The sequence below is a fragment of the Acinetobacter terrae genome, from assembly GCF_002135195.1.
GTDB lineage: Bacteria > Pseudomonadota > Gammaproteobacteria > Pseudomonadales > Moraxellaceae > Acinetobacter > Acinetobacter terrae.
In genome coordinates this window covers 230,686-288,356 of sequence record NZ_NEGF01000004.1, presented here as the reverse complement: position 1 = coordinate 288,356, position 57,671 = coordinate 230,686, and the positions used below count along the sequence as shown (strand labels likewise).

Genomic DNA, 57,671 nt, shown 5'->3' with positions numbered 1-57,671 from the left:
AACATACTTAGTCTAGGTGCAATACCTGACTGATTCAGGTCATAATAGTTTAAGTGCTGTCCTTGAAACAAAGGCATTATACCTGCATTCATCGATGCTATATCACCATAGTTGATATGGTGAGTAATAGTATTCTCAAAAAATTGATACAATGTTTGATAAAGTATTGTGTCCGTCCAGTTTTCCAAATCTGAAAATTCCTTCTTTACAAAGAAAATAAGCCTTTTGCTACGATCTCCGATTAAATCAATTTCATCCTTGGACAAAATACCAATTACATTATTAGCATTCTTATTCTGCCAGACCTTTTTTATGATTGGTTGTGCCAGTTCTTCCAACATTTCAGCCTCAGATTGATCTCTGAAATTTTCCTCACCAAACTGGGGCATATTCCCAACAGAAGTTTTTAGTTGGACTACAATAGAATGCACTTCAAATATTGGCGCCTTGTTGACTATTATATCCATAAACCGATTAATGGCATTTGCTGAATTCTTAAAGGTCGTGAGCCATGAAGAAAGTATCCTACTAAACTGGTTGGTATTACCTCGTACTTTAAAGTCCGCAAAACATACATCAGCTGCCTGCTCAAAATAATCATGATTGAGAAACCCTCCAGCAGGGAGCTGATATTTGATCACTGTCTCGCCTAGATGAGCAATTAATGGATGAAGTGTCATCTTCTTAAATTGTCCATTAATAAATGGGTTATTCATGCAATCACGTATCACCGGAATCGCAAGCTGACCCAATTTCGTCAGGTAAAGATTAGGGAATTCTGTAGGTATTCCAGTAGGACTGTGAGTAAACAGCTTATGATTTTTTGTACTTTGCAATTTTTGAGCAAAGTTATCATAAACTGACAGCGCTACAGGCTGTATATAAGCAGGATAGGGGATATATCCGCGGTTGCCTGCTTTTGTAAAATAAGAAAGCATTTCTAGAGAGTCCTGAGTTTCCTGTAGGCTTAAAAGTTTTCGTGCTTTAACCGGCATGACTAACTCCCATATCATTAGCATGATTTAAAAAATTAAAATCGAGTTGCTGTATTTGCTTACGTGGACGGCCAGCATTGGTTGTTTTCTCAGGTGGTTCACTCAGCTGAAATCTACGGGCGCCTTTCATATTGGTAAAGGCGAACAACTGGTCCGATTTACAGATGTAGTCAAAGGTTTTAAACAGATAATGCTGTTTTTGAATATCTGCATAATGAATCATGCCTATTGCACAATTACGGTAAGAGTCTTTTTTCATATTGCAGATATAAGTAGTCCCTTGTCCGCCCGTAATTTTTTCATTCCAAAGTTTAGCAATACCTTGCGCTATGCTGATGTCTTCACGGTGTTTATTCGAATCAAACATAAAATAGGCATGTACATGAAAACCAGTTCGCACTGAATATTCAAAGCGCAGAATATAGCCAATAACGTCTTTCATAAATGGATTATGACGCTGGTTATTCAATAGCTTTTCAATACATGTCTTGAGATAGACAAGGTCATATTTTGAGTGGATTTCCTTGAGGTTATAAGCATTTTTGAGAAGAGTTTCACGCTCTCTTTTTAATGCAAAGTCCACACGTACGACTAAAATCCTGGAATATTTCAGCAGAAGGGCTTGTACCAATTCAACACAGCGACTCTTTCGACTTCTACAATTTATGTCACGGTCACGAATTTTACGCTTGATCTCAGGACTGTTTAGATATGAGCGGACCGAATCAGCAAAATGATTGAGTGCGTTAACAAATGGTTGAATAGCCTCTTCAAATACACTAGAGCCTATACCTCGACTTTCGAGTTCATTTAATTCTTCAGGCGTTAATTGAGACAGGGCATAATCAAATGCAGCACATTCAAAGCCTGATTGAATTTCGTCTGGAGTAACCGAATGAAGCAGTTCGAATAAATTAGGCATCAATCGATTTAACTTATGGATATATTTCAGATGCAAGCGGTCTTTTAAACCAGATTGTTTTACCCTTTGGATACTTACGATAGGGGCCGTAGACTTCATAATGATTTGTACAATCTCAATCTTCTTGAGAATGGGGGCAACGATATTGTCCATGTGATGTCGAACAATCTGCTGGTTATTTTCATCACTGATGAATGTGTATTCCTGATCAAATTGGATTTGTTGTAAGAGATCAAAATCCGATAGGGTAAATTGTCCAGATGCAGAGGATAATTGTGGTTTTGGCATGTATGTAAGCCTTTTGAATTAAAGTGGATTGGACTTATCTGCATATCAATGAGACATAGCTTTCCCTTGGACACTGTTTTGGGCAGTGTCCATCCGGGGTGGGGGAGTTAAGTTAAATATCGGTGGATTATTTAATTACGCAGTTGCGTTATCATCTGTATCAATCAATGAATCATATGAGAGATTTACATTAATATTCATTAAATACTCTATAATCACATTAAATCCGAAATTCAGTACTGTTGCTAACCCGAAGAGCTAAACTCAAGAACATGCGGCTAAGCGCAGGTTTTTTCAGAAACTGTTTGTACAGAATTAGCTCACCGAATCAGCTTTATCTCGACTGACTGTTTTGCTCGTGATCCATGTCTGGACTTCGGTTAGTAACCAGCGTGATGAATGACCAAGTTTTATGGCTTTTGGGAAATCTGGATCATGGCGAGTGGATTTTGGGTTCATTCGATCATAAATAGATGATCGAGATAAACCGATGAGTTTAACAAGATCGTGAAGTTTGAGCATTTGAACTGCATTGTAAGTAGTATTCAATTTAATTTCCTCGTGTTGTGTTGGTTTGATTAGGAACGTGCTGTGGACCAACTTCATGCAAGGTAATCTAATGACAATGCATTTGAGAGAGGAAGTGCGTGGAGAGTTTTTTTAATTTCCAATTCAGTTTGAGCTTGTTCTATTTAATAAACTCTTTAATGATTCATATAGTGCTTTGTTTTCTTTTAAAATTCTATTGGTGTCGCCAATAAATTTTCTTCTTGGATTTGTATTTGAATCTTTTTTAACTTTTAAACTTCTCTGTTTTTTATTTGATTTGTTCCTGACAATTTTTGTTTTTAAATCCTCTAGTGAATTAAGATCATGAATAGATGTAGAAGGGTTAAATAAGCCCGGGTCATAGATTGGTTTAGTTGGATTTATTAGATTTTGTACAATTTTCTTTTGCAACAGTTCTTTAAACTTAAGCTGTTGACGTGCTTTTTTGTGTTCGTCCTTTAGAAATTCTTTAAGCGCTTTATTCTTTATATTCATTTTGGCTATTAATTTAGCTTTTAATGCTGGAGTACAGTGACTTCCGATTTTTGAAATGACCTTAATTTTTTGATTTTTATTCAATATTTTTATTTGGTATCTATTGAGTTTAGAGCGTAATAGCATATCAATGTTGATATTCTGTTTTTTATACATTTTTTCTTTACTGATATATATTTTTTTTAATGTTGCTCGGACATGGGGTTCTGCTGAACCGTTTAAATGTTTAATTATTTTATTAAATAAAATTTGGCTAATTTTATTATTAATTCGAATCTTTGATCTATGCTGGCGCTGTTCGAATTTATTTTTGAATGGGTGTTTAAGCTGTTCTAAAAGCTGGCTTAACTCTTGTAAGATTTTTTTATCTTGCTTCGAAAAATTTAATTCATCCCAAAGTTGTTCATGATCATTTTCATATTTTTCGATAAATATATTTACAAATTCAATATATGCCTTTTCCTTTATTCGGTCAGGTTCTTGTGAAAGATAGCTATTCTGTATTTGATGAATTGGTGTTTGAAGCATATCGGGTAAATTTTTTAAATTATAACAATCAAAGTGTTGTGAGTAAGATCTAAGTAGTGTGCTGTAAAGGTTTTCTGCTTTGTCTAAATTTATAGCTTCAACGGCGTCATGGTAGCTTCTTATTCCTTGAATGATTTCATGATAATGTGTAGGCAGATATTCAAAATCAAGTTTTTCAACTAAATCATTACCATCTTTATCTGCAAAAAAAGCTTTAACAGTATCTTTGCAAAGTCTTTTGTTTTTAGCTTCTTCTGATTCTTTAAATAAACCTTCATCATGTAAGCTATATATAGCATTTTTTAACTTTTCTTCAGGTGCCATTCGTATAGATTCATGGAAGCGTACAGGAGAGGTAAATGAATGGCAGATTTTGCCAAATATAAATTGCTCTAGTTCATTGATGATCTGAATTTGTTCTTGTGTTTGGGGATTTTGCATGAGCCCACCTTTTCACTTTCGGGATTTTTAACTAGATTGAATTATCATTAAAAACTACTTTGATTACGCATCTTAATAGCTATACATACTTACCAATTTTTATGTACAGACTTAATAATTAATTTACATTTTATCAGCATATTACAGGATAAGTGAGTGAATACTAATTTTATGAAATTCACACGTATAGCCATGGGTTTAATACTTGAAAAATACACTATATTTAATTTTAAAACTAAGATATCTTTTATTGTCAAGAAAAATATTGAATTTAATTTTTGGGACAGTATTGGATTGGTTTAAATGAAATAGTCTTTATTAATTCAATATAAGATGCTGTTTATTAAAGATAATAAATTTGACTGGATGTGTTTAGAGCAAGTATATTGTAGGTATTCAAGCAATCAACTTTCTTCAGAATGAATAGATTCTTCGTTGAATTTAGTAAGTGAAAGCTTGTGTTAAATAGGATTGAGCTTATTCATAAAGTATATGTAGGTTTGCTCCTGAATAAAAAACTGGAGTTGTTATATATGTGGCATGGCGGTCATCATTATTGATGCCACTGAACCATGCGGGTTATTGATACGTAATACAGGGTTGTGTAGTTTATAGCTTTCCGTTTTGCATCAAATAATTGAACAAAGCTTAAAATCAATAATCACTTGCGGCACAATTGTGCTTGGTGGAGTACCTTTTTAATGTGGCATGGCGGCTATCTTTGTAGATTAAACCGAACCATGCAAGTTATTGGAAATAGTCCACATGGTTTCAGCGTTTATTGATTCCTGTGAAACATTTAATAGCTGTATAAGCCTGATTATTGTTTTGCAGCCTTGCATAACTTAAAATTTACTACAGAATTCAGCCCACAACACAAGTAAGCCAAGATGTGGTGTTATTACAGACCAAGATTGGCGCAGTGTAGAGCATTGAATTAAAGTGATGTTACGAAAATGAAAAAATTTATCCCTTTCTCTACAGAGTAGGGTATAACTGTTGTATTTTTTGTGTTGGCATTCGTGAAACCAACAGAGAACTTAATGACAATCTAGTGGTATCTTCGCAATTTATGCTAATGTTTGGTAAAGGAATTTTTATTGTGTGGTCTGGCTGTGCGAACCTATGAAGATGTACTAAATCCTGAAAAAGCTCTGATTTGGAGGATTGTGCATCGTGACAATATCCCTTGGATATTAGCAAATGGCTTACATTGCAGTAACAGCCCAATACAATATGAGAATTGGGTACAAATCGGTAGTCCTGAGCTGATCGAAAAGCGCCAGCAACATCCTGTGCTTGTGGGGACGAAAGGCGTATTGAGCGACTATATCCCATTTTATTTCACCCCATTTTCACCAATGTTACTGAATATAAAGAGTGGTCGTGGCGGTGTGCGTCAGCGCGACAATGATGAAATTGTGATCTTGGTTTCTAGCTTGCATCATCTACATCAACAAAACATTCCTTTTGTGTTTACCAATAGTCATGCTTACTATCAATGGACGGAATTTTATACAGATTTATCCGATCTTGATAAAATTGATTGGTCTATCTTACAGACACGAAATTTTAAACGTGATATGGATGATCCTGCGAAATTTGAACGCTATCAAGCGGAAACTCTAATTTACCAACATTGCCCTGCGGAAGCGTTACGGGGGATGATATGTTATAATCAAAGCGTCAAAAGCCAATTAGAACATTGGTTGCAACAAGCAAAAATCAATATCCCTGTGCATGTTAAACGTGGAGTGTATTTCTAATGATTCGATACACAAGAGGCAATCTACTTGATGAGCCTGTAGAAGCATTAGTGAACACCGTCAATACCGTTGGTGTGATGGGGAAAGGCATTGCCTTAATGTTCAAAGAACGCTTCCCAAAAAACATGGCAGCTTATAGTCAAGCATGCAAAGCAGGTCAAGTTACGACAGGAAAAATGTTTGTGACCAAAACCGGGGAATTGATGGGCCCGCGTTGGATTATCAACTTCCCAACTAAACAACATTGGCGTGACAAATCTAAAATCGAGTGGATTGAAGAAGGTCTGCAAGAACTCAAACAATTTATTATCGAACATCAAGTCAAATCGATTGCCATTCCGCCATTGGGTGCTGGTAATGGTGGATTAAACTGGCATGAAGTAAAATCCAAAATTGAAACTGCATTATTAGACTTGGATCAAGTTGAGATTGTCATTTTTGAACCCACTGCCCAATATCAAAACGTAGCAAAGAAAACAGGTGTATCACAACTCACTCCTGCACGTGCCATGATTGCTGAATTAGTTCGTCGTTACTGGGTTTTGGGAATTGAATGTAGTTTGTTGGAAATTCAAAAACTTGCATGGTTTTTACAGCGGTCCATTGAGCAAAAACAATTGCCGAATGAGCTGAAATTGAACTTTCAGGCAAATTTCTATGGACCTTATGCTGCCAATTTAGGACATCTGTTGAATGCAATGGATGGTAGCTATCTAAAGTCGGATAAGCGTATTCCAGATTGTGATCCTTTAGATGTTATTTGGTTCAATGATCAACAGAAATCTAATGTGCAAACCTACCTTTTGAGTGAAGCTAAAAACTATATGGTTGCTGTAGAAGAAGCAGCAAAGTTAATAGAGGGTTTTGAATCACCATTTGGTATGGAATTGCTAGCGACCGTAGATTGGCTTATTTATAAGGAAGGCTATCAACCTAATGTAGAGGCGATTCAGCAAGGTTTAGCCCACTGGTCAGCAGGTGAGCGTTGGGCACAACGTAAATTGAACTTATTTAAGCCAGAGCACATTCAGTATGCTTTGGATAAACTAAATCATTTTGGCCCTGTAAAAAATGTAGTATAGATACTTGCTCAAGTAGGTATCTAAGCAGTTCTTGGTAATGTATTTAAAAATTTTGCCCAAATGTTTATTAGATTAAATGATTTTTAACGGTATTTAATGCGGTATATTTTTATTTACATTTCTATATTTAATTATAAAACAATAACTTGGATATTATTTATGGTGCGCGCTGAGCGCACCATTTTTCCTTCCTGTAGTATCTTAAATAATCCCAAATATATTGATAATAAAGGGTTTAACTTTTAATATTGTTCCAAGGCTTTCGAGTTATTTCCTAAGTTATCGTAAATTTTTATGGTAAGTATTGCTGTAATTCTAAATTCTTAAAAATGAGTTACCGTAAAACATACCAAAGCTTGTAATAGATCTAATGAATAAGCATTTCAAATCTGAGATTAATAAGTATAAAAATACAAAATTAAGCCTTTAACCAAACTCGCTGACGGTAAGGGTCTATTTCTTGTTATTGATAAGAAAGGTTATGCCTTTTGACGTTTTGACGTTTTGACTTTATCAGACTGATCAATGTTAAACGTAATAGTATTTTTTTTGGTACTTATTATGAAATTTTAATTGCAGAGGCAAGAGAAAAACGAGCTGAGTATAGAAAATTAATTTCACAAGATATCGTCCAGCATTAGAAAAATTAAATGGTACGTGAACAAGCACATTTTGCCTTAGATAATATTTTTAATATTCAATTGTTTTTGTGATTCAGTTGACTTAATTGTAACTTGCTCTTACTGCTGCGCGCACCTACAGGTGCTTCCATTACGAGAAGTGAAACTGGGAAGTCAGTCCAACCTACAATGGTTTGAAGCTGACACTGCCCCCGCAACGGTGAATAGTTATTTATAAATTAAGTCCAGAGACCGGCCTGAAGCAAGTCCAACATAATGCGGTGGGCATTTTATGAGGTTGCGTTGATTGCATTTGACCGTTCGAATTTGATTTGGCATGCCCGCATTTTGCCTGCGCATTATCCATCGCCATTCATTTGCACGGGGTGTGCGATTAGGTCATTGCGTCATTTCAAAAAAAATTTTCTTGCTTTTTTTATTGCTGTCTCTCCTTTTTCTCTATCTGCCGCTGAAATTGTTCAGGGCGATCATGCTGTTGCTGAAACGGCAAAATCCATTGCCATTGGTAATACCTCTCAAGCCAAAATCAATGCCTCAATTGCCATTGGCGAAAAAGTTGTCACACAAGGCTCAGATGGTGGTGGCCTTTCATACAAGGCAGGTACATCATTGCCATTGGTGAAAATAGTTCAGCTAAAGGTGGCTTAATTGCACTCGGTGAAGGTGCAAAAGGTAATGGTACTGGGGGACTTGGCATTAGGCCGCGGTGCTCAAGTAACAGGAACAATTGGGGGCAGTCCACAAGGTGACGCAACCGCAATTGGTAATTATTCTGTTGCGAGTGGAACAGGTGCTGTGGCATTGGGTTTACGCACCAAAGCAACCGGTGAAAATGCCGTTGCAACCGGGGGTAATGGCACCACTGAAGCCAAAGGTAAAGATACCGTTGCCATTGGTAACTACTCAAGTGAAAGAGGGGTAAATTCACTCTCTGTTGGCGCATCCCCTGCGGTTGCAAAGGACAGTGTAGCAGTAGGTAACCGAGCCTATTGCAAATGGTGATTCATCTGTTGCACTAGGAACTGATTCTCGAGCAGAAAAGTATACTGCCAATACTGTGCTTATCTTACAGCTGTGACCAGCAATGATGTGACACGTGGAGTCGTTTCTGTTGGCTCTACACAAAAAAAATAGTGAATTTGCATGCCGTATAGTGAATGTGGCAGGTGGTGTTGATAATACCGATGCTGCAAACATTGAAACAGGAATACGCGACTTTATACAGTGATGCACAAAAAGTTTCGAAAGAGTTGAATGAAACAGGTGCGAGTTCACTTCCTCAGCAACAGATAAATACCCAAGCTAAACGTCTAGATGTGGCTGATGAACTGTTAAAAACGCATACGGCTGATATTAATACCAATGCAGCTGATATTAAAACGAATACAGCGAAATATTGCCAGAACCAATGAACGCTTAGAAGGCGTATCGGAGACTGTTGTTGGACATACCGCACAAATCAAAGAAAATACCGCTTCTATTGCGAGTCTACAACCAACTGTTGCTGGCCGTACTTCGATGGGTATGGCAATGGGCTTTAATGGCGGTGAAAGTACAATCCCTATAGGTATAGTACATAACTTTATGCAAGATAAAGCATCGGTAAAAGTAGGCACATCATATAACAGCCAAGACAAAGCATCAGGTGGTGTTGGTTTCGGTTGGACGTTTAACTAATTGCAAAACGAAAAGCCAGATGATGCGTCATCTGGCTTTTTTATGGCTGAAAACATGAAATAAATTCACCTAATACTGAGCTAGCATCAGTAAATATATTAAATAACAGGCCCGAAAATACATAAGCCCATGATGCATATCACTATTCACTAATTCAGCGCTACAAAAGATAAATTCGACATTGTCTACATAGTCCGATTCAATTCACACTACATTTAAAATGACGACATTTATGAAGAGCAACACGAGCCAAGCAGCAAAAAATCAATACGCCAATAACAAGGTAGAGCATGTCGGGAGCTTTTTAAGACCATTAAAACTGAAAAAAGCCCGCTATGATTTTGCTGATCGTGTGATTTATCAAGAAACATTACGTCAGGTGGAAGACGCTGAAATTCACAACCTGATTGATATTCAGCTGGACAATGACTGTACCATTATGACCGATGGTGACTTTCGCCGTGGTTGGTGGCATTACGATTTTCTGGAACAGTTTGAAGGCATTCAAGGCTATAAAACCCGTGATGGCTTACAGTTTAAAGATGTTATTACTAAAGCGTATGATGTCCGTGTGACTGGGAAAATTGATTTTCCAGAAGATCATTCAAGCCTTGCACATTATCGTTTTTTACATCAGGCGATTGATGGTTTTGCCACAGCAAAATTCACCATGCCAAGCCCCAATATGATGTTGTATCCGCATTTGCGCAATAACCGTCATTATGCCGATCGTTGGGGTGAATATGTTGAGGATTTAGGGCAGGCTTATCAGAAAGCGATTCAAGCTTTATATAACCAAGGTTGCCGCTATATTCAGATCAATGATGGCTTTTGGGCGTATCTGTGTGATGCAGAGCAACGTGCCACAGAATGTGCATCGGGCATGAATCCTGATGAATTAGCCGATTTAGCCGTTCAGAGCTTAAATATTGCATTAGCCAACAAGCCTGAAGATTTAATCATTGCGTTACACATTGATCGCGGTAATTTCTTATCGAGCTGGTTGTATCAAGGTGGCTATGCGGCAATCGAGAGTTTTATTTTTGAGAAATTACACAATATTGATCGTTACCTGTTGGAATTTGACACCGAGCGCGCAGGTGGCTTTGAGCCTTTGGCAAAATTACAGGGCACCAATGCTGAAGTCTTTTTAGGTTTGATTTCGACCAAGCTTGAGACGGTTGAAGATAAAGCCCAAGTAATTGCCAAAATTCACCAAGCGTCAGAGTATCTGCCGCTTGAGCAATTGGGGCTTTGTCCACAAAGTGGTTTTGCTTCAATGGAAGAGGGTAATCGTATTTCCTATGACACGCAGTGGAAAAAACTCAAACTGATGAACCAGATTGCACAGGACGTTTGGGGTTAAGTCCTACTTTTAGGTATATCTTCTGATGCTGCCAAATCGGGTGGCATCGGATGCACTTTTAACTAATCTTTATTATAATTGGATTTTAGTCTGTTTGATCCTTTGGATCACTTCTCCTTTATGTCTCAACTTTCGACTTGTTTTACTCAAAATCAGTTTTGTATTTTGGTGGAATATCTCTGCTCAATGAAAGAGATCCTGCCGGTAAAAACTGAATTTGCAGGCTTTCCTGCGCTGATGACCTTGGCGGATCGGGTACACAGTGATGACGATCTTGCACCGATTCGGGCAGCTCAAGCATATCCAAAATCTGTCGAAAAAGTTTTGCACTTTGCAGGTAAGGGGCGAGATATTGCTGATTTTGAGCATTTTTTAAATGAAGCTCAAGCCGTTGGACAACAAAATTTATTATTACTCACAGGCGATAAGCTTAAAAGTCATCAATATGGTCAGGATGATATAACGAAAAGAACACGTTATCTGGAATCTGTGAATGCTGTGATGGCAGCAAAACAACGTGGCGGTTTTTGTATCGGTGTGGCATTTAATCCATTTAAATATACTGAAGCTGAACGTGATGCCCAGTATTTCAAACTGCATAAAAAGATGAAAGCAGGCGCGGATTACATCATTACCCAACTGGGTTATGACTTGTCCGCTTTAAAAGAAGCAAAAGCATTTTTAACGCAACATGGCTATCCTCAAAAATTACTTGCCTGTGTCATGCCTTTGACTTTGGCTCGCGCCAATTTCATGATGAAACATCAAGTCGCGGGCATCGTGATTACACCACATATGCTCAATGTATTACGCGAAGAAAAAGAAGCAGGGCTGATGGATCGGGTGTATCTACGCTGTGCGTTGCAAATTTTAATCTGCCAGCATTTAGGTTTGGCGGGCATTCATCTTTCGGCATGTCATAAGCCTGAAGAACAAATGCTATTGGAAAGTTATATTGAAGAATATCGTCATTTAGATTTGGCAGAACTTGAGCTGCTGTGGAACACGCTTTGGCAAGTGAAAACAGGTCAGGAGTTTTATCCTGAACTTACGTATTATTCACGACCTGCAAGCGCCACACAGATTTTTAAATATCAGCATTTGCATTTCATGCATGATGCTTTATTTGAATCCAAAGTCGCAAAAGGCGTTGGACGCTTTATTTTCCAGTCACGTTTTTGGAATGGAACATTGGCAGCACAAGCACTACTCAAAACGGAATTTGTCAGCAAACATGGGGTAGTGGGCTGTGAAAGCTGTGGTCAATGTCGACTAGGCGATACTTTATATATTTGCCCAGAAACCTGTCCAAAAGGACTTGCCAATGGTCCTTGTGGTGGGACGACCTTGGATCGCTGTGAATTTGGTGATCGGGAGTGCATTCATTCAGTTAAAGCACGTCTTGCCAAAGCAGTGAATCAGACACAAGTCCTAAAAGAAAAATTAATCCCCACAGTACCGATTGAAGTGCGTGGCAGCAGTTCATGGAAAAACTGGTATTTGAAGAAAGCGGTTTAAATCAGTTTTCATCATCCATAGCATAGGAATAGAATTTTACGACCAATTTGATACGGTCACGACCATTGCTCATGTACTAAAGGTTGGTGTTAAGTAGCGAATACACACAGCCGCAGTATTCTTGTTGGTAGAATTCTTCCTTTTTACTAATTTCAAGCATACGTACAGCACCGCCGTGTTTATGCCAGTTAGAGTTCTAATAGCTATGCGATACAGATCGATGACTTCGCCTGAGTAGGGTGCACAGCAGGTGTGAAGGAGGAGTTGTCGTGACCTTCAGGTAGGGTGAGTTTTTGAAGCTCGAACTTAGAGCTAGTGAATATTTAAAAAATTTAGACTAATTGTTATAGAGTTTTAATGCTATAAAATATGGTAGGTGAGATGAAACTTTTTCAATGTAACCCGATTCCTGTTTAAACCAACTATTCAAGTTATGGAATCATTGGCTAAAACATCAAGTTAAGTAATGACACAAGGAAGTCTTTATAAAAATTGAAGTTTCAAACTTGGGTAACCTTTTTCTATTACTTTTGCAAAATCATGAATCAGTTTTAATTAGAAAATAGTTTCTATTAAGATTACTGGAGAAGGGGGGGGGGCTGACTAGGAGTATCTCGTGAATGCGATTTACAAAACATCATAGTGAAGAGAAACTCTCTATTTCTCTAATATTATTCCAAAGTTACAATCAAAGGTTTAAGTACAAAAGTAAATGGTTTAAGTACAAAAGGTAATAGTATGAATAAATTACATTACCAACAAGTCTAAACGTTTAAGTTGAAATATCAAATAAAAAACGAGTAAAAATATTATTTTGCATCATCTATTTTTATAGAGCAGCAGTCAGTTTTTCTAAATAACACTGAAATTTAAGCCATAGCCTTTCCATAAACTCTATAAAATGACATTTTGGATGAGTATGAAAATTAATTTTCAAGTTCTATATTGTATGAGAAAGTAAAATAGATTATTTGAAATTGTTTTTAAAAAAATTAGATAATTAAGAAATAATGAATAAAATAAAAAAGTTATTGAGTTTTTATTTTTTTAAATAATTTTTAACTGGTCTTAAGTGAGAGTGTTATTAATTTTTGTATTAGTTTATTGGTGAGTTATTCTTTATATTGTATTATTCTTTTATAAGATTAAGAGTGTATATTTTATTTAATTTTATTTTTTAATAATTGATTATTTTTTTTGTTATTAATCCACTTTATTACTATATATTTCGAATGAAAATTTATTGATTTTTATTTTTTTTTACATATAAAAATCAGATATTTATCCTTTTGGTTGAATCGATAATTTTTTACAAAATATTGTTTTTAATGGTTTTTATTTTTTTGATAAGCTCGATGAGTTGCAGCATGAAGGTCTTCAAATTCCCAGTAAAATAAACAAGTCTCTAAAAAATAAGATCTTTTATTATTATTTATTTCTCATAATAAAATTTTTCTCTTTATTTTTTAAAAAAATGTTTAAAAAATAAATGGTTATTTTGAAATTAACAAAAGTAATAATTAAATCATTTAATCTATCATGTTTTTTTAATTTTTTAATATTATAACTGTTGGTGGTTGCTCGCTTTCACTCTTTAAGCTTGTGACTGGGTTTTTAAATAGAGGAATAGAATGATCAAAATAATAAGGTTATTCATTTTTTGGATAATAGTTTTGGATTCTATAAAAATGGTTTTAATAATGCCATTTTAGATTCTATTTAAGAAAGATATCAAAATAGCCTTTCATTTTAACCCATGTTGATTTGTCAGCATGGTTTAAAACATAGTGAGTAGTAATATTTGATATTGAATTTACTTACTCCTATTTATATGTTGGAGGTGTAAAATGAATAAAATTTATAAAAGAATATGGAATAAGCAGTTATCGTGCTGGCAAGCTGTATCAGAGCTAGCCAAAAGCCATCAGAAGAGTAGCCAGAGTTCTACTTCTATCACTGACCATCAAAGTCACTTAGGTCAGAAGATCGGTGCTGCTTTGTTATTCGTGAGTTCTGCCCTGTTACCCCTGTCTATTCAGGCTGCCCCAGCACCTAATGCCTTACCTACAGGCGGTAACATTACCTCTGGTAATGCCCAGGTGGCTAGAAGTGGCAATACCTTAAATATCAATCAAAGAAGCCAAAATATGAGTGCTAGGTGGAATACTTTTGATATTGGTAGAAATGCTACAGTAAATTTTAGACAGCCTAACCGGTCTTCAGTCGCAGTTAACCAAGTCCGTGATAGAAATGCATCAGAAATCGCTGGGCGTTTAAATTCTAACGGTCAGGTCTTTTTATTGAATCCAAACGGAGTGGTGTTTTCTAGAACAGCTCAGGTGAATGTGGGGGGGATTGTGGCTTCCACTCTGAATATTAACGATCGTAATCTGCAAAATAGCTTGCGAACTGGAAGATATACTTTAAGTGGTGCAGCCAATAGCAGAGCGACGGTAGAAAACCAAGGTAGTATTACTACACGGTCAGGTGGAACAGTAGCATTGATAGCCCCTCGGGTCATCAACAGTGGTACCATTCGTACCCCTAATGGCAGAACACTTCTAACCAGCGCCACTCAAGTGACCTTGGCTCTGCAAAACGGTAGTTTAACCCGATATCAGATCGATCGAGGAGCATTACAGTCTTTGGTTAATAATAGGGGAACTATAGTTGCTAATAATGGCTCTGTATATTTAACTGGCTTAGAGCAAAATCGTCTAAGAAGAGCTGTGGTCAACAATAGTGGGGTTATTCGAGCCAATAGAATTAGCCTGAATAACCAAGGTAGAATTACCTTAGTGAGTACAGGACCGGGTAATGGCAATGGCTATCCAGGATCTGGTAATGGCAATGGCTATCCAGGATCTGGTAATGGCAATGGCAATGGCTATCCAGGATCTGGTAATGGCAATGGCTATCCAGGATCCGGTAATGGCAATGGCTATCCAGGATCTGGTAATGGCAATGGCTATCCAGGATCCGGTAATGGCAATGGCTATCCAGGATCTGGTAATGGCAATGGCTATCCAGGATCTGGTAATGGCAATGGCTATCCAGGATCCGGTAATGGCAATCAAGGATCACCTAGCTAAGGGCTGAACTTGGTGGCAGAACAAATCGTGAATTCATCCTGGTAGCAGTGAAAGTTGATGCTGGGATGGATTCTAAATAACAATGATTAAGTCATAGGACATATGTCTCCTGAAAATCTTAATTAGATTTCAGGAGATATTGTTTAGATAATCATGGTATTCATTTTGGATAAATAAGCTTTCAGATTAAGAGTATCCATTTTGGATACAATAAGCTTTAGAATTAAATCTAAAAAAGTAATAAACCGTGGTGAAGGATGCCAAAAATTCTAATTTTAATGGGCGGACATTAACTCATGAGATATCCATATACCTTACTTGCGCTTTCAATAAGTGTATGTTCAATGAACATAAAAGCAGAAGTTATTCCAAATTCTGGTCAATTATTACAACAACAGCAACGAGAGAAACTGTCTGCTCCACAGGCGGACGTAGATATTGAAAATCTTGACTCTCCATTTACACTTGAAGATTCACACGTACAGATTGACATTAGTCAAATAAGTATTGAAGGAAATACTCGCTTCAGTAACGCAGGCTTACATGCTTTGGTAGCAGAAGTTGAAGGACGCCGAATCAGCCTGTCACAGCTTAATGCTGTTGTGCAACGCATCACTCAGTATTATTACAATCACGGTTATATTTATAGTTATGCCTACTTGCCAGAACAGACCTTGGAGGATGGAAAAGTCCGAATCGCTGTTTTGGAAGCTCGTTATGAGCAAACTGTTGTAAACAATAAAAGCCGTACACAAGACTGGTTAATCCATGCAACAGTAGCTCCGCTAAAAAAAGGTGAGCAAATTGATAACCAGACTCTAGAACAGCAACTGAAGTTAATCAATCGACTGAGTGGAGTGTATAGCTCTAATGTGCTTGGCCCTGGGGAAACCCCAGGCAGTAGTCAACTTACTGTAGATGTACAAGATGATGCAATACTAAGTGGTTATGTCGGTGCAGATAACTATGGCAGCAGTTATACCAATCGTGCCAGAGTCAGTGCAGGTATTGTTTTAAATAATCTGGCCGGTTTAGGCGATGAACTCAGTTTTGACGGCTTAACTTCAGGGCAACGTTTGAATTACGGTAAAGTGGGATATGTATTTACCTTTACTGGTATGGGCACACGACTCGGTGCCAGCTATTCCTATTTAGATTATGAACTGGGTAAGGAATTAAAAGTTTTAGGTGTTGAAGGAAATGCGGCACAAAGTAGTGTCTGGATTTCACAACCTGCTTTATTGAGTAATACCTCAGAAGTATTGGTGACTTTGCAATATGATCATAAACAACTTGAGGATGATATCAAGTTGAATCAAAATTTCAGACATCGAGATATTGATTTGATTACCGCACGTTTAGAGAGTTCTCACTATGACCAATTCGCAGGTGGAGGATTAACCCAATTAGGTGCTTCTACAAGCTATGGTCGTGTGAAATTTAAAGATGCGGATACAGCTAGTGTGGATGCACAAACAGCCAATACCCAAGGTGACTTTTATACAGCCAGTTTAAATCTTTCCCGTTTACAGAGCTTGGGTAACCACGGTACGCAAGGCTATGTTGCTATATATGGTCAATACAGTCCTTATAATCTTGACAGTGCGGAGCAATATTCAAGTGGCGGACCGTTCAATGTACGTGGCTATGAGTCTAGCCAATTTTCCGGTTCGTCGGGTTACTTTGCTACATTAGAGCTTCGCCAGTCACTTTTTAGCAATGATAAACATCAGATTGGGGCTAAAGTGTTTGTGGATACAGCAGATGTGACCCTGAATGCTGAACGTTGGATAGGTGTAACGGGTGACAATACTGCGCGAATAAGTAGTGCAGGTTTGGGTTTGAACTGGAGTAGTGTCTGGAATATTCAAGCCAATGCTGAAGTGGGTTTTCCAATTGGCAGTACCCCAAGTCAATTGATTGACCGTGATAATAATCAGTACTGGTTAAATTTAAGAAAAACGTTTTAAGCTCAGTATTATTTAAATGCTGTCATGACACGGTGAAAATCAGATTAAAACTTTTGATATATGAGCTTTTCTATTGCGATTAAATAAATTGTAAAATAATGGATAAATGATATGGGAATATTTAGAAATGAGAATACATGAAATTATCAACATGTATTAAAGGTTTATAAATAAAGGTTTGTGGCGTGGGTTCGAGTCCCGCTGAACGCACCAAATATTAAAAAAGAGGGCAAAAGCCCTCTTTTTATTGCGCTAAATTTACAGGCCAGCATTTATTTACTGATTTTCCTGCGTTGTTGTAATTAATCACTTTCGCGTAGTTGCCGACTGTCGTTGCATTCTCGGGAATATCCTTCGTCACGACACTACCTGCACCAATCGTTACATTGTTTCCAATATGCACATTGTCAATCACACAGACATTGGTTCCAATATAAACATTGTCACCAATTACAGCTGCTTGACTGCCACCGTTTGTACCAATGGTCATGTATTGTGAAAGATTGACGTTGTTGCCAATAATCGTAGTTGGATTGATCACAAGCGGTCCGCCATGACCGATATAGAGTTCATAACCAATTTTGTGGTGCAATGAATATCGATCCCGTATTTCTTCTTTTTATAATAAAAAATTGGATAAGCAAATTTCGCAATAATCGATTTTGAGCTAGCTAAACGAAGCCAAAAACTGAAATTAAAGCCACGATTAAAAAAGTAGTTTTTAATAAATGAACTGAATTTTGTGTTGCCACAATATCGATATAAGTCGCTTAAAATCAATTGAACTAACATTGCGTCAGACTCGTCAAAAATGCTGTGCCATTTTACTCGATTCAACTGAAGAATGATCTATAGGCTGATGCCTGCAATGATCTACTAAAATTGAAAATTATCAATAGTATTTTTTTTATCCAATTACTTTAGAGTGTTAACGGGACTTGTCAGAAAAATTGTATACGCTTATAGTAAAACTACAGTAGGTCGTAGATGACGCTACAAAGTAGTTGGACGGATCAATGACAGCTCGTTGAGTTTACAACCTTAGGGTTGAACAAGAAATCAGCACTAGCCTTCCAACATAAAAGCCCGCAGAAATGCGGGCTTTCTTATTTTTAAATCAAAAAGATTTTTTATGATTTAAATTTTAGCGAGTTTAGGCATGTAGTGCGGAAATGGTACTGTTTTGAGTTATTTTTAGCTTTTTGTCTGAATAATTTAAAATATCTATCATGTATGTGATTATAAAAAATTACATTGCCAAAAAATCTAACATCTCCAAGCAATGTCTATGACAGAACATATGCTATAAAAAGGTTCATTAAATCAAATAGGAAGTGAACCTCCATGACTCAAATGATTGAGGTGAAGGTAAAAGACCAGTTTAGTAAGGTACATGAAGTACATGCATTACTTCGAGATCTTCCTGAGAATGCTGAGTCGAATAAACTATCAATATTTCAAAGAATTGAACATATTGTTGTAGATGGTGAAATGATTCAACCCAGTATTGAATTGCTTTTTGAGAGTCGCAATTCAGACAGTATTTATCGCATTATTGAGTAATGCAAATATGGTTAAATATAGAGTTTATTCAAATAAAAGTATCAGATATTAAAAAACTCACCGACAGGGTGAGTTTTTTAATGCGCCTAAGTATAGATAAGTGGTTTCTAGTTGCTTAAGTGTTATTAACGCTCAATGATTTAAAATAAAAAAAGCCCACCGAAGTGAACCAAGGGCTAAAACTTATAATAAATTTATTTCGACATCATATTTATCAAATTCTTGAATAATGCTTTGAATAACTTTAATTCCAGTTTCATCATTACAACTAAATTGTTCATCCTTACCTTGTGCGCTGTCATAACATTCAATCTGCTGTATCAACCAGCGATTTTCAGCTTCTGTGTTATGAATGATGACTCGAATAGGTTGTAGGTTTTCACTCACTTGACGAGGCAATACACTGGTAATGGCAAGTTGGATGTTGGTCGATTCATCTCTAGAATTTAAAAATGTCAGCACCCAATTGCCTACTTTTTTTAAGTACATGGGATTGTCAGCTGAATGAAATTCTAAATAATGTAGAGACATCATAATGAGTTCCCCCTGAAATACCTACTATATGGGGGTTTTGGAAGATATTCGCCATTGAGCAAAGGTCGTATTTAGAGGGATTCTTTTAGCTTTTGCTTCGTATAATGTGATTGCGATGATCTTAATGTCATTGTTTTATAATAAGAAAAGATCAACACAGTTATCTAGATAAGACCTGAAATGAATCATAAAACAGAAAAATCCTCTTAAATTTTATGAAACATTTAGCCTTTGTAGAGAAAAATTGATTTGCTTTAAACATTGGTTCAACTCATCGGCGGGAATACGACTTTCTTGTAAGGTTGTAATCCATTGCATCTGACACAGTTTTAAACTGCGTAAATCTTGGGTTTGTTGAATCCGAGTAGTCAGTTGTTTTGCCATTAGGCCGCAGTTTTGTTGAAGAAGGTGTGTCATCAATTGTTTTACTTCTTCGAAGTCTAAAGCTTCGATAATCATTTCTATTTCATTTTGTGATTCTGTCACCTGAGAAATAGGATCAGCTATGCTTGAAATAGAGGGTGTGATAGCAGCAGTAGTCGTAATCGGTTCAGCAAACCTCTCTGCATGTGTTGTCTGAGTCGGGAGGCTAGTTTCAATTTCACTATTAACTACAGGAGAAGAAACTGTTGTTTGAATTTGCTCAACGCTAGAACAAGCAATTAAGCCCATCTCAACCAATTGTTCGAGTAATTCTTCCGGTGCAATACGATGTTTAAATTGTTCGTTGAGGAGATTGAAATCTTCTGTTCCAATAAGGAGTAAAAGTCTACGTTGGCGAGCATTCAAATCCATTGAACGCTGTTTTAAACTTTCAATGCCTAAGTCTGTTTTGTGATATTGAGACATGCCTTAATTTACTCTCCAACATAAATTAAGGCAGATTGTATTCGGTAATAATGACAATAATATGTAAAAATATTACAAATCAAAAGATTATAAGGTCACGATCTTTGCATTTTCGATCGCCTTACGTAGGTAAGGGTCTAGGTCTTCTTGACGAAGCAGCCACTGCATATAGTCTGCGGGTAAATCAGTAATGGCAGTGCCACGGTGTTTACCAAAATTAATGCTACGTGGAATACGTGCATCTTCAGATGCTTGATAAAGTTCTTCAATGCTTTGAATTTTTAGATGATGGATTTCATGCATCAAAATATTCGCCGTCAAAATAATATCCATATCGGCACGATGTGCTTTTTTAATCATATCGCGGGCTTTTGCACTGCCTTTGGTAATCATATAAATCAGCGCAGAAATATTATGTGCTTCAGCATCTGGCCAAACTAAACGTGCAAGGGCAAGGGTACAAATGGCTTTAATATTTTTAGAATCTACGCCACATTTTTCAAGTGCGCGAATATCGTAATCAATGTTGTGACCAATAATATAAGTGGTGTCACTTGGCAGGGTGAAGGTCGTATAGTGGGGCTGATCGATTAACTCAGACTCTAAAATATGATGTACTGCCATTGCCGCATAAGAAATGGGTTCATCTACACTATACAGCTGATCAAAAATTTGTGCTTTATCGAGGGTCAGTTTGCCTTCATTGATTTGAACCGGTGCATACGCAATCTCAATCGGCTGTCCATTTAAGGTATGGGTTTCTGTATCGAGAATAATTGCTTGCATGACCTGATCCATAACTATAGCGGAAGTTTGAATAAATTTAACACTTTCAAATGCGCTGACACAAACTCAAAACAGCGACTTTTAACTATTCTTTATTATTTCTGCCCAGAGATGATGTTTAAATAGTCTTGTTTTAATTCATCGCTCGAAATGAGACCTTTATATAGATATAAAGGCAGACCATATTCATGATCCATCAATTTAATGGCTTGAGTGCCATCACGGTATTCAAATATTGCACATGGCATATAGTCGCGATCTAAAATGATAAAACACCTTTGTTGAATGGTGATTTCATGATTTATAAATGTCTGTTTGAGCAACCGTAAAAATACACTTTGATTTCGGCTTAATTCATTGAGTTCACGAATGCGGTCACTATAAGTTTGATCATGATTTTGGATAAGGCTTGAGGAAATTTTGTTAGTGATTAATCAGTGTAAAAGAATGATGTGAACTTAGTTAATAAATTTTATTTTTTAATGTCTGTTCAACTTAACCCAATAAAAGCTAAGAATAAAAAATGAATAGTTATATATTTTACTAACTCGAAATTGTTGGATATTTGTAAATATAATAAAATTATTTCTTTAAAAATCAATATTTTGAACTATGGAAAAAAATATTCTATTTTATAGTGTCTATTTGATCTGAAATTTACTTGTTCAAAATCAAGAATAAAGGTAAAAGTTCTTATCTTCATGATACTTAAATCATCACAACAAAAAACGTATAGAGAAATACAAATATGAATAAAACATTGCTTACGGTGTTAATGAGTAGTTCGGTCTTCCTTTTAACGGCTTGTGGAAGTGGAGATGGTGAATCAATCTTTAATGGTCCAAATAATGGAATCCCTGTAAATAATATTCAAAATCCTGTAGTGAATGTGACAGCCTACACCAAGGACGGTATGCCTGAAGTAGCTGCAGACAGTCAGTTGATGACATATAAAATGTTAGGTGTTGATAATAAAGAAGTTACAGCAACGACTTTGGTATTTGTTCCAAAAACTGTACAGCCTGCAAATGGTTGGCCTATTGTAGTCTGGGCGCATGGTACAACGGGTGTGGCAGATAAATGTGCACCTAGCCAGCAAGGGTTACTGGGAACTGAGGGGCTACTGCAAAAACTATTGGCAGAAGGTTATGTAGTGGTGGCTCCAGATTATGAAGGTTTGGGCTCACCGGGTAATCATCCATTCCTAAATTTAAAAAGTGAAGCCTTTTCTATTACCGATGCTGTAGTGGCAACACGTGATTACCTAAATCGACAAGGTAAGAAAGCTGCTCCACAATGGGTGGCGATTGGTCATTCTCAGGGCGGGCATGCTGCCTTGGGTGCAGCACAATATGCTTCAAGAGCAAAGCTTGATTATAAAGGAACGATTGCTATTGCACCGCCATCAAACCTTGCCGCAATATTGCAAGGGGGTGAAAATGCGGTGAAAGATCAGCCTGCAAATATACAAATACCTGTCTTGGCATCTTTAGATACATTTACTTCTTTGATTGTTGCAGGAATGCAAAGACATAAAATTTCGGTCAGTTATGCTGAGGTCTTTAAAGCAGATACTGCAAAAATTGCTCCTATTGCAGAAACAGAATGTTCAGGCCCTGTGGGTGCAGCCTTGGCTAAAGGGATGACAGATTATGTTTCATTACCTGAACATCTGGGTTCATTGAATGGCTATGGGCGAAATCAAGATAATTTTATGTCGATACCCGTGATTCAAAACTTTTTAGTCAAAGACTCGCAACCCGGTACAGTAAAATTGAGTCAGCCGGTTATTATTTATCAAGGTGGAAAAGATCCAACTGTACCTCAAGCAGCAACTGATTTGCTAAAAGCAAGCGCAGAAGCTAAAGGAACGAAAATTCAATATATAACCAATGCAAACTGGGACCATACTACGGTGTATACATCTAACTCTAATAGCTTTGTAGCCAATGTTAAAACTCTGTTTGCACAATAGCTCTTAACTTTTTGATGAATTTCTGTTTAGAAAAAAGCTGAGATTTAACAGTGCATATATAAAGAACAAGTAATGTTGAATCTTTAATGCCAATTCAATAACTTGATTTGACCTTAATAGCTCATGTTTTATATTTACATGAGCTATTTTTATTTAAAACTGAACAAAGTTCATTCTCGATATTTATAAACTTCATGCTACAATACGCGCCAATCTTAGCACGGCTTAAAAGCCCTAATTTATAGGACCTCGCTAATGTTTGCCAATATCTCGATTTCTGAATTTGACCCAGAATTAGCTAAAGCAATTGATGCTGAAGGTGAGCGCCAAGAAGCGCACATCGAGCTAATCGCTTCTGAAAACTATTGCTCTCCAGCAGTTATGGAAGCTCAAGGCTCAAAACTCACTAACAAATATGCGGAAGGCTACCCTGGTAAACGCTATTATGGCGGTTGCGAATATGTAGACATCATCGAACAATTGGCGATTGACCGTGCTAAAGAACTCTTTGGTGCTGACTATGCTAACGTTCAGCCACATGCTGGTTCACAAGCAAACTCTGCTGTTTACCTAGCACTTCTTAACCCGGGCGATACAGTTTTGGGTATGAGCTTGGCTCACGGTGGTCACTTGACTCACGGTGCAAAAGTTAGCTTCTCTGGTAAAACATATAATGCGATTCAGTACGGCTTAAATGTTGAAACTGGCGAGATCGATTACGAAGAAGTTGAACGTTTAGCTGTAGAACACAAGCCACGCATGATCGTTGCTGGTTTCTCTGCATATAGCCAAATTGTTGATTGGCAACGTTTCCGTGAAATCGCGGACAAAGTTGGCGCTTACCTGTTTGTAGATATGGCTCACGTTGCTGGTTTAGTTGCTGCGGGTGTTTACCCAAGCCCAGTACAAATTGCTGACGTTACAACGACTACAACGCATAAAACACTTCGTGGCCCACGTTCAGGTTTAATCTTGGCTAAAGCAAACGAAGAGATTGAGAAAAAACTTCAATCTGCAGTATTCCCGGGTAACCAAGGCGGTCCATTGGTTCACGCTATTGCGGCTAAAGCAATTTGCTTTAAAGAAGCAATGACACCTGAATACAAAGAATATCAAAAACAAGTTGTGGTAAATGCTAAAGCAATGGCTGAAGTATTAATCGCACGTGGTTACGATATCGTTTCTGGTGGTACTGAGAACCACTTGTTCTTATTGTCACTAATCAAACAAGACGTGACTGGTAAAGAAGCGGATGCTTGGTTAGGTGCTGCTCACATTACTGTGAACAAAAATGCTGTACCAAATGACCCGCGTTCTCCGTTCGTGACTTCTGGTATCCGTATTGGTACTCCAGCTGTAACAACGCGTGGTTTCGGCGAAGCTGAAGTACGTGAACTTGCTGGCTGGATCGCAGACATCTTGGATGCTAAAGGCGACGAAGCGGTAATCGCTATGGTTAAAGAAAAAGTTGCAACGGTTTGTGCTAAATTTCCTGTTTACGCAAAATAAGTGAACGACTTGAGAAAGCCCCCTCAAGGGGGCTTTTTTTATATATGATTAAAAGTCATATTTTTCGAATATCATATTTCTGCTATAACAGAACAATACTCCATAAAAGATATAACTCATTTTGCTATTGCTCTAATGACATCTTTCGTTCAAAGGAATCAGGTAAATGGCTAAACCTACAATTATTATTTCACAACAAGATCTTCAACGTTTAGAAACCATGCTTGATCATCAATCTAAACTGAGTCCAACGATGCAACATCTTGAAGATGAGCTTGCGCGTGCCGATGTTGTTGCTCCACAAGATGTCCCTGAAAATGTGGTGACCATGAATGCGCGTGTGCGTATTATTATTGCACCTGCTCGCGAATCTACGGATATTACCTTGGTTTATCCGCATGATTTTCGCGGTGAAAAAGGGCAAGTCAATGTACTTGCACCGGTAGGCGCAGCAATTTTGGGACTGGCAGAAGGACAAGAAATTGAATGGCCACAGCCTGATGGTCATTTAATGAAAGTGAAGATTGAAAAAGTGTTGTATCAGCCAGAACGTGAAGGCGATTATCTATAATCATTTTGAATAAAAAGCCCCAAATTTAGGGGCTTTTTTATGTGCAGATAAAAATAATTAATGCTTACTGATTTTATCGAGATAACCCATCATAAATGCTGAAATGACAAAGGTCAGGTGCATGATGATGTACCACATGATTTTGTCATTCGGAATGTTTTTGGCATCCATAAAAATGCGCAGCAGATGAATAGATGAAATCGCGACGATGGACGCGGCAACTTTAAGTTTAAGTGAATTGGCATCCATGGTGCCAAGCCAATTGAGGCGGGTATCTTCATTTTTAATTTTCAGTTGTGAGACAAAGTTTTCATAGCCTGAAAACATCACCATCACAATCAGACTACCGACCATGGTCATATCCACCAAAGACAAAATCACCAGAATTAAGTCTGCTTCAGAATATTCCACAATATGCGGTAAAACATGCCAGACTTCCTGGAAGAGTTTAATCGCCAAAAGCAGCAGTGCAAATGAGAGCCCAAAATAGACTGGGGCCGAAATCCAGCGTGCCGCATACATGGTATTGTGAAAAAAACGTTCCATTCATTCCTCTGGTTGCATTATTAATATTTTGACTTGATCATAAATAATCCAAATTGAAAATTTGACATTTTTTATGTTTTTTAATGACTTATGGTTTTTAAATATTTTACTTATACCTCTGACGATGTACCTAAAAGTTCAATCGCTAAATCAGGAATATTCAAAACTTAAGCAGGTATTGTGCTGATCACTGTCAAACGTTTGACAGTGTTTAGAACGGTTTAAGGGCAGACTGTATTTCAACAACACAACGTTGCAATAACAATTGAAATATAAGGAATAGCCATGAGCCAAACTCAAACCAAACTCTATGATCCAAATTACCAATATCAACATATTCAGGTCAAACCGATTACCGGTCGCATTGGTGCGGAGATTGAAAGTGTCAAACTTTCGTCCACTTTAGATCAAGATACGGTCTATGAAATTAACCATGCTCTAGTTAAATATAAAGCGATCTTTTTTAAGGATCAGCAGCACTTAACCGATGATGAACAGGAAGGCTTCGCAGCACTATTAGGAAAGCCATTGAATCATCCAACGGTTCCGGTAAAAAGCGGAACAGCGCATGTGCTAGAGCTGGATTCACGTGGTGGACGTGCGGATACATGGCATACCGATATTACTTTTATTGAAGATTATCCAAAGGCTTCCATTTTACGCAGTATCGTGGCACCGGCAGCAGGTGGGGATACGGTTTGGGCAAATACGACATCTGCTTATAATGATCTACCAGAAGAACTCAAAAAATTGGCAGATAGCTTGCGTGCAGTGCATAGCAATGATTATGACTATGCCTCTAAAGTAACGACAAGCCCGCGAATCGATGCAGAAAAATATCGTGCGCTATTCAATTCGACTGAATATGAAACTGAACATCCGTTGGTGCGTGTGCATCCTGAAAGTGGTGAGAAAACATTATTGTTGGGGCACTTCTTCAAACGCTTTGTCGGTTATAACAGCCAGGATTCACGTCGCTTATTCGATCTATTCCAAGACTATGCCGTAAATTTAGAAAACATTGTGCGCTGGCGCTGGAGCGTGGGTGATGTCGCAATCTGGGATAACCGAGCAACTCAACACCGTGCGATTAATGACTATGGTGATGACCTGCGTGTGGTACGCCGTGTTACGATTGAAGGGGATATCCCGTTTGGTGTAGATGGTCGTCCAAGTGTGAGCTTGAAGAAAGTCGTGAAACAGGACATTTCTAATTTTACCTTTGAAAATGGTCAAATTTTAGAAAAAGTATCCTAATAACTCAGTTGTAAGATGGCGCTGTGTAGAATCGTAGTGATCTGAATTCGAGATATACATAGCGTTAAAACTTAGTTGGTCTAAAGAGATGAACAACCTAGTATCTGGAGTACTAGGTTTTTTATTTTTAATGAGATCATCATTTTCACATGCTTAGTCGTGCAGAAAAATTACAGCAAATTTTCAAGGAGGATGCAGTCTTTTCAGCATTCACAGCACAGTCGCATCAAACTTTATTGCAGCATGTGAAATATCTACGTTTTTTACCACAACAACAGATTTTACGTTATCAACAAAAACTGGATGATGTGTATGTGCTGTTGTCTGGACGGATGCAGATTGGCTGGTTGCTCAGTGATGGTGAGTTTAAAGTCAGTGATTATGTGAAAATGTATTCAGTATTTAATCTGGTGCCATTTTTACAGCAAAAACCGCTGAATTTTGATTTTTATGCCATAGAACAAGTCGAAGTTGCCGTAATTTCAGGTCAGGTTTTTCTGGAGCAATTACAACAGCAGCCACAAGCCATGTGGCAGATCATTCAATTACTGAGTGAGCGCATGTATGGCTTGATGGAGAAAAACCGCTATTTGCAAACCGCGAGTATCAATCAAAAAATTGCGCGACATTTAATGATCTTGGGGCAGCAGGCAATACCCGCAATTCAGGCGCCTTCAACGATTCAATTTAAAATGAGCCAGCAGGCACTTGCCGAATTACTCAATGTGTCCCGACAGACCTTAAATAAGCAACTGCAATATTTTATACAACAACGCATTGTAGAATGGAATTATAGCCAGATTCGCATCATCGATTTTCAGCGCTTAAAACAAATCAGCCTGTTGTAGAGATGTTTCTAAAAAATGCTAAAAAATAGCTAAACCAACTGATTTTCTGAGGTGATTGAATTCTGTATAAAAAATTTCAGGCAATAAAAAAGGCAAAGTAAAACTTTGCCTTTTTTGATCTGTACCGATCTTAGTGGTGGTGACCACCAGCGCCGTGTACGTGACCGTGTTCTAATTCTTCAGCAGAAGCTTCACGAATTTCAACGATTTCAACTTCAAAAGTTAAATCTTGACCAGCAAGCGGGAAGTTAGCATCCACAACGATTGTGTCGCCTTCAACTGCTTTAACAGTCACGATTTGCACGCCGTCATCAGTTTGAGCTTGGAATTGCATACCAGGTTGGATGTTGTCCACACCTTGGAACATTTGAGCAGGAACTTCTTGAACCATTTCTGGGTTATATTCGCCATAACCTTCAGCAGCAGGAACGTTTACAGTAAATTTATCACCAACAGTTTTGCCTACCAAAGCATTTTCTAAACCTGGGATGATGTTACCTGCACCGTGCAAATATGCAAGTGGTTCACCTTGTGATTGGTCGAGAGTTTCGCCTTCTGCGTTAGTCAACGTGTAGTGGAAAGAAACCACGAGGTCATTTGCAATAGCAGTCATGTTATTGATCCATTCAATTTTTAAAGGGGACATCATAAAGTGAAAAGCAGATTTTGTAGATCATATTTATCAAAAATCTGCATTTTCTACGTTTTTAATGACATTTTCTTAATAATAGGGACGCTTTTTAAAATTTCAATGCAATTTTATCTTTGGACCTGTTTTTCTTGTGACAAAATCCTTAGCGGTCAAAAGACCTACATGGGTGTAGCCATGAATGGCGGCTTGATGCAGTCGATATAAAGAGATATACATCGATTTCGCAATAAAACCTTGCACATTCACTTGTCCAAGCAATTCTCCAACCGCTTTATTGTGGCTTAGTGACACTAGTGAGCCTTTGTCTGAAAATTTGAACATCGGTTGTGGTTTGCCTTGAATGCGAGCTTTCATTGCATCGACCAAGAAACTAGCCTGTTGGCTGGCGACTTGAGCGCGTGGACCGAGTACAGGTTCATCAGCAACGGGTTGGCAATGGGCGCAGTCACCAAAAGCAAAAACATTCGGATCGGATAGGGTTTGCAGTGTTGCATAGACTTTGAGGCGGTGAAGATTGTCTTTTTCAAAGCCTTTTAATTGTTCCAATACAGCAGGTGCTTTAATTCCTGCCGCCCAGACTTTCAGTTCTGCATCAATCGATGTTCCATCGACAAAATAGACTTTGTCGTCATCGACTTTAGCAACCCGATGCTGGGTCAGCACTGTAATTCCAAATTGCTTTAATTGATGGCTGGTATGCTTGGCGATGGTTTCAGAAAGCGCAGGCAAGATACGGTCAGCCGCTTCAATGACAGTAATATTGACATTTTTCGGGTCAATTTTATTTAAGCCGTATTTAAAGAACGTCTGCTTGGCTTGAAACAGCTCAGCTGTAAGTTCTATCCCTGTTGCACCTGCGCCAATAATCGCAATATTCAACGCACGCGTGGTTTCATGGTTTTGGGCTTCTAGATATAAATGCAGTAAATTTTGCTGAAACACGTCAGCCTGTTTACGACTATCGAGGAAATGACAGTGCTGCTTTACGCCTTCGGTATTAAAGTCATTCGATGTTGAACCCACGGCAATAATCAGTGTGTCGTAATCCAGACGAAGATTCTTTTGAGTCTGATCGGGTCTAGATAACTGCACTGTTTCAAGAATGATTTGTTTGGTGCTTTGATCGAGATCAATCAAGCTGCCTAAGACAAATTCATAATGATGTTTTGATGCATGGGCGAAATAATTGGTTTCTTCGGCATGCGGATTGATTGTGCCCGCTGCAATTTCATGTAAAAGCGGTTTCCAGATATGGGTCAATTTCTGGTCAATCAAGGTGATTTTGGCTTTATTGGTTCTGCCTAAAGTGTTACCCAGTTGGGTAGCCAATTCTAAACCGCCTACGCCACCACCCACAATGACAATTTTATGCAGATTACTCATATTTGACCTATTTGTTATTTTAAAGACAAAAAAAAGAAGATGGCATCAATATGCCATCTTCAATTCATTGCTTTTGTTTAGATTGTTATACAGCTTACATAACTTAAAGAAATGTCACGCAATTAGCCTAGTGGATAAGTTTTGACTTCAACGTCATCACTGGAGAAAAAAGTAAAAAGCTGTTTAAACCAAATCGCGATTTTCTGGAAGAAATTAGCTTCTTCAATGTGCACATCATTTTCAATGGCAATGGTTCGAATCAACTGGTTGTTTTGATAAACCTGTACCGTTGCCAATTCCATTACTTTAGCTAATGGGGCAGTCAGGAATTTTTCTTTGATTTCGACATTTAAGTGAGTTTTTGTTTCTTGCAATGGATCGATCACCTGAATAGTGCCATTGCCTGTATTCAACATAATGCGCTGATTCACGGTGTCATAGGTTTGCAGATCAATCGCATAAGGCTGGTCATATAAAGAAGTCGTCACAATTTGTGGTTTGCTGGTTTCCAGTTTAAACATTTTTAAAGTGGATTTAATCACCGGTAATTCAGCAATCAACTGCTTGTCCTTAATCGCCACTTCATTGCGCGTATAGGTATAAGCCATGTTCAGAAGAGTGTGGGCAACTTCAGCACGTTTTAAAGCATTTTTTGTGCCCATAACCACCACAATAAGGCGACGTTCAGGCAGTGCCGGATTACCGGTAGGACGGTGTGCAGTCAGTGCCAGGTTATAACCTGCCGCTTTGGTAAAGCCGGTTTTTAAACCATCAACAGTTGGGTCAAATTTAAGCGCCAAATTGGTTGCACGGTGAAAACGCTGGTTATAGCTGAAACTCGGCATCACTGAATAATGTAAGTATTCAGGTGTCTGTAATGCGAGTGCTTGACCGAGAAGTGCCATGTCGTGCGCAGATGAAAAATGATCTGGCATGGTAATGCCGGGCGCATTGGCAAAATGCGTATCGTTCATCCCCAAGGCTTTGGCCTCTTTATTCATGCGTTCGATGAAAGCGGGTACTGTACCTGAAATACGTTCCGCTAAAGTCACGGCAGCATCATTGGCTGACATCACCACCAAACCCGCCAGTAGCTGATCAACGGAGATCTGGTCACCTTCTTTCAAATACATTTGTGATTCATCCCACTGCACCATTTTTACCACCGGTGTTGCAGTGATGATTTCATCCTTTTTTAAACGCCCCGCTTCAATTTCTTTGAGCGCGATATATGCAACCATCATTTTGGTCATGGATGCAGGTGCACGTTGCTCATGGCTATTGTGCTCCGCAATCACTTGTCCGGATTGGGTATCAAGAATGGTCCATGCAGGAGCTTCAACGCTTTCAGGGACGAGGTTCAGTAACGCAGCATTGACTATCGTGGAGCACAATAAACTAAGAGATGCGAGGATGTAGATAACAGCTTTCAATGATGTTCCTTTATTTGCCAATCCGTTGACTTTTAAATGCAAAAAATCATGGGCATGCTATGCTTTTTTTTTAGCAATGGCTAGTCAGAATTGCAGACAATTGCGACAGTTCGCATTGCTTTGTAAAAAAATGCTAAGCTAATTGCCAAGTTACCTTTTTTTATTTTGTATTGCCCATTATGTTGCATTATCAAATCGAATTTGACGATTATCGTCAGCATCTAGTTCACGTGACACTTCGCTTTTTAGCAAATCCTACCCAAGTACTTTCTTTACCGACCTGGATTCCGGGAAGCTATTTGATTCGCGAGTTTTCAAAGCATCTTGAGTCAGTCAAAGCATATGATGAAGATGGCCGCATTTTACAGATTCAAAAATTTGAAAAGAACAAATGGCGTTTATTCAATACCGATCATGAACTGATTACGGTTGAATATGATGTTTATGCCTATGACCTGTCTGTTCGCGGTGCATATGTGGATCAAACACGTTTATACGTGAATCCAGCCTGTGCATGCTTGGGACTAGAAGGTCAGGAAGATAAAGTCATTGAAGTTGAAGTGTTCTTGCCGCCAGAACTGAAACACTTCCAATTGGCTACAGGTTTGGAAAATAAGAGCTTGGTTAAAGGTCGTTATACCTTAAAAGCTCAAAATTATGCGCAGCTGATTGATTCGCCATTTGAACTGGCAGATCAAACCCGGTTTAGTTTTGAAGCCAATGGTATTCCGCATGAGTTCGTAGTTTCAGGCAAACACGCCATGAATGCACAGCGTATGCAGCAAGACATTGAAAAAATCTGTAGCACAGAAATTTCAATGTTTGGTTCAGCGCCATTTGAAAACTACACTTTCATGACCATGGCAACAGGCAATAGTTATGGTGGTTTGGAACATCCAAACAGTACAAGCCTAATTACGCCGCGTGATGATCTGCCAAAAGCGGATGAACCTGTTGAACCATCGAAAGATTATCAACGTTTCTTGGGTTTATGCAGTCACGAATATTTCCACTCTTGGCTGGTGAAATTTATTCGTCCTGAAAACTTTGTCAATTATGATTTGAACAGAGAAGGCTATACCTCACTTCTTTGGATCTTTGAAGGCTTTACCTCTTATTACGATGATCTGATTTTGCTGCGTAGCGGTGTCATCAATCAAGAATCGTATATTGCTTTATTAAAAGCACAGATTGATCGTTACCTGCAAAACCCAGGTCATGCGATTCAAACTGTAGCGGAATCAAGTTTTGATGCATGGGTGAAATTCTACCGTCAGGATGAAAACTCAAATAATGCAGGTACAAGCTATTACAACAAAGGTTGTTTAGTGGCGTTGTGTCTGGATTTAGGATTGCGTCTTAAAGGTTCAAGCCTTGATGCACTCATGCGTAAGCTGTATGAAAATGCGCAAAAGGGCATTCAGGTGAATGAGCGTACCATCTTTGATTTATGTCAGGAATTGACTGGTCAAAGCTGGCTTGAGCAAATTAATCATTTGATCAATACTACAGACGAATTGCCACTGGATCAGTTGTTGCCTGAATTTGGTTTAAGTTTTGAATTGAAAAATGAAAAAGCTTTGCCATTCGGACTAAAAGTTGCAGATAAACCTGAAGGTGTGGTGATTCAATACGTTCGTCGTGACAGTGCAGGGGCTAACGCCGGTCTTTCAGCCAATGATGTGATTGTTGCCATTGATGGCTTAAAAGCATCTGAAAAACTTCTTGAGATATATTCAAAACAAGAAGGCACTTTCACTGTGTTTGCATTCCGCCGTGATGAATTTATTCAGTTTGAAGTTCAAGGTGGTGAAATTGATTTGACCACGGTTGAATTGAAAGTTGAAGATCAGGCGAAAGCAGAGAAGTGGCTTAAAGCTTAATTTGCATAGTATAGAAAAACCATGTAAAACCGATGCTTAGGCGTCGGTTTTTTATTAGAAGAATATGAATCAAAAAAGTTTAAATTGGGGAATAGGAATTACGGTCGTTTGGTTGGCTGTGATTGTTGCCTTTTGGATTTTTGGAGGGTTGAAATCGCCAACATCACTAAATGAACTTGGTGATTTTTTGGCAGGTATCTTTGCACCTGTGGCTTTCTTTTGGCTAATTTTGGGTTATGTCCAACAGGGTAAACAGTTAGAACAAAATACGAAAGCATTAGAGCAACAAGAAAGAGCATTGCAACTTCAAATTGATGAAATGAAAAATAGTGTTGAGCAACAATCAAAATTAGCCCAGATGCAGAGTGATCAATTAATAATGATGAAACAAGAAATTCGTCCTTTTCTAAAGTTAAGTCATGCTCGATTATTTTTAAACTCGAATAAATATGCGACTTTAGAAAAGCAATTAGAGAATGATGAGAAATATATACTTAAATTTTTAATAAAAAATGAAGGAAGAGGAAGGGCTAAATTTATTAACATATTTGTGAGTGATGTATTACTAAGAAAAGAATTTTCTAAATTGGATGAAAATGAAACAGTGACTGTTGAAATTCAATCAAATAAAGTTGAATTAGAAAAATTAGTTAATAATAAGAATAACTTTTTATGTTTAACAATTAAGTTTAAAGATATTTATGATGCTGAATTTTCAGCATTTTATGATTTTACTACAGAGTCAATAAAGACAAATAAAAATATAATGCCAGTCAATATTCTTTCATATCAGAATCAATATAATTCTGATATAGCAAATTGAAAGCTCACTTTCATAAGCCTTATCTTCTATTCTTAATTCTCCGATAAATAGCATAAACAGAGAAAATTTAAAAGTAGTGCAATATGGTAAAGCTCTGAGATATGCCCTTAATCATTGGTGACTCCTTCACCCAACCTTACTGAGCTTTAAGGACAACATTTATATCTTGGATTTCCCCACAATGTTCCGCTGATGATTTCCGCTCGAAAGTCTTTAAAGTTTAGTAAAACTTAAGTAAGGAGCGCAGACCTCACAATGATAACTTTTTCGACTTATTAGGACAAAATTTGCATCGTATTCCTTTATGAATGATTTATTTGCATGATACCCAACATGTTTTAAGTAATTGGGTTGTAAAACAGTAAATTGATTAGTTTGAATTTTGATCAGTTATCTAGGGTGTAAATAAGTTAAAGTATTGATAAATATTAACTATATCTTGTTAAGGTCCTAAATTCTCGCCCCTTTAATCAGGTGTGTGAATGTAGTCGCGGAGACCGGCTACGATTGCCCATATTCGAAAAAAGTCGAAATTTCAAGTAGAATAGAAACATTGGTGAACAACACCGATATATACGAATTTTCAGCCAAGAAGCAATATGAAAAGATATTGTTGTTTAGCTGAGGTGCAATGAGCACCGATACTTTCGATGTTTTATTTAAGCAAACCGGTTCGCAGGGCTGGGCCAAAAGCTCGGTTCTCAAAACTCAATCCAACGCAAGGGGCTATATATGGCTGGTGGAAAGTCAACTATCATTTACACTCTGACTGACGAGGCGCCATTGTTGGCGACTTATTCGCTGCTGCCGATCATTGAGACCTTTACTAAGCCGGCCGGCATCGAGATTGTCAAAAGTGACATCTCTGTAGCCGTTCGCGTGCTCGCAGAATTTTCAGACTACCTAAATGAAGAGCAGAAAGTTCCCGATATCCTCGCGGAGCTAGGTCATCTTACACAAGATCCAGATACCAACATTATCAAACTTCCAAATATCAGTGCCTCTGTTGGTCAGCTAACAGCGTGTATTAAAGAACTTCAGTCGAAAGGCTATGCAATCCCGGATTATCCGGAAAACCCAACCACTGAAGAAGAAAAGTCAATCAAGGTTCGTTATGGCAAGTGCTTAGGCTCTGCTGTAAACCCAGTATTACGTGAAGGTAACTCTGACCGTCGTGCGCCTGCTGCAGTGAAAAACTACGTTAAGAAACACCCGCATTCAATGAGCGAGTGGAAACAGTGGTCACAAACTCACGTTTCGCACATGAATGAAGGTGACTTCTACCACGGCGAAAAGTCAATGACACTTGACCGCGCGCGTGACGTGAAGATGGAATTGATCACAAAAAGTGGCGAAACCATTGTTCTTAAACCAAAAGTTGCATTGAAAGATGGCGAAATCATCGACTCAATGTTCATGAGCAAAAAAGCACTTTGCGACTTCTACGAGAAAGAACTTGAAGACTGTCGTGAAGCAGGCATTTTGTTCTCTTTACACGTTAAAGCAACCATGATGAAAGTTTCACACCCGATCGTATTCGGTCACTGTGTGAAAATTTACTACAAAGACGCATTTGAAAAGCATGGCAAGTTATTTGATGAGTTAGGTGTCAACATCAATAATGGTATGGCGAGTCTTTACGAGAAGCTGGAAACTTTACCAACATCTGTACGTGAAGAAATCATTGCTGATTTACATGCGTGTCAAGAACACCGTCCAGCGCTTGCGATGGTTGATTCTGCAAAAGGCATCACCAACTTCCATTCACCAAACGACGTGATTGTAGATGCTTCTATGCCTGCAATGATTCGTGGTGGCGGTAAAATGTGGGGCGCTGACGGCAAACCTTACGACTGTAAAGCTGTAATGCCTGAATCGACTTTCGCACGTATCTACCAAGAAATGATCAATTTCTGTAAGTGGAATGGCAACTTCGATCCAAAAACGATGGGTACTGTACCTAACGTTGGCTTGATGGCGCAAAAAGCTGAAGAATACGGTTCACACGACAAAACTTTCGAAATTCCTGAAGCGGGTATTGCCAACATCACTGATCTTGAAACGGGTGAAGTGTTGATGTCGCAAAACGTTGAGGAAGGCGATATCTGGCGTATGTGTCAGGTGAAAGATGCACCGATTCGTGACTGGGTTAAACTTGCGGTAACTCGCGCGCGTAACTCTGGCATGCCTGCAATCTTCTGGCTTGACCCGTACCGTCCACACGAAAATGAATTGATCAAGAAAGTTGAAAAATACTTGAAAGATCATGACACGACTGGTCTTGATATCCAAATCATGTCACAAGTTCGTGCAATGCGTTATACGCTTGAGCGTGTAGCACGTGGCCTAGATACCATTTCTGTAACAGGTAACATCCTACGTGACTACCTGACTGATTTGTTCCCGATCATGGAGCTTGGTACTTCAGCTAAAATGCTTTCTATCGTGCCGTTAATGGCCGGTGGTGGCATGTACGAAACTGGTGCCGGCGGTTCTGCTCCTAAACACGTACAGCAATTGGTTGAAGAAAACCACTTGCGTTGGGATTCACTGGGTGAGTTCATGGCGCTAGCTGTATCGTTAGAAGAAATGGGCATCAAACAAGACAATCCTGCTGTGAAGTTATTGGCTAAAACATTAGACCAAGCGACTGGCAAATTGCTCGACAATGACAAGTCACCATCACGTCGTACTGGCGAGATTGATAACCGTGGCAGCCACTTCTACCTAGCGAAATACTGGGCTGAAGCGTTGGCTGAGCAAGACGAAAATGCTGAGCTTAAAGCGAAGTTTGCTCCGCTTGCTAAAGCATTGGCTGAAAACGAAGACAAAATCGTTGCTGAACTTGCTTCCGTTCAAGGTAAGTCGGTTGACATTGGCGGTTACTACGCTCTTGATCAAGAGAAAGTAAATGCTGTGATGCGTCCAAGCGCAACATTAAACGCAGCACTTGCTTCTGTTTAATCGCTTGAACCTATCGGCTTTGCTTTAGGGTGAAGTCGATAAAAAAAGCCGGTGCATATGCACCGGCTTTTTTTTGTCCGTAACTTCAAAGGCACGAACATTCCCTCAAAAAGGGATTTACTTAAACTAGATCTTAACGACCGTTACTACGCCCACGACCACGAGGTGCTTTATTATTCGGGCGTGTCGTACCATTGGTTTTACGACGTGGTTTATCCGCATCATCCATTTGCCAAATACGCGTTGTACCACCACTGGCTTTTTTCTTGCCTTTGAATGGCGCTTCGCCTTTTTCTTCGCGTGCTTTATCTTTAGCCACCGAGAAATGCTGTTTCTTGGTCGGGGTTTTTTTCGCAAAAGAACGACCTTCATACGGTTTGTCCGCAGGAACATCTTTAAAGTCAGGGTAAAGTAAAGGTTCGATCTCGACTTGCTCACCAGGTTGTAAGCCCAGTTTTACAATGCTGATGCTACCAATTTGAGTACGAATCAAACGTAAAGTTGGAAAACCTACCGCAGAAGTCATACGACGAACCTGACGGTTACGACCTTCACAAATTTGAATTTCTACCCATGATGTTGGAACGCTAGCACGGAAACGTACCGGTGGCGTGCGTTCCCATAACCAGTCTGGCTCATCAATTTTTTTGGCTTGAGCAGGCAGGGTGATGCCGTCTTTAAGCTCAACACCTTTACGAAGTTGCTCTAAAGCTTCTTCGGTGATGTCACCATCGACCTGTACCACATAAGTTTTAAACTTTTTGCTGGCAGGGTTGGTAATGAACTGGTTCAAACCACCATGATCGGTTAAAAACATTAAGCCTTCTGAATCTAAATCAAGACGACCGGCGATACGAAGATCAGGGTCTTGAGTGAAATCAGCCATGGTTTGATGTTTCTCATCGGCACGGAACTGGGAGAGAACGTCATAAGGTTTATTAAGAATGACGATTTTCATAGAAAATAACTACTTTGATAATGATAAATACTGGAACGTTGAGTTTTATTTTATGGGGAAATGGCGTTATTTCCCCTGTAAATCTCAAAAACACTTAAATTGGATTACAATATTATGCGTTAAGATAAGTTGAAAGTATTGCATATTGGCAATTATTTTTTAGATTCGCCAGATAGAATAACAATAGGGAGCACAAGTATAATGGGTTATCAGAAGATTGTAGTGCCTGTAGATGGTAGCAAAATTACCGTAAATGCAGACTTGTCACTGAATGTTCCTAACAATCCCATCATTCCTTTCATTGAAGGCGACGGTATTGGTGTGGATATTACACCAGCAATGAAAGCAGTGGTAGATGCTGCAGTTCAAAAAGCTTACGCTGGCAAACGTTCGATCGAGTGGATGGAAGTCTACTGCGGTGAAAAAGCAGATAAAATCTATGGTACTTATATGCCAGAAGAAACTTTCGAAGTTCTTCGTGAGTTTGTCGTTTCTATTAAAGGTCCATTAACCACCCCTGTTGGTGGCGGTATTCGTTCTCTCAATGTCGCATTACGTCAAGAATTAGACCTTTACGTCTGTGTACGTCCAGTGCGTTGGTTTGAAGGTGTTCCTTCTCCGGTTCAACATCCTGAACTGACTGACATGGTGATTTTCCGTGAAAACTCTGAAGATATCTATGCAGGGATTGAATGGAAAGCAGATTCACCAGAAGCTAAAAAAGTTATCAAATTCCTGAAAGAAGAAATGGGTGTAACCAAAATCCGTTTCGAAGAAAACTGTGGTATTGGCATTAAACCGGTATCTAAAGAAGGGACTCAACGTCTGGTTCGTAAAGCCATTCAATTCGCTATTGACAATGACAAGCCAAGCGTGACTTTAGTTCACAAAGGCAACATCATGAAGTACACCGAAGGTGCGTTCAAAGAATGGGGCTATGAAGTCGCTCTTGAGCGTTTTGGTGGTGAGCTTCTTGACGGTGGCCCATGGGTAAGCATCAAGAATCCTAAAAACGGCAAAGACATCATTATTAAAGATGTGATTGCTGATGCATTCTTGCAACAAATCCTGATGCGTCCTTCCGAATATTCAGTCATCGCGACGCTTAACTTAAACGGTGACTACATTTCTGATGCGCTTGCAGCTGAAGTGGGTGGTATTGGTATTGCTCCGGGTGCAAACATCGGTGGCGCAATCCAGATGTATGAAGCCACTCACGGAACTGCACCTAAATACGCAGGCCAAGACAAAGTAAACCCGGGTTCAATTATCCTTTCTGCTGAAATGATGCTGCGTGACATGGGCTGGACTGAAGCTGCCGATTTGATCATCAAAGGTGTTTCTGGTGCGATTGCTGCGAAAACGGTGACTTATGACTTCGAGCGTTTAATGCCTGACGCGACTTTGTTACGTTGTTCGGAATTCGGTCAAGCAGTCATCAACAACATGGAATAAGTCTAAATCTTAAACCACATGTTAGAGAACCTGCACTTGCTGCGGGTTTTTTTATTTTTACACAAAGCATGTTTTATTTAATGGATTTAAAATTTTAAGATGAAATTGATTCAATCACTTTAATTCTTGAAATTAATGCATCAGCATCTAAAAATGTTCAAAAAGATTTCCTGCCTGAGTTTAATGATTGCATTCATACTGCTTGCAGGCTGTCATCCGCCACCCTCTGGTGAAGCAGTAGGCATGCGTTATCCATTTATATATTGGCAATTACAACAAATGGATATGCCTGCACAGCTTGCAATGCCGGTTGAAAATATTAAGCCTCGACAAATACAAGATACTTGGGGTGCAGCACGTAGCGAAGGACGTAAGCATGAAGGTCTTGATATTTTTGCCAAGCGAAGAACACCTGTACTCAGTGCAACACAAGGGATTGTCACTCGAGTCGGAACCAATCATTTAGGTGGCAAAGTGGTCTGGATTATCGGTCCGGATTTAAGCCGACATTATTATGCACATTTAGATGATTATGCAGACCAGATTCAAGAAGGTGACTGGGTAGAAGCAGGTGAGGTCATTGGTTATATCGGTAATACCGGCAACGCCAAAAATACCCCGCCACATTTACATTATGGAATCTATGTGAAAGGGCAAGGCGCAATCAACCCTTATCCTTATCTGGTTCCAGATTCTTAAAAATATCAAAATAAATCAGATTTCTCTAATCCTGTGACATTGATCCGAGCGGGTATACCAAGCCAATTGTAAAGTTCCAAATAATAAAACCACCGCAGCCAAGATAAACTGTTGATGATAAGTCACGCCAAAATGTTGCAGGGTACTAAAACTTAATCCACCAATCAGTTGCACAGATGCAAAACAGAGTGTTGCGATGCTCCACAGCTTTTTATAGGCAAGACCATAGAGTTGTAAAATGGTATATGAAGTCAGAAAGACCACTGCCGGATTGAGCATTCCGGTAAAAAATGAAGAAGCAAAAGTCAGGACTGGACTTGCACTTAAAGTCGCAATAAAAATAGCCATGATATAGAGACTATAAAATATTTTAAGAGCATTCAGGTTGCCGAATCTTCTGGCTAAAAGGTAGGCAGTAAAAGCACCTAAAGCACTACCTAAGCCATAAAGAATCCAGTTAAAGTTGAGCCAGAATAGATTCAGCCCCAGTTCATGGCTGAGATAGTCAATCCAAAACAATGAATGTGGAATATAGGCAAATGCACTGCAAGCATAAACGGTCAGCAAGCTATAAAATAGAGTATTGGGTGTTACTTTACTGGAGGTCACAACGGTTTGCGCAGACAAATGATGCTTAAATTGTTGCAGTAAAATACTTAAGCAAACACAAATAATCAGCGCAAAGCCACATAAAATAAGCCAGGCTGTCTGGATCGAAATCTGATCCAGATAAGGCAAGAAAAGCGTAGCCAATAAAACTCCAAGACCAATTCCGCTAAAGCCAATAAAATTGATTTTAAAACGATCCTGAATGTCACAGCATTGTGCAACCACACTGGGAGATAAGATCATCAATAAGCCACCACTTATTCCCGAAATCACACGCCAGAAGATATACCAAGCCTGAGGAAAATTTGCAAAAGCACAGCACATTAAACTGAACATTCCCGCAATTGCGGCAATCTGAATGTAGAGAGTCATGCTTTTGTTTTGAGCTAAACGCATCGCCACAAAAGCACCCATGAGATAACCGAGTAAATTTGCACTGCCTAAAAGACTGGCAAAACCTATTGACCAGTCAAATGCTTCACGTGTGCTGGGTAATAATGCAGTATATGAAAAACGTAAAATACCAATCCCTAAGCACATACTGAGGCATAAAAACAGACTGAGCTTGATATTGTTTGAGGACATCCATGTACTCGCAGTATTTATTATTGATTCATCTCAATAAATAACATGAGTCTCCAACAATGAATAGGATCAGAACTTACAAACGCTACAAAACATTAATGTTCGAGTCATTAAGTAATATTTAAGACTGCTCTTATCACATTGAATAATATTCCCCCTTTATTTTGCAAATTGAGTTTTCTGAATAAAGGCATACAATGTCGCCACTTTTTTTATTTTTCTGAATTATGAATTTCTCCTATCGCGCTGATATAGATGGCTTAAGAGCTATCGCCGTTTTATTGGTGATTTTTAACCATATTGGATTATCTTTCTTTTCTGGAGGATATATTGGTGTTGATGTCTTTTTCGTGATTTCAGGTTATTTAATTACCCTCATTTTAACCCATGATATTCAATCGAAACGATTTTCTATCGCACGATTTTACAAGAAACGTGTGGTACGTTTAGCACCTGCTTATTTTACGGTACTCAGCGTTGTCAGTGTAATTGCCTGGCAGGTTATGTTACCTGATGATCTGTCACAATATTTTGATAGTGTCATGTATGCAACCTTGCTCATGGCAAATATCTATATGCGCAATGAAGTGGGAGATTACTTTAGCCAGAGTGCCGAAGGTATTCCTTTATTGCATTTATGGTCGCTTGGGGTAGAAGAGCAATTCTATATTTTCTGGCCTTTATTGTTATTACTGTTTGTTGGAAAGGTGTCGCGTAAATATACTTGGGTGATCATCACTACATTAATCATAACCTTATTGATCTATGCTCAATACAAATTAACTAAAAACGCAGATAAGGCCTACTATAGTATGCCAGTACGTGCTTTTGAGCTGCTCATTGGTGCATTGATTGGCTTTTTGCCTCAGCTCAAACTACCGAAAAAATTACTGCAAAGTCTGGTTTGGCTCGGTTTAATTGTATTGTTTGCGACAGTTGTATATTTTGATAAACAGACGCCATTTCCTGGAGCCATGGCGCTTATACCGTGTCTGGCGACCGCATTGATCATTTATCTGGGGCAATCTTCACCCTCAAGTAATGTGTTACTGAGTAATCGCTTGAGTACCTGGATCGGAAGAATTTCTTATCCTTTGTATTTATGGCACTGGCCAATTATCGTGTTATTCGGCATTTATATGCAGCCATTAAACGCAGAAAATCAGGCTGTAATTGTAATCTTGTCGATAATATTGGCATTTTTAACCTATAAATTCGTAGAGAAACCAACGAAACGTTTTGTGATGGCTGCGAATTACAAAGTGATGATTATCGGTTTTCTCGTGCCAGCCATGATTTTTATCGCTATTGCCAAAATCATCAATATAAATAAGGGTTTTCCGGACAGATTTCCTGAGTCTGTTTATATCAAGCAAGAGGCACTCAATTCATTTGCCCATGTGATCCGAAATAAATGTATGGATATTAAGGACCCGAAAGCTTTACCAGACCCGAATGATTGTGTATTGGGTCAAGCGAAAGCCAACATCGATTTTTTATTGATTGGTGATTCTCATGCCAACAGTTATACCGCTATGCTGGATGTATGGGCTAAAGATGCGAATTTACGCGGATATGACGTCACTCAAAGTTCAACATTTTATTTGCCTATGGTGCGGCGTTTGCAGCCAAATTTTGGTCGCTGGGCAGAACTAGCTAAGTTTAAATTACGCAATGATGCCATTACTGCCCATCTTGCAACAACACATTACCCAGTGATTATTTTAGCGGGTTCATATGTACCGTATTTTGGTGATGAAGTGAAACTGGAAGATGGCATTCATCATTCAAATGAAGAAATATTCAAAACTGGCTTTATGAAAGCTTTGAAAATTGCCTATCAGTCCAGTGATCAAGTGATTTTGCTCAATGATGTACCTCGCTTAGATCGAGATGGGGTGCCTGCAGATTGTAATCTTCGCAATGAGATTTTAAATACGCATGCCCCATGTACTGTTTCTAGACGGAATTATGAGGCGCAGCTGATGAAATTTAATCGAATTGTGGCTGAAGCCAAACTGAAATACCCTCACTTGAAAATTATTAACCCGACCAAGGTCATCTGTAATCAGCAGGTATGTAGAATCAGTATTGATGATGTGCCTTTATACCGAAATAAAGATACCAACCATATTAATAATCAAGGCTCTCGGCAATTAGGCATTGAATATTTAAAACAGTATGGCAATCCGCTTAAAGATTAAAAGCAGGCATAAAAAAACCGCGTGAGATCACGCGGTTTTTTTATATTTCAGAAATTAACGCATTTTTGCCAGGAAACGACCTAAACGGGTAATTGCTTCACGCAGTTCATTTTCAGCAGGCAAGAACACCACACGGAAATGATCCGGAGTCGGCCAGTTGAAGCCTGTACCTTGAACCAGTAAAACTTTTTCAGCCCGTAAAAAGTCGAGCATGAATTTTTCGTCATCTTGGATCGGGTACACTTCTGGATCCAGTTTAGGGAAGCAGTACATCGCACCTTCAGGTTTTACACAAGATACACCCGGAATGTCATTCAACATTTCCCAAGCGATATTGCGTTGTTCATATAAACGACCACCCGGACGAATCAAGTCGTTAATAGACTGATAACCACCTAAAGCGGTTTGAATCGCATATTGCGCTTGATGGTTGGCACAGAGGCGCATAGATGCCAACATGTCTAAACCTTCAATGTAGTCCATTGCACGTGATTTATCACCGGTAATCGCCATCCAGCCTGAACGGAAACCGGCAATACGATATGCTTTAGATAAACCATTGAACGAAACACATAAATGGTCACCCGCAAGTGCAGCTACAGCGACATGTTCAATGCCATCATAAATAATTTTGTCGTAAATTTCGTCAGCAAATAAAATCAGGTCATATTTTTTTGCAAGGGCAACAATTTGCTCGAGTACATGGCGTGGATAAACCGCACCCGTTGGGTTGTTTGGATTGATAATCACGATACCACGCGTATTTGGCGTGATTTTGCTTTCCATATCCGCAATGTCTGGATACCAGTAGTTTTCTTCATCACATTTATAGTGAATCGCTGTACCACCGGACAAGTTTACCGCAGCAGTCCATAATGGATAATCCGGCATTGGAACCAGCATTTCATCGCCATCATCCAGCAAGCCTTGCATTGCCATGACAATCAGTTCAGACACGCCATTACCGATATACACATCATTGACCTGCATATTCAAAATGCCTTTTTGCTGGTAATACTGACAAATCGCTTTACGAGCAGGGAAAATCCCTTTCGAGTCTGTATAACCCACGGCATTGGGTAAGTTTAAAGCCACATCATTAATAATTTCTTGTGGCGCTTCAAAGCCGAATGAGGCCGGATTACCGATATTAAGTTTAATAATTTTGTGACCGGCTTCTTCCATTTCGTTGGCCGCTCGTAACACAGGTCCGCGAATGTCGTAGCATACATGCTCGAGCTTAGACGATTTTTTAATTTCGCGAGGGGTTTGGAAAGTGTTCGGCATTTTAATGTTCTCGGAAGGAGTGGAGGTCACTTTTGCATAACGATATAAATAACTTTTAAATGTCTCAGTTGTTACTAAATCAAGATTGTGTTCATCCCGAAGTAAAGCAACAATTTTTTCGTGCGTAAATCCTGCCTGTTGATACTGTTTAATCAAAGGAAGCAAATTTTTAAAAATAACGCTCTTTTTTTGCGACATTTTTTAATCCTGAGCAAGCTTATGACAAAGAGTAACACTAAATTTGCTCACAAAAAAGCATTTCTTAAATAATTTGCTCACTCGATTTTTAAACTTTGCTTACTTTTTGCTTTTTAAGGGAAATTATAGGTCTTTTGTAAAATGTTAACGAAAGACTAGAAATTTAAATATGAATGACGTAAATATAGGATTATTTTATTTTAAATAGCAAGAAAGAAGGTACGTAGCCATGGGAAAACTCAATAAATCCGACCGAGAATGGCAAAGAGAGTTATCACCTGAAGAGTTCCGTATTACACGTCAAAAGGGAACAGAGCCTGCATTTACAGGTAAATACTGGAACACAAAACAAGATGGTACTTATGTCTGTCGTTGTTGTGGCGAGCCGTTATTTAGCTCAGAGACAAAATATGATAGTGGTTGTGGTTGGCCAAGCTTCTATAAAGCCTTAAATAATTCTGCAATTGAAGAACATCAGGATACGACGCATGGTATGGTAAGAACTGAAATTGTTTGTCATCATTGTGACGCACATTTAGGCCATGTTTTTGAAGATGGTCCACAGCCAACAGGATTGCGCTATTGCGTAAATTCAGCTTCATTAGAATTAAAAACACAAGAAAAAAATGACGAGGAAACATATCCATGACCAACATTTATCAGTTTGAGGCTGAGTTGTTAGATGGAAAAAATAAATCATTTGCTGATTATGAAGGCAAAGTTTTATTGATTGTAAATACTGCCAGTAAATGCGGTTTTACCCCCCAGTTTGCAGGTCTTGAAAAGTTGTATGAGAAATACAAAGATCAAGGGTTGGTGGTTTTAGGATTCCCCTGTAACCAGTTTGGCGGACAAGATCCGGGGTCCAATGAACAAATTGGGGCCTACTGTCAAAAAAATTATGGCGTAACATTTCCTATGTTTTCAAAGGTGGATGTTAAAGGTCCAGAAGCGCACATTTTATTCCGTTATTTGACCAATAACAGTAAAGGAATTCTAGGCAATGGGATCAAATGGAATTTTACCAAGTTCTTGATTGGTAAAGATGGCAAAATATTAAATCGTTTTGCACCCACCACCAAACCTGAAGATCTGGAAAGTGAAGTGCAAGCTGCTTTAGCCAAGTAATTTTTTTTGAGCTGGAAAAATATATAGGGCGGTCCATGGATCGCCCTTAATTCATTTATATTGTGTATTCAAATGTCAAAAAAGCAATTTTCCACGTTTAACTGCGGTGGTATTGGTTTGTGCACCAAGCCAAGTATTTGCAAATGATCAAAAAATTGATGCATTGTTGCAAAGCTTAACCATGCCAAAAAAAATATGTGTCGCCAGCATTGGGTTATAAAATTGATGCAAAACTGCTGAATAAAAATTATCAGGTCAACTGGTTAATTCCGCCCAAATTCAATTTTACGGCAACCGAGTTAAAGGCTGCTCAATCACCGGTAAAAGTAAAAATGACCATGATCGAGAGTAGCGGGATGATTGCTAAAGTCGAAAGATTAAAAAGTACAGGCTCAAAACTATTGGATGCTAAAGTGATTGGTGCGGGAATGCAGGCAAAACTTGAATCTATCCCAATGGTTGATCCAAATATCACTTATAGCTTAATTCATGAACTACAAATAAATAATCCACTGTAGAAACAGTGGATTATTATGAATAGGGTTGGTGCTTAAAGCATTAGAGAATAGTTTTCAGGCGCTGAATTGCTTCTTCACACTGCGCAATATCTGCAACCAAGGCTAGACGTACGTGGTTTTCACCCGGATTGCCTTGTTCGGTATCACGAGACAGGTAACGTCCAGGAAGCACTTTAATATGCGCTTTTTCCATCAGCATTTTGGCAAAAGTTTCATCATTGTCTACTTTTAACCAGTAATAAAAACCTGCATCCGGTTTTTTCAGTGGCAATAAGTGACCGAGCTCTTTTTGGAATAGTTCAAATTTGGCACGATAAAGTTTACGGTTTTCTTCAACATGTGCTTCATCGTCCCAAGCGGCAATAGACGCCAGCTGATGTTGAACCGGCATCGCTGCACCATGGTAGGTACGGTATTGAAGATAAGGTTTGAGTAATGCGGCATCACCAGCGACAAAACCTGAACGCATCCCCGGTAAGTTTGAGCGTTTAGAAAGTGAGTGGAACACGACACAGTTTTTGTAGTCGTCACGTCCAATTTCAGCACACACTTCAAGTAAGCCCACGGGTGCTTTATCAAACCAGAGTTCTGAATAACATTCATCTGATGCAATGACAAAGTCATATTTGTCTGAAAGTTCAATCAATTTCTTGAATTGTTCCTTAGACAATACAGCACCGGTTGGATTGCCCGGTGTGCAAACAAAGAGTAATGCTGTTTTTTCCCAGACTTCCGCAGGAACGGCATCAAAATCACCGAGGTAATTGTTTTCTTCGGTACAGTTAATGAAGTACGGTTTTGCACCGGCAAGCAAAGTCGCACCTTCATAAATTTGATAAAAAGGATTTGGCATCACCACATAAGGTGCATCTTCACGGTTCACCAAAGCTTGTACAAAAGAGAAGATCGCTTCACGTGTTCCAGATACAGGGAGCACGTTGCTTTCAGCACTAATACTGTTCAGCTTGAAACGACGCGTCAGCCAGTTGGCAATGCTTTGGCGAAGTTCTGGCAAGCCTTTACTGTTCGGGTAAGTCGATAAATGCTTAAAGTTGTCAATAATTGCTTGTTTTACAAACTCTGGCGCAGGATGCTTCGGTTCACCAATCGATAATGGAATCAGTGGTAAATCGGCAGGTTTAATATCCTGAAAAAGTTTATTTAACTTTTCAAAAGGATAGGGGTGCAATAATGACAAACTTGAGTTCATAAAATCGATACCGCTTAAATTAAGTTAATGTTGGCCAGAGACTTGACTCGAGGCTTCATCAAGTGCTGATTTTAATTGAGCAGCAAAAGTTTCAGCTTCTGAATCGGACATTGGAATGCCATCTTTTTTAGTGACAAAGAAAATATCTTCTGCGCGTTCACCAAGCGTTGCAATTCTAGCAGAGTGAATATCTAAACCTTGCATCATAAATAAACCGCCTACTTTAGCCAGTAAACCCGGATGGTCAAGTGTTGCTATTTCCACCATATTTTGCTGTAACGCAGCATTCAGGGTAATGTCAACGGTATTTTCAATATCAAAATGGCGTAATTGGCGTGGAATACGACGTTGCATTAAACCTGGATATTTATCTGAGTGGCTCAGTGCTTCCACCAATGCCTCAATCACAGTTTTTTCACGTTCCGGGTCGGTCAGCAAGGTTCCAAAACGGTCTAGAACCACGTAAGTATCCAGACTAAATGCAGTAGATGCAGTAATAATTCGCGCATCCTGAACGTCTAGGTTCATACGGTCAAATACAGCCACTGTGGTGGCAAATAAATTTGGTTGATCTTGAGTATAAATAAAGATCTGCACTGCATCTTGGGCAAATTGACGATGGGCACGCATGAGCACTAGAGGCTCAGTGTTATTGCCATGTTGCAAGATGGCACGGGTATGCCATGCAATTTCATCTGCCGATTCTTTAATGAAATATTCATCACCCAGTTCCTGCCAAATGGTTTCTACATCGTACAGGGAGAAATCATTGACCAACAGTTCACTGGCTGCAAATTTGGTGTCTTCAATCAGCATTTGATAATCAACAGGACGTCCAAGACCAGTACGAATCACATCACGTGCATGGGTATAAAGCTGACGCATTAGCGATGAGCGCCATGTATTCCAAAGTTTAGGATTGGTCGCGTTAATATCTGCCACGGTCAATGTGTACAGATAATCCAAATGTTCCATATCACCGAGTTTTTCAGCGAACGCTTGAACCACGTCTGGATCGGAAATATCTTTCTTCTGAGCTGTCATCGACATCAGTAAATGACTTTGAATCAGCCATGCGACCAGATTACATTCACGCTCGGTAAAGCCATGTTTGCGACAGAATTTGATTGCATCTTCTGCACCCAGTTCACTGTGATCACCGCCACGACCTTTGGCAATGTCATGGAATAAAGCAGCTAAATAGACAATATCGCGACGTGCCAGACGCTGGAAGACTGAACTCACCACAGGGAAGTCTTTGGCAAATTCGGGTTCTTTAAAGCGATTTAAATTACGCAGCAATAATAGGGTGTGTGCATCTACAGTATAAATATGGAACAGGTCATATTGCATCAGTCCCATAATCTGACCAAATGCAGGAATATAATTACCTAGAACGCTATAGCGCTTCATCGCCACCAAAGTGTCATACAGACGATGCGGTGAACGAATAATGGCCATAAACAAGGCTTGATGTTCGGGATTATCCCGATAATTTTGATCAATGCGTTTTGCCGCAAGGATCAGAAGACGCAAGGTGCGTGCGCGAATCCCTTCAATTTCCGGACGATTAGCCAATAAGTAGAAGATTTCTAGAATGGCGCTTGGACGTTCCGAGAAAATTTTGTGATGTTGTACCGCCAGTTTGCCATCCACCAGTTTGAAGTTTTCGTTAATTTCTTCAATTTTACGTTCATAGTTGGGCAGACGTGGCGTAATGACCGATTCATTAAAGTAAGCCAGCAGCATTTCATTTAATGTTGAGACTTGCTGCGCGCTACGATAATAACGCTTCATGAATTGTTCGATGGGATAGTTTTGTGAGTGATGTTCTTCACGGGTGTAGCCAAAAAGGGCTGCAATATCACGTTGATAATCGAACAATAAACGGTTTTCATCGCGTTTGGTTAAGCGATGTAAATGATGGCGAATTTCCCACAAGAAACTTTCCGCTTCTTCTAAAACACCGAGTTCAAAATCTGAAATAAAACCTAAATGCACCAAGTCATAAATGCGATTAACCCGGAAATGACGTTTTGCAATCCAGCCAATTTGATTGATGTCGCGAATACCGCCCGGGGCATTTTTAATATCTGGTTCTAAATTACTTTCAGTATTGTTGTGTTGGGCATGGCGTCGTGCTTGCTCATCCATTTTGGCATCAAAAAAGGTTTTATCTGTCCAAGTTTGGGACACGATACGACGTGGCCATTTGGCTAAATGCTGATTGCCAATAATGAGGCGTGATTCAATCAAAGCCGTGGCAACAGTTAAATCATTGGTGGCCTGTTCCACACAGTCAGAAATGGTGCGAACACTAATGCCAGGCTTGAAATTACCCACGTCCCAAAGTGATGAAATAAAGGTGGAAATCAATTTTTCCTGATCTGCGGTGATTTCATCTTCCGATAAAATCATGATGTCGACGTCTGAATAGGGCAACATTTCCCGACGACCATAACCGCCAACAGCAAATAAACCTAAATCAGTCTGCTCGAGTTCAGCATGTTTCCAGAGAAACTGTAATGCTTCATCAATTAAATTGGATCGAGCCGAAATGACTTCACGAATCGACTGTCCATTTTCAAAACCTTCCTGAAGCTGCTTTTCAACATCTGTGCGCCATTGATTGATCGCTTGAATGTCATGGTTACTTTTAACGTAATTCAACAGCGGAGAGGTATTGATCATGAACAGGGGTCCGTAAATAAGGTTACACGTTTAGTTTTGCTGAACACTGACTTGAGTCGCTGTGCGTAGTGCGAGTTCACGTGCCTGATCGGTTGTTTCAGCACGTGCCGTTGCAACACCCATGCGACGACGTTTAAAACCTTCGGGTTTACCAAAAAGGCGTAAATCTGTATCCGGATTAGACAAAGCAAGATTTAAGCCAGAAAAAGACAAATTGCGATCATCAACGCCTGCATAAATAACCGCACTTGCTGCAACACTATGGCGTGTTGTATTGACAGGCAGGCCTAAAATGGCACGTGCATGCAGTTCAAATTCACTCTGGAATTGCGATGCAAGTGTCACAAGCCCCGTGTCATGCGGGCGTGGTGATACTTCACTAAACCATACTTTATCGCCTTTGACAAACAGTTCGACCCCGAAAATACCGCAGCCGCCTAAAGCAGCCGTTACTTTATGCGCAATCCGTTTAGACTCTTCCAATGCAGCAGGAGTCATGGCTTGAGGCTGCCAGCTTTCTACATAATCGCCAGCATCTTGACGATGTCCGATCGGGTCGCAGTATTGGGTTTTAATTTCACCCGTTTCAGCATTTTTAGCGCGCACTGTGAGTAAGGTAATTTCAAAATCGAAATCAATTTGTGATTCCACAATCACTTTACCTTGATTCACACGACCACCAGTTTGGGCATATTCCCAAGCGGCATCGACTTCATCAAAGCTTTTAAGGCGAGATTGACCTTTGCCTGAAGAAGACATCACCGGTTTGACAAAGTTTGGATAGCCAATATCATCGCAAGCTGCACGGAAAGATTCTAAAGAGTCGGCAAAACGATAAGCAGAAGTTGGTAAGCCAAGTTCTTCAGCTGCCAAACGGCGAATACCTTCACGGTTCATGGTCAGGTTGACTGCTTTTGCTGAAGGAATAACGGTGGCAATATTTTGTTCTTCGATTTCGACTAAAACTTCAGTCGCAATGGCTTCAATTTCAGGAATAATTAGATTGGGCTTAACTTGTTGTATAAGTTGTTTGAGTTCTTCGGCATCTGCCATGTTTAAAGTATAAGAATAATGTGCAACTTGCATGGCAGGTGCGTGATCATAACGGTCTGCTGCATGGACTTCCACACCAAGACGTTGTAGCGAAATCACCACTTCTTTACCCAACTCTCCTGAACCTAATAGCAAAACTTTAAAGGCAGAAGCTTGAAGGGGAGTACCAATAGTCACGCTCATGTAAATCATCCATGCTTGATTTTATGGGCTTTTAGCATAGCAGAACTGATTGAGGTGTTAAGCCTGGATTCACATAAAATAATGATATTGTCTAACAATTTTATTTATAAAGTGCTTTCTATCTTTAATTTTAATCCCCTCTAAATCTCCCCCTTTAAAAAGGGGAGACTTTTAAAAAACTTAGAAGGAAAAAGGCAGGTAGGTATAAATCAAACCATAAGTCACGGCTGCGGTTAAAGTCGCAGGAACAATTTTCTTAAACTTAAAATACAGCCCGGCTAAGGTTAAAAAACCAATCAGCATGGCAAAACTTTTATTGGGTGTTTCCATCAACGGTGGAAGGGTTGCAACGACCAGCATGGAACTAATCGCGGCAATACCAATACTGCCTAAAGCGATTTTGATCCAAACCGAACCACGCTTTTGCGAGTTTTGCTGATGCTTTTGAATCACATAAAAAGGACCAAAACGCGATGCAAAATTGGCAATCCCCACGATGATACCCACCAGAATAATTTCAAGATTCATGAGGTTCTCCAAATTCATCATCGTGTTGTTTTAAAACATAGTGCTTAAATAAGCCTGCCAAAATACCGGATAAAATTCCAATGAAAATCGCAGCCGATAAATTAATGAAATAGCAGGCGATCGCTGAAACAATTAAACAAACAGCGACAATAAAACTGTGTTTCTTTTCAAATGCCGCTAGCAGGAAGCTCAAGAACAGAGCAGGAAGGAGGAAATCCAGTGCGGCTTGTAGGAATTGCGGTAAGTGACTGACCTGATCTGCAAATAAGCCACCCAAGAACGAACCTAAAGCCCAAGACATCCAGCTAAATAGACTCACGCCCAACATCCACGATTCTGACCACTCCTGACGACGTTGCGATAGCTTAATCATCCCGGAAGCAAACACTTCATCAGTTAGGCCCCAAGCCCAGAATGCTGTTTTTTTTAGGTTTAATTTATCTTGAATCAGGTTTTGCAGCGCTGGGCCATAGAGGAGATGACGAATGTCTAACGCAATCACGGTGAGCGCTGTCATCCAGATTGATGTACCGCTACCGAGTAACGCCACCACTAAAAATTGACTGGCGCCGGCATACATGGAGCAGGATAAAAACAGGGCTTCCCAAGGGGTAAAGCCAAATTGTGTTGCAGAAACACCGAAGGCAAAAGAAACAGGAAGATAAGTAAAAATAATGGCTTGACTATCTTTAGCGCCTTGCCAAAAGCCAGCAGCTTGTACTGGAGGGAGTTTGTGCTCAGACACGACACACCTAAGGAGAGTTAGACAATGAGGGTAAAATGGTGATTGAGTATTCTACCCGAATTCACTAGCATAATGCCGAAATGTTTGTATAGGTAGCCGATATGTTTGCGTCCAAATCACATGCAATAGTGATGATTTCTGTACTGTGCAGTATTTTTGCATTGCAGGCTTGTGGTAACTCATCTGAAAAACCCGAGCAGAAAGTTGAAATTAAGGCTGCACCAAAGCTCACTAATGATGCGACCACGTATGCCAATGAAGCCTGGAAATTTATGAATCAAGTGGATGGTTTGGTGTATGCAAAACAACTGGATGTGCTTGAAGAACAGGTACGTAAACCTGCCCGCAAGTTAAGTACCGATTGGCGCATTAATGTCAAAATGACCGATTCTGTGACTGAAGGTAAATATGCCTTATGTCGTAAAGCGTTGACCAGTCTGGAAATATGGGCGCGTGAAAGCATAGATCAATCGAGTTCGGTTGCACAAAAGCAAGCAGATTATGAACGAGATAAAGCACAGTGCATGGATGCAATCGATAATCCTGAACTGGGAAATACTGACCCGAAAAAGAAAGGGGCTTGAGTAAGATAAAGCGAGGCAAATGCCTCGTTTTTTTTCGTCTTAATTTTTGGAATTTTATTTTACTTATAGTTAAAAAGAATTAATAAGATAATAAAGCGATAACTTGATAAATATATACGATTATCGTTTTGTGATAATTTGTGTATAATAAACCACATTAATATTGTTTTTATTTTGATAAAAATCTAAATAACTTCCATGTAGTGAATAAATAGGGGTAAAAAAGATGTTTAATAAAGTGTTTTTTTCAATAAGTGTGGTGATGGCTCTAACTGTTTGTCAAAGTGTTCCAGCTACGCTTCTTTCACATGCTGCAGATCAAGTTCAAGTCATTGATGCCTCTTCTTCAAATATCCAGCAAGAAGTTGCTTCATGTACGAATGGTTTTGATGATGTGAATGTGTGTGAATTACTTTCATAAGCTATAAATACAAATGATTAGACAAGTACATTAACTTTTTATGCTTATTGTCATGCTTAGCTGTAGATGAGTTGGATACTGCAACGGTATTACATCTCAATCATTCAGATCTTGTTAATATCTAATATATTCTGTTATTCAAAGACTTGGAAATGCATGGGCGATTCGATGCAATTCTGCCAGATCTAAAATTTCGATTTTCCGAAAAGAAAGCCGCAAAATATTCTGCTTCTCTAAGGCTTGTAATTCTTGGTTGACGGTTTGTCTGGAGCAGGTCAGCATTTGTGCCAATTGTTCTTGCGATAAATGAATGGTATTTGTTTCAATCATCAAATGATTGCCATAGCCATTTAAGATGAACATTAAGCGTTGTGCTAAACGCTGGGTCATGCTTTGAGTCTGAATTGAAATCAGTTCCAAAAAAGCAAAACGTAACTTTTGGCTGGTTAATTGCGCAATGTGATACCAAAAAACAGGATGTGCTGCGAGCAGCTTTTGAATGGCTGTACTTGGAATATGCAAGATCAGACTTTTTTGAATGGCGATGGCATCGTGCGAGCGAGGTTGGGCATCGACCAGTGAGATTTCGCCAAACCACATAATCGGCTCAACAATCGCCGCTACTGATTCTTTCCCCGCAATATCAATATAGCCTAAGCGAATAGCACCCTCTAAAACGGCATAGATCCCATTGAATGGGTCACCTGAATGAAAGATGGCTTGTTCCTTAGTAAAATGCTGTTGCACCGCATGGCTCACAATGAATTCCTTGAACAGTGAAGGCAATTGTGAAAACCACATGTTATTTTCTAAATGAGCAATATAAATGGGCGCGAGCACTTCAATTCCTTTTTGATGTGAGTTGTCATTTAGCCGACAACTTTGTCTTTGGTTTTTTTATATAGTGGAAGAATAAGTGTAACAAGGAAGAATAACATGACCAAATTAGAACAGCTGTTAAGTCAGTATGCAGCCTATCACCTAGATCACAAAAACATTTTGACCCATTTTGTGGGTATTCCTTTAATTGTCTTTGCGATTCTTTGTTTAACCGCAAGAGCCGGATTGATGCTGTCAGGAATGGAGCTGACCTTAGCCTTAGTGATTATTGTAGTCACCAGTATTTACTATTTTAGCCTCGATCGAATTTTTGCTTTGATTATGTTGATTGTTCTAATGGCTGCCTATCCCTTGGCTTTGAAAATTGCTCATTTGGAACTTGCTGCTTGGTTAAGCCTAAGTATTGGCATCTTCGTGGTCGGGTGGGTATTTCAGTTTGTAGGGCATTTTTTTGAGAAGAAAAAACCGGCATTTATGGATGATATTATTGGCTTAGCCATCGGTCCATTATTTGTTTTGGCGGAAATGGTGTTCATGCTCGGTTTTCGTAAAGACTTGGAAGGGCGGATTTTAGAACATGCCCGTGTATTACGCGCTGAAATGGATAGCAAACACATCTCTGCGACCTCACATTAATTAAATGATTGTATAGCTATAAAAAAGCCCCGAATGTGTCGGGGCTTTTTTAGTTTTAACGATTAAACATTAAAACGGAAGTGTAAAACATCACCGTCTTGAACGATGTAAGTTTTACCTTCTAAACGCCATTTACCGGCTTCTTTCGCCCCAGCTTCGCCGTTGTATTGTACGAAGTCATCATAAGCAATACATTCAGCGCGGATGAAGCCTTTTTCAAAGTCAGTGTGAATCACGCCAGCAGCTTGAGGTGCAGTTGCGCCCACTTTAACCGTCCATGCACGAACTTCTTGTACACCTGCAGTGAAGTAAGTTTGTAAGCCTAGAAGTGAATAACCTGCACGGATTACCACGTTAAGACCTGGTTCTTCCATGCCCATTGCTTCAAGGAATTCAGCGCGGTCTTCATCTTCAAGCAAAGAAATTTCTGCTTCAATCTGGTTGCACAGTGGAACCACAATCGCATTTTCTTCAGCCGCTAATTTTTTAACTGCATCTAAATGTGGATTGTTTTCAAAACCATCTTCAGCTACGTTGGCAATGTACATGGTTGGTTTTAAAGTCATTAAACCAAAACCACGAACCAATTTACGCTCATCATCATCAAGGTCAGCTGCACGCGCCGGTTTACCTTCATCAAGCAATGGCTGGATTTTTTCTAAAATAGCTTTGGTTGCAATCGCTTCTTTATCGCCACTTTTTGCAGATTTTGATAAACGAGTGATTGCTTTCGCAACAGCTTCAAGGTCAGCAAGTGCAAGTTCAGTATTGATGGTTGCGATGTCATCCAGCGGATCAATTTTACCATTCACGTGAATAACGTTTTCATCTTCAAAACAACGAACAACGTGTGCAATCGCATCGGTTTCACGGATGTTGGCAAGGAACTGGTTACCCAAGCCTTCACCTTTAGATGCACCCGCAACTAAACCGGCAATATCAACGAATTCCATTGCAGTTGGAACAACACGTTGTGGTTTAACGATTTCCGCAAGTTTGTCCATGCGTAGGTCAGGCACAGGTACGATGCCTGTATTTGGTTCAATGGTACAGAACGGGAAGTTTTCTGCAGCAATCGCAGCTTTAGTCAATGCATTGAAAAGTGTAGATTTACCAACGTTCGGCAAGCCGACAATACCGCAATTAAAACCCATGAAATGACTCACAAAGTATACTTTAAAAATTGTGGCTGATTTTACATGAAAGCCACCACAAAGTCAGGTCATGGCTTCCATGTTTATTGAAAACAACTGAAATGTATATCCTTTAAATTTTACGTTTGTCCAGTTGGTTGGCAAGGGTGTCACCCGTCGCTTGAATGAACATGACTAAAACAATCAGCACCACAATAACAGCAAGCATAATTTGCATATCAAAACGCTGATAACCATAACGGTAGGCAATATCTCCCAAACCGCCTGCACCAATGGCACCAGCAATCGCGGAGGAGTTAATCATGGTAACTAAAGTAACGGTAAATCCAGCCACAATACCGGGTAAGGCTTCGGGTAGAAGCACATGCCAAACAATTTGCTTGCGGTTACAGCCCATGGCTTGAGCGGCTTCAATTAAACCTTGATCGACCTCGCGCAAACTGACTTCGGCAATTCGTGCAAAGAAAGGTGTCGCGGCAAGGGTAAGGGGAACTACCGCTGCCCATACGCCATAACTGGTGCCAACAATGAGTCGAGTCAGTGGAATCAGTGCGACCATTAAAATCAGGAAGGGGATTGATCGAGTAATATTGACGATCCAACCCAATGACTGGTTAATGTTTTTCGATGGATAAATGCCGTGTTCCGAGGTATTGACCAAAATTACGGCCATCGGCAGACCAATCAGCAAGGCAAAAAATGCGGAAACACCGACCATCAATAAGGTATCGATGGTACCAGTAATCAACAGATCAATGAGTTGGTCGTGCATAGCCCAATACCTCTACATGTGCAATTTGGTTTTTTAATTGTTGCGTGAGTTGCTGGAGATCAATATCTAGATCAGCTACACCCACAATTAAAGTGCCCACCAAATGATTTTGGATGGTATCAATATGACTTTGATACAAATGGACCGAATGTCCAAAGCGATTTAGAATCTGCGCAAGGTCAGGTGAATGCTTGGCTTCACTGGCATATTTCAGTTTTAAAATAGTATGTGAAACTGTGTTGTCCTTTTCAGGATAAAGGGCAAATGGCAAATCCAGTTGTTCAAGATTGAGTAACTCTTGGGTAAT

Annotated in this window: 52 protein-coding genes, 2 pseudogenes and 1 riboswitch (2 of these 55 only partly in view); of the genes and pseudogenes, 28 read left to right on the top strand and 26 right to left on the bottom strand. The window is 39.2% G+C overall.

Translation table 11 applies throughout. The features are described 5' to 3' along the window. From B9T23_RS07030 to B9T23_RS07015, 4 genes are all read right to left on the bottom strand, one after another. On the bottom strand, positions 1 to 995 hold the 5' portion of the coding sequence (locus tag B9T23_RS07030) for a hypothetical protein (RefSeq protein ID WP_086193571.1). Its footprint begins 49 nt before the window's first position; the window shows 995 of its 1,044 coding nt (coding positions 1–995); the start codon lies at positions 993 to 995; the stop codon falls past the left edge of the window. Beyond that, on the bottom strand, positions 985 to 2,205 hold the full coding sequence (locus B9T23_RS07025) for a YagK/YfjJ domain-containing protein (RefSeq protein ID WP_086193570.1): 1,221 nt from the start codon (positions 2,203 to 2,205) through the stop codon (positions 985 to 987). The genes B9T23_RS07030 and B9T23_RS07025 overlap by 11 nt, the downstream gene beginning before the upstream one ends. 315 nt (positions 2,206 to 2,520) lie before the next feature. After that, on the bottom strand, positions 2,521 to 2,754 hold the full coding sequence (locus B9T23_RS07020; protein ID WP_086193582.1) for a helix-turn-helix transcriptional regulator: 234 nt from the start codon (positions 2,752 to 2,754) through the stop codon (positions 2,521 to 2,523). 123 nt (positions 2,755 to 2,877) lie between these two features. Beyond that, on the bottom strand, positions 2,878 to 4,218 hold the full coding sequence (locus B9T23_RS07015; protein WP_086193569.1) for a hypothetical protein: 1,341 nt from the start codon (positions 4,216 to 4,218) through the stop codon (positions 2,878 to 2,880). A 1,100-nt stretch (positions 4,219 to 5,318) separates the two neighbouring features. On the opposite strand from B9T23_RS07015, the gene darT reads away from it, so the two are divergent. From darT to B9T23_RS06975, 8 genes are all read left to right on the top strand, one after another. Then, positions 5,319 to 5,984, top strand: a complete 666-nt coding sequence (darT, locus tag B9T23_RS07010) for a type II toxin-antitoxin system toxin DNA ADP-ribosyl transferase DarT (RefSeq protein ID WP_228145906.1) — start codon at positions 5,319 to 5,321, stop codon at positions 5,982 to 5,984. Then, positions 5,984 to 7,066, top strand: coding sequence for a type II toxin-antitoxin system antitoxin DNA ADP-ribosyl glycohydrolase DarG (gene darG, locus B9T23_RS07005; RefSeq protein WP_086193568.1), 1,083 nt, complete (start codon positions 5,984 to 5,986; stop codon positions 7,064 to 7,066). Before darT ends, darG begins: the two co-directional genes overlap by 1 nt. 743 nt (positions 7,067 to 7,809) lie before the next feature. Then, positions 7,810 to 7,961: riboswitch (cobalamin riboswitch) on the top strand. 1 nt (position 7,962) lies between these two features. After that, positions 7,963 to 8,355 (top strand): hypothetical protein, encoded by a 393-nt coding sequence (locus B9T23_RS07000; RefSeq protein WP_086193567.1) that lies wholly within the window; start codon positions 7,963 to 7,965, stop codon positions 8,353 to 8,355. A gap of 9 nt (positions 8,356 to 8,364) precedes the next feature. Next, positions 8,365 to 8,709, top strand: coding sequence for a hypothetical protein (locus B9T23_RS06995; RefSeq protein ID WP_228145908.1), 345 nt, complete (start codon positions 8,365 to 8,367; stop codon positions 8,707 to 8,709). Positions 8,710 to 8,891: 182 nt separating this feature from the next. After that, positions 8,892 to 9,119, top strand: coding sequence for a hypothetical protein (locus B9T23_RS06990; RefSeq protein WP_086193565.1), 228 nt, complete (start codon positions 8,892 to 8,894; stop codon positions 9,117 to 9,119). Continuing rightward, positions 9,070 to 9,384 (top strand): YadA C-terminal domain-containing protein, encoded by a 315-nt coding sequence (locus B9T23_RS06985; protein WP_086193564.1) that lies wholly within the window; start codon positions 9,070 to 9,072, stop codon positions 9,382 to 9,384. The genes B9T23_RS06990 and B9T23_RS06985 overlap by 50 nt, the downstream gene beginning before the upstream one ends. 232 nt (positions 9,385 to 9,616) lie before the next feature. Next, positions 9,617 to 10,750 (top strand): 5-methyltetrahydropteroyltriglutamate--homocysteine S-methyltransferase, encoded by a 1,134-nt coding sequence (locus B9T23_RS06980; protein WP_086193563.1) that lies wholly within the window; start codon positions 9,617 to 9,619, stop codon positions 10,748 to 10,750. Between the two features lie 120 nt (positions 10,751 to 10,870). Then, positions 10,871 to 12,268 (top strand): methylenetetrahydrofolate reductase C-terminal domain-containing protein, encoded by a 1,398-nt coding sequence (locus B9T23_RS06975; protein ID WP_086193562.1) that lies wholly within the window; start codon positions 10,871 to 10,873, stop codon positions 12,266 to 12,268. 1 nt (position 12,269) lies between these two features. On the opposite strand, the pseudogene B9T23_RS06970 reads toward B9T23_RS06975, so the two are convergent. Then, positions 12,270 to 12,458 (bottom strand): annotated as a pseudogene (locus B9T23_RS06970) (epoxyqueuosine reductase QueH); the annotation flags it as partial. A 1,657-nt stretch (positions 12,459 to 14,115) separates the two neighbouring features. On the opposite strand from B9T23_RS06970, the gene B9T23_RS06965 reads away from it, so the two are divergent. Next, on the top strand, positions 14,116 to 15,360 hold the full coding sequence (locus tag B9T23_RS06965) for a two-partner secretion domain-containing protein (protein ID WP_086193561.1): 1,245 nt from the start codon (positions 14,116 to 14,118) through the stop codon (positions 15,358 to 15,360). A 344-nt stretch (positions 15,361 to 15,704) separates the two neighbouring features. After that, positions 15,705 to 17,330, top strand: coding sequence for a ShlB/FhaC/HecB family hemolysin secretion/activation protein (locus B9T23_RS06960; RefSeq protein ID WP_228145905.1), 1,626 nt, complete (start codon positions 15,705 to 15,707; stop codon positions 17,328 to 17,330). Positions 17,331 to 17,574: 244 nt separating this feature from the next. On the opposite strand, the pseudogene B9T23_RS06955 reads toward B9T23_RS06960, so the two are convergent. Further along, positions 17,575 to 18,122, bottom strand: a pseudogene (locus tag B9T23_RS06955) (serine O-acetyltransferase). Between the two features lie 552 nt (positions 18,123 to 18,674). Between B9T23_RS06955 and B9T23_RS06950 the strand changes: the two are divergent. Beyond that, the gene (locus B9T23_RS06950; protein WP_067724150.1) at positions 18,675 to 18,893 is read left to right on the top strand and encodes a hypothetical protein; all 219 of its coding nucleotides are present in this window, start codon (positions 18,675 to 18,677) and stop codon (positions 18,891 to 18,893) included. 183 nt (positions 18,894 to 19,076) lie between these two features. Here the strand turns inward: B9T23_RS06950 and B9T23_RS06945 are convergent, their stop codons facing one another. The 4 genes from B9T23_RS06945 to B9T23_RS16775 form a co-directional block, all read right to left on the bottom strand. Next, positions 19,077 to 19,427 (bottom strand): hypothetical protein, encoded by a 351-nt coding sequence (locus tag B9T23_RS06945; protein WP_228145904.1) that lies wholly within the window; start codon positions 19,425 to 19,427, stop codon positions 19,077 to 19,079. 213 nt (positions 19,428 to 19,640) lie between these two features. Then, positions 19,641 to 20,276 (bottom strand): hypothetical protein, encoded by a 636-nt coding sequence (locus B9T23_RS06940; protein WP_086193559.1) that lies wholly within the window; start codon positions 20,274 to 20,276, stop codon positions 19,641 to 19,643. A gap of 87 nt (positions 20,277 to 20,363) precedes the next feature. Continuing rightward, on the bottom strand, positions 20,364 to 21,062 hold the full coding sequence (locus tag B9T23_RS06935; RefSeq protein WP_086193558.1) for a DUF3820 family protein: 699 nt from the start codon (positions 21,060 to 21,062) through the stop codon (positions 20,364 to 20,366). A gap of 95 nt (positions 21,063 to 21,157) precedes the next feature. Further along, on the bottom strand, positions 21,158 to 21,310 hold the full coding sequence (locus B9T23_RS16775) for a hypothetical protein (RefSeq protein WP_171263065.1): 153 nt from the start codon (positions 21,308 to 21,310) through the stop codon (positions 21,158 to 21,160). A 500-nt stretch (positions 21,311 to 21,810) separates the two neighbouring features. On the opposite strand from B9T23_RS16775, the gene B9T23_RS06930 reads away from it, so the two are divergent. From B9T23_RS06930 to rnk, 3 genes are all read left to right on the top strand, one after another. Beyond that, positions 21,811 to 23,037: an alpha/beta hydrolase gene (locus B9T23_RS06930; RefSeq protein ID WP_086193557.1), complete on the top strand. Its 1,227-nt coding sequence runs from the start codon at positions 21,811 to 21,813 to the stop codon at positions 23,035 to 23,037. A 255-nt stretch (positions 23,038 to 23,292) separates the two neighbouring features. Continuing rightward, the gene (glyA, locus tag B9T23_RS06925; RefSeq protein ID WP_086193556.1) at positions 23,293 to 24,546 is read left to right on the top strand and encodes a serine hydroxymethyltransferase; all 1,254 of its coding nucleotides are present in this window, start codon (positions 23,293 to 23,295) and stop codon (positions 24,544 to 24,546) included. Positions 24,547 to 24,712: 166 nt separating this feature from the next. Continuing rightward, complete coding sequence (rnk, locus tag B9T23_RS06920; RefSeq protein WP_086193555.1) at positions 24,713 to 25,117, top strand: nucleoside diphosphate kinase regulator; 405 nt, start codon at positions 24,713 to 24,715, stop codon at positions 25,115 to 25,117. 57 nt (positions 25,118 to 25,174) lie between these two features. Here the strand turns inward: rnk and B9T23_RS06915 are convergent, their stop codons facing one another. Beyond that, a complete protein-coding gene (locus B9T23_RS06915) occupies positions 25,175 to 25,663 on the bottom strand; it encodes a TIGR00645 family protein (RefSeq protein ID WP_086193554.1) in 489 nt (162 codons plus the stop codon). A 285-nt stretch (positions 25,664 to 25,948) separates the two neighbouring features. Between B9T23_RS06915 and B9T23_RS06910 the strand changes: the two genes are divergently transcribed. Together B9T23_RS06910 and B9T23_RS06905 are read left to right on the top strand one after the other, a co-directional pair. Further along, complete coding sequence (locus tag B9T23_RS06910; RefSeq protein WP_086193553.1) at positions 25,949 to 26,920, top strand: TauD/TfdA dioxygenase family protein; 972 nt, start codon at positions 25,949 to 25,951, stop codon at positions 26,918 to 26,920. Between the two features lie 149 nt (positions 26,921 to 27,069). Further along, on the top strand, positions 27,070 to 27,768 hold the full coding sequence (locus tag B9T23_RS06905; RefSeq protein ID WP_086193552.1) for a Crp/Fnr family transcriptional regulator: 699 nt from the start codon (positions 27,070 to 27,072) through the stop codon (positions 27,766 to 27,768). A 130-nt stretch (positions 27,769 to 27,898) separates the two neighbouring features. On the opposite strand, the gene slyD is transcribed toward B9T23_RS06905, so the two are convergent. From slyD to B9T23_RS06890, 3 genes are all read right to left on the bottom strand, one after another. Beyond that, complete coding sequence (slyD, locus tag B9T23_RS06900; RefSeq protein ID WP_067724159.1) at positions 27,899 to 28,381, bottom strand: peptidylprolyl isomerase; 483 nt, start codon at positions 28,379 to 28,381, stop codon at positions 27,899 to 27,901. A gap of 135 nt (positions 28,382 to 28,516) precedes the next feature. Continuing rightward, complete coding sequence (locus tag B9T23_RS06895; RefSeq protein ID WP_086193551.1) at positions 28,517 to 29,803, bottom strand: NAD(P)/FAD-dependent oxidoreductase; 1,287 nt, start codon at positions 29,801 to 29,803, stop codon at positions 28,517 to 28,519. 122 nt (positions 29,804 to 29,925) lie between these two features. After that, the gene (locus B9T23_RS06890; RefSeq protein WP_086193550.1) at positions 29,926 to 31,236 is read right to left on the bottom strand and encodes a D-alanyl-D-alanine carboxypeptidase PBP6B; all 1,311 of its coding nucleotides are present in this window, start codon (positions 31,234 to 31,236) and stop codon (positions 29,926 to 29,928) included. Positions 31,237 to 31,415: 179 nt separating this feature from the next. Between B9T23_RS06890 and B9T23_RS06885 the strand changes: the two genes are divergently transcribed. The 3 genes from B9T23_RS06885 to B9T23_RS06875 all read left to right on the top strand — a co-directional run bounded on the left by B9T23_RS06885 (position 31,416) and on the right by B9T23_RS06875 (position 36,906). Continuing rightward, positions 31,416 to 33,119, top strand: coding sequence for a M61 family metallopeptidase (locus B9T23_RS06885; RefSeq protein ID WP_086193549.1), 1,704 nt, complete (start codon positions 31,416 to 31,418; stop codon positions 33,117 to 33,119). Between the two features lie 64 nt (positions 33,120 to 33,183). After that, a complete protein-coding gene (locus B9T23_RS16940; protein ID WP_228145903.1) occupies positions 33,184 to 33,942 on the top strand; it encodes a hypothetical protein in 759 nt (252 codons plus the stop codon). A 732-nt stretch (positions 33,943 to 34,674) separates the two neighbouring features. Further along, complete coding sequence (locus B9T23_RS06875) at positions 34,675 to 36,906, top strand: NADP-dependent isocitrate dehydrogenase (protein WP_086193548.1); 2,232 nt, start codon at positions 34,675 to 34,677, stop codon at positions 36,904 to 36,906. A 133-nt stretch (positions 36,907 to 37,039) separates the two neighbouring features. Here the strand turns inward: B9T23_RS06875 and B9T23_RS06870 are convergent, their stop codons facing one another. Next, positions 37,040 to 37,864: an rRNA large subunit pseudouridine synthase E gene (locus tag B9T23_RS06870; protein WP_086193547.1), complete on the bottom strand. Its 825-nt coding sequence runs from the start codon at positions 37,862 to 37,864 to the stop codon at positions 37,040 to 37,042. 201 nt (positions 37,865 to 38,065) lie between these two features. Between B9T23_RS06870 and icd the strand changes: the two genes are divergently transcribed. Both icd and B9T23_RS06860 read left to right on the top strand, forming a co-directional pair. Continuing rightward, positions 38,066 to 39,319, top strand: a complete 1,254-nt coding sequence (gene icd / locus B9T23_RS06865; RefSeq protein WP_086193546.1) for an NADP-dependent isocitrate dehydrogenase — start codon at positions 38,066 to 38,068, stop codon at positions 39,317 to 39,319. Between the two features lie 153 nt (positions 39,320 to 39,472). After that, complete coding sequence (locus tag B9T23_RS06860; protein WP_086193579.1) at positions 39,473 to 40,018, top strand: M23 family metallopeptidase; 546 nt, start codon at positions 39,473 to 39,475, stop codon at positions 40,016 to 40,018. A gap of 15 nt (positions 40,019 to 40,033) precedes the next feature. Here B9T23_RS06860 and B9T23_RS06855 read toward each other — a convergent pair whose 3' ends face one another. After that, positions 40,034 to 41,212: a YbfB/YjiJ family MFS transporter gene (locus B9T23_RS06855; protein ID WP_086193545.1), complete on the bottom strand. Its 1,179-nt coding sequence runs from the start codon at positions 41,210 to 41,212 to the stop codon at positions 40,034 to 40,036. Between the two features lie 227 nt (positions 41,213 to 41,439). On the opposite strand from B9T23_RS06855, the gene B9T23_RS06850 reads away from it, so the two are divergent. Then, positions 41,440 to 43,416 (top strand): acyltransferase family protein, encoded by a 1,977-nt coding sequence (locus tag B9T23_RS06850; RefSeq protein ID WP_086193544.1) that lies wholly within the window; start codon positions 41,440 to 41,442, stop codon positions 43,414 to 43,416. Positions 43,417 to 43,470: 54 nt separating this feature from the next. Here B9T23_RS06850 and B9T23_RS06845 read toward each other — a convergent pair whose 3' ends face one another. Then, a complete protein-coding gene (locus B9T23_RS06845) occupies positions 43,471 to 44,901 on the bottom strand; it encodes a pyridoxal phosphate-dependent aminotransferase (RefSeq protein WP_086193543.1) in 1,431 nt (476 codons plus the stop codon). 229 nt (positions 44,902 to 45,130) lie between these two features. Here B9T23_RS06845 and msrB point away from each other — a divergent pair, with 229 nt between their 5' ends. The 3 genes from msrB (at position 45,131) to B9T23_RS06830 (ending at position 46,547) form a co-directional block, all read left to right on the top strand. Further along, a complete protein-coding gene (gene msrB / locus B9T23_RS06840; RefSeq protein WP_067724171.1) occupies positions 45,131 to 45,550 on the top strand; it encodes a peptide-methionine (R)-S-oxide reductase MsrB in 420 nt (139 codons plus the stop codon). Next, positions 45,547 to 46,029, top strand: a complete 483-nt coding sequence (locus tag B9T23_RS06835) for a glutathione peroxidase (protein ID WP_086193542.1) — start codon at positions 45,547 to 45,549, stop codon at positions 46,027 to 46,029. Before msrB ends, B9T23_RS06835 begins: the two co-directional genes overlap by 4 nt. 197 nt (positions 46,030 to 46,226) lie before the next feature. After that, on the top strand, positions 46,227 to 46,547 hold the full coding sequence (locus B9T23_RS06830) for a hypothetical protein (RefSeq protein ID WP_143222506.1): 321 nt from the start codon (positions 46,227 to 46,229) through the stop codon (positions 46,545 to 46,547). A 40-nt stretch (positions 46,548 to 46,587) separates the two neighbouring features. On the opposite strand, the gene dapC is transcribed toward B9T23_RS06830, so the two are convergent. The 5 genes from dapC to B9T23_RS06805 all read right to left on the bottom strand — a co-directional run bounded on the left by dapC (position 46,588) and on the right by B9T23_RS06805 (position 52,957). Beyond that, positions 46,588 to 47,757, bottom strand: coding sequence for a succinyldiaminopimelate transaminase (gene dapC / locus B9T23_RS06825; protein ID WP_086193540.1), 1,170 nt, complete (start codon positions 47,755 to 47,757; stop codon positions 46,588 to 46,590). Positions 47,758 to 47,781: 24 nt separating this feature from the next. Further along, a complete protein-coding gene (gene glnD, locus B9T23_RS06820) occupies positions 47,782 to 50,448 on the bottom strand; it encodes a [protein-PII] uridylyltransferase (protein WP_086193539.1) in 2,667 nt (888 codons plus the stop codon). 30 nt (positions 50,449 to 50,478) lie between these two features. Beyond that, a complete protein-coding gene (gene purT, locus B9T23_RS06815) occupies positions 50,479 to 51,693 on the bottom strand; it encodes a formate-dependent phosphoribosylglycinamide formyltransferase (RefSeq protein ID WP_171263064.1) in 1,215 nt (404 codons plus the stop codon). 171 nt (positions 51,694 to 51,864) lie between these two features. Continuing rightward, positions 51,865 to 52,212 carry an L-valine transporter subunit YgaH gene (gene ygaH / locus B9T23_RS06810; RefSeq protein ID WP_086193537.1) on the bottom strand — a complete coding sequence of 116 codons (348 nt, stop codon included), beginning with the start codon at positions 52,210 to 52,212 and terminating at the stop codon, positions 51,865 to 51,867. After that, entirely contained in the window at positions 52,202 to 52,957 is a 756-nt protein-coding gene (locus B9T23_RS06805) for an AzlC family ABC transporter permease (RefSeq protein WP_086193536.1), read from the bottom strand. Before B9T23_RS06805 ends, ygaH begins: the two co-directional genes overlap by 11 nt. A gap of 101 nt (positions 52,958 to 53,058) precedes the next feature. Between B9T23_RS06805 and B9T23_RS06800 the strand changes: the two genes are divergently transcribed. Both B9T23_RS06800 and B9T23_RS16770 read left to right on the top strand, forming a co-directional pair. Further along, positions 53,059 to 53,541 carry a hypothetical protein gene (locus tag B9T23_RS06800; RefSeq protein WP_086193535.1) on the top strand — a complete coding sequence of 161 codons (483 nt, stop codon included), beginning with the start codon at positions 53,059 to 53,061 and terminating at the stop codon, positions 53,539 to 53,541. A gap of 262 nt (positions 53,542 to 53,803) precedes the next feature. Next, on the top strand, positions 53,804 to 53,962 hold the full coding sequence (locus B9T23_RS16770) for a hypothetical protein (RefSeq protein ID WP_171263058.1): 159 nt from the start codon (positions 53,804 to 53,806) through the stop codon (positions 53,960 to 53,962). 138 nt (positions 53,963 to 54,100) lie between these two features. Here the strand turns inward: B9T23_RS16770 and B9T23_RS06790 are convergent, their stop codons facing one another. Continuing rightward, positions 54,101 to 54,763 carry a Crp/Fnr family transcriptional regulator gene (locus tag B9T23_RS06790; protein ID WP_086193578.1) on the bottom strand — a complete coding sequence of 221 codons (663 nt, stop codon included), beginning with the start codon at positions 54,761 to 54,763 and terminating at the stop codon, positions 54,101 to 54,103. A 135-nt stretch (positions 54,764 to 54,898) separates the two neighbouring features. Here B9T23_RS06790 and B9T23_RS06785 point away from each other — a divergent pair, with 135 nt between their 5' ends. Next, positions 54,899 to 55,438, top strand: a complete 540-nt coding sequence (locus tag B9T23_RS06785) for an Mpo1 family 2-hydroxy fatty acid dioxygenase (protein ID WP_086193533.1) — start codon at positions 54,899 to 54,901, stop codon at positions 55,436 to 55,438. A 62-nt stretch (positions 55,439 to 55,500) separates the two neighbouring features. Here the strand turns inward: B9T23_RS06785 and ychF are convergent, their stop codons facing one another. The 3 genes from ychF to B9T23_RS06770 form a co-directional block, all read right to left on the bottom strand. Then, positions 55,501 to 56,592, bottom strand: a complete 1,092-nt coding sequence (gene ychF, locus B9T23_RS06780; protein ID WP_067724183.1) for a redox-regulated ATPase YchF — start codon at positions 56,590 to 56,592, stop codon at positions 55,501 to 55,503. A 112-nt stretch (positions 56,593 to 56,704) separates the two neighbouring features. Further along, a complete protein-coding gene (locus B9T23_RS06775) occupies positions 56,705 to 57,364 on the bottom strand; it encodes a methionine ABC transporter permease (RefSeq protein WP_086193532.1) in 660 nt (219 codons plus the stop codon). Continuing rightward, on the bottom strand, positions 57,345 to 57,671 hold the end of the coding sequence (locus B9T23_RS06770) for a methionine ABC transporter ATP-binding protein (RefSeq protein WP_086193531.1). It continues 744 nt past the right edge of the window; 327 of the gene's 1,071 nt are visible here — the last part of the coding sequence; its start codon lies off the right edge, out of view; it ends in the stop codon at positions 57,345 to 57,347. Before B9T23_RS06770 ends, B9T23_RS06775 begins: the two co-directional genes overlap by 20 nt.

Coding starts and splice junctions, on each gene's coding strand:
- B9T23_RS07025 (WP_086193570.1), bottom strand. CDS start 2,205: ATGCCAAAACCACAATTATCCTCTGCATCTGGACAATTTACCCTATCG.
- B9T23_RS07015 (WP_086193569.1), bottom strand. CDS start 4,218: ATGCAAAATCCCCAAACACAAGAACAAATTCAGATCATCAATGAACTA.
- darG (WP_086193568.1), top strand. CDS start 5,984: ATGATTCGATACACAAGAGGCAATCTACTTGATGAGCCTGTAGAAGCA.
- B9T23_RS07000 (WP_086193567.1), top strand. CDS start 7,963: ATGCGGTGGGCATTTTATGAGGTTGCGTTGATTGCATTTGACCGTTCG.
- B9T23_RS06990 (WP_086193565.1), top strand. CDS start 8,892: ATGCTGCAAACATTGAAACAGGAATACGCGACTTTATACAGTGATGCA.
- B9T23_RS06985 (WP_086193564.1), top strand. CDS start 9,070: ATGCAGCTGATATTAAAACGAATACAGCGAAATATTGCCAGAACCAAT.
- B9T23_RS06980 (WP_086193563.1), top strand. CDS start 9,617: ATGAAGAGCAACACGAGCCAAGCAGCAAAAAATCAATACGCCAATAAC.
- B9T23_RS06975 (WP_086193562.1), top strand. CDS start 10,871: ATGTCTCAACTTTCGACTTGTTTTACTCAAAATCAGTTTTGTATTTTG.
- B9T23_RS06965 (WP_086193561.1), top strand. CDS start 14,116: ATGAATAAAATTTATAAAAGAATATGGAATAAGCAGTTATCGTGCTGG.
- B9T23_RS06960 (WP_228145905.1), top strand. CDS start 15,705: ATGAACATAAAAGCAGAAGTTATTCCAAATTCTGGTCAATTATTACAA.
- B9T23_RS06950 (WP_067724150.1), top strand. CDS start 18,675: ATGACTCAAATGATTGAGGTGAAGGTAAAAGACCAGTTTAGTAAGGTA.
- B9T23_RS06945 (WP_228145904.1), bottom strand. CDS start 19,427: ATGATGTCTCTACATTATTTAGAATTTCATTCAGCTGACAATCCCATG.
- B9T23_RS06940 (WP_086193559.1), bottom strand. CDS start 20,276: ATGTCTCAATATCACAAAACAGACTTAGGCATTGAAAGTTTAAAACAG.
- B9T23_RS06935 (WP_086193558.1), bottom strand. CDS start 21,062: ATGCAAGCAATTATTCTCGATACAGAAACCCATACCTTAAATGGACAG.
- B9T23_RS16775 (WP_171263065.1), bottom strand. CDS start 21,310: ATGCCATGTGCAATATTTGAATACCGTGATGGCACTCAAGCCATTAAA.
- B9T23_RS06930 (WP_086193557.1), top strand. CDS start 21,811: ATGAATAAAACATTGCTTACGGTGTTAATGAGTAGTTCGGTCTTCCTT.
- glyA (WP_086193556.1), top strand. CDS start 23,293: ATGTTTGCCAATATCTCGATTTCTGAATTTGACCCAGAATTAGCTAAA.
- rnk (WP_086193555.1), top strand. CDS start 24,713: ATGGCTAAACCTACAATTATTATTTCACAACAAGATCTTCAACGTTTA.
- B9T23_RS06915 (WP_086193554.1), bottom strand. CDS start 25,663: ATGGAACGTTTTTTTCACAATACCATGTATGCGGCACGCTGGATTTCG.
- B9T23_RS06910 (WP_086193553.1), top strand. CDS start 25,949: ATGAGCCAAACTCAAACCAAACTCTATGATCCAAATTACCAATATCAA.
- B9T23_RS06905 (WP_086193552.1), top strand. CDS start 27,070: ATGCTTAGTCGTGCAGAAAAATTACAGCAAATTTTCAAGGAGGATGCA.
- slyD (WP_067724159.1), bottom strand. CDS start 28,381: ATGACTGCTATTGCAAATGACCTCGTGGTTTCTTTCCACTACACGTTG.
- B9T23_RS06895 (WP_086193551.1), bottom strand. CDS start 29,803: ATGAGTAATCTGCATAAAATTGTCATTGTGGGTGGTGGCGTAGGCGGT.
- B9T23_RS06885 (WP_086193549.1), top strand. CDS start 31,416: ATGTTGCATTATCAAATCGAATTTGACGATTATCGTCAGCATCTAGTT.
- B9T23_RS16940 (WP_228145903.1), top strand. CDS start 33,184: ATGAATCAAAAAAGTTTAAATTGGGGAATAGGAATTACGGTCGTTTGG.
- B9T23_RS06875 (WP_086193548.1), top strand. CDS start 34,675: ATGGCTGGTGGAAAGTCAACTATCATTTACACTCTGACTGACGAGGCG.
- B9T23_RS06870 (WP_086193547.1), bottom strand. CDS start 37,864: ATGAAAATCGTCATTCTTAATAAACCTTATGACGTTCTCTCCCAGTTC.
- icd (WP_086193546.1), top strand. CDS start 38,066: ATGGGTTATCAGAAGATTGTAGTGCCTGTAGATGGTAGCAAAATTACC.
- B9T23_RS06860 (WP_086193579.1), top strand. CDS start 39,473: ATGTTCAAAAAGATTTCCTGCCTGAGTTTAATGATTGCATTCATACTG.
- B9T23_RS06855 (WP_086193545.1), bottom strand. CDS start 41,212: ATGTCCTCAAACAATATCAAGCTCAGTCTGTTTTTATGCCTCAGTATG.
- B9T23_RS06850 (WP_086193544.1), top strand. CDS start 41,440: ATGAATTTCTCCTATCGCGCTGATATAGATGGCTTAAGAGCTATCGCC.
- B9T23_RS06845 (WP_086193543.1), bottom strand. CDS start 44,901: ATGTCGCAAAAAAAGAGCGTTATTTTTAAAAATTTGCTTCCTTTGATT.
- msrB (WP_067724171.1), top strand. CDS start 45,131: ATGGGAAAACTCAATAAATCCGACCGAGAATGGCAAAGAGAGTTATCA.
- B9T23_RS06835 (WP_086193542.1), top strand. CDS start 45,547: ATGACCAACATTTATCAGTTTGAGGCTGAGTTGTTAGATGGAAAAAAT.
- dapC (WP_086193540.1), bottom strand. CDS start 47,757: ATGAACTCAAGTTTGTCATTATTGCACCCCTATCCTTTTGAAAAGTTA.
- glnD (WP_086193539.1), bottom strand. CDS start 50,448: ATGATCAATACCTCTCCGCTGTTGAATTACGTTAAAAGTAACCATGAC.
- purT (WP_171263064.1), bottom strand. CDS start 51,693: ATGATTTACATGAGCGTGACTATTGGTACTCCCCTTCAAGCTTCTGCC.
- ygaH (WP_086193537.1), bottom strand. CDS start 52,212: ATGAATCTTGAAATTATTCTGGTGGGTATCATCGTGGGGATTGCCAAT.
- B9T23_RS06800 (WP_086193535.1), top strand. CDS start 53,059: ATGTTTGCGTCCAAATCACATGCAATAGTGATGATTTCTGTACTGTGC.
- B9T23_RS16770 (WP_171263058.1), top strand. CDS start 53,804: ATGGCTCTAACTGTTTGTCAAAGTGTTCCAGCTACGCTTCTTTCACAT.
- B9T23_RS06790 (WP_086193578.1), bottom strand. CDS start 54,763: ATGTGGTTTTCACAATTGCCTTCACTGTTCAAGGAATTCATTGTGAGC.
- B9T23_RS06785 (WP_086193533.1), top strand. CDS start 54,899: ATGACCAAATTAGAACAGCTGTTAAGTCAGTATGCAGCCTATCACCTA.
- ychF (WP_067724183.1), bottom strand. CDS start 56,592: ATGGGTTTTAATTGCGGTATTGTCGGCTTGCCGAACGTTGGTAAATCT.
- B9T23_RS06775 (WP_086193532.1), bottom strand. CDS start 57,364: ATGCACGACCAACTCATTGATCTGTTGATTACTGGTACCATCGATACC.